Source organism: Vibrio sp. 10N.222.55.C6, assembly GCF_041473395.1.
Taxonomy (GTDB): domain Bacteria; phylum Pseudomonadota; class Gammaproteobacteria; order Enterobacterales; family Vibrionaceae; genus Vibrio; species Vibrio crassostreae_C.
This window is the reverse complement of record NZ_JBFRSD010000004.1, coordinates 220941-278611: the sequence shown is the minus strand read 5'-3', so window position 1 is coordinate 278611 and position 57671 is coordinate 220941. Positions and strand designations below refer to the sequence as shown.

Sequence of the window (57671 nt, the reverse complement as noted above, 5' to 3'; positions counted from 1 at the left end):
GGGTAATGGGCCACGGACGCAGTGAAAACCTAGGCCATGCATCAATGGTTGATAAAATTGTCGCACACAACCTCAGCAAGGTTCGTTAAGCTTCAGCTTAACCCTTCGTATTCCGCATTATTTGCAAAAGGCACTATTTTTGGGTGCCTTTTGTTTTTCATCGTCCTGTCTTCTATTCCACTTGCCGCCAGCCTTTATTGCTTAGCTTTAATGATCCGCTTGTTCAGAAACAATCATGTGATTCTAAATAGTGTCTATGGGCGTTTTGATTACAGAGAGGATGGTGATATTCGACTCAATGACCGAACTTACCGACTCAAGTCCGTTGATAAGATCTGGGCGCAGTTCTTCGTTAAATTGCAGTTTGAATGTGGGCACTCGGTACTGCTTTGGCGGGACAGCTGTTGCGAGCGAGAATATCGCCATTTTCTGGCGAACTTACAACGAGCGCGCTAGAGAAGCCAAACTATTCGATGAAAGAAAGTATTAGATAAAAGAAAGCGTTAGACAAAAGAAAAGGGAGCACTCGGCTCCCTTTCGTTTAATCATTTTCCGCTGACGGCTAATTCGCTAAGCACGTTTAACCAATTATTATGATTGGCGTTTCTCTGGCGTCAGAATCGTTGGGCCACTGTCTTCTGCAAGTTCAGGGTAATCCAACGTGTAGTGGAGGCCGCGGCTCTCTTTACGTTGCATTGCACAACGAACCATTAGCTCTGCCACTTGTAGCAAGTTACGCAGTTCTAATAGGTTATTCGAAACCTTGAAGTAGCTGTAGTACTCATGAGTTTCTTGTTGCAGCATCTGAATGCGACGCAATGCTCGCTCTAGTCGTTTATCCGTTCGAACAATGCCCATGTAATCCCACATGAATAGGCGCAGTTCGTGCCAGTTGTGTTGAATGATAACTTCTTCATCACTGTTGGTGACCTGGCTTTCATCCCATGCTGGCAGTTCAGCGCACAGTTGAGATTGGTCGATGTTCTCAACGATATCTTTTGCTGCTGCCCATGCGTAAACCACACACTCAAGCAGTGAGTTAGAAGCCATTCGGTTTGCACCGTGTAAGCCGGTGTAGCTCACTTCGCCAATCGCATACAAGTTCGTTAGGTCGGTTTGACCCTGCTTATTCACCATGACACCACCACACGTGTAGTGAGCGGCTGGTACGATAGGGATCGGCTCTTTGGTCATGTCGATGCCCAAGTCCATCAAGCGAGTATGGATCATCGGGAAGTGCGCTGTGATGAATTCTTCAGGCTTGTGGCTGATATCAACATACATACAGTCGGCACCTAAGCGCTTCATTTCGAAGTCAATTGCACGAGCAACCACATCACGTGGCGCCAGTTCACCGCGCTCATCGAAGTCCTTCATAAAGCGAGAACCATCTGGACGACGCAAGTAAGCACCTTCACCACGCAGTGCTTCCGTTAGTAGGAAGTTACGCGCTTCTGGGTGGAATAAACAAGTTGGGTGGAACTGGTTGAACTCAAGGTTTGCCACACGACAACCCGCACGCCAAGCGATAGCAATACCATCACCTGAAGAAACATCTGGGTTAGAGGTGTATTGGTAAACCTTTGAAGCGCCGCCTGTTGCTAATACAACAAACTTAGCGCGCACGGTTTCAACATGTTCTTGGTTACGGTTCCAAATGTAGGCACCGATCACCTTGTCTTTTGAACCACCAATCTTATCTTCCGTGATCAAATCCAGCGCATTGTGGCGCTCGAAGATCTCGATATTTGGGTGGTTGTTGACGTTATCTTGTAGTGAGGTTTGCATCGCCATGCCAGTTGCATCGGCAGCGTGCAGAATTCTGCGGTGACTGTGGCCACCCTCACGAGTGAGGTGATATTTTGGTTGGCCTTCTGTGCTGTTCTCATCTTTATCAAATGGAACACCACCATCAATCAGCCATTGCACACACTCTTTCGCATTTTCAGCAATGAATTGAACTGTATCTTCTTCGCATAACCCAGCCCCAGCGATTTGAGTATCCTCTACATGAGACTCAATACTGTCCGACTCATCGAACACCGCGGCGATACCACCTTGTGCGTAATACGTCGATCCTTCGCTGCGTGGTCCTTTGCTTAATACAATTACTTTTGCATGTTCTGCTACGCGTAAGGCTAATGACAAGCCTGCCGCACCACTTCCTACCACTAATACATCACACTGATGTTCACGGTTTGCGTTCATAAAACTTATTAAATCCCGGGCTATAGTCGAGTTGTCCACTCTCAATTGACTTTGTCTTGTTTTAGGAGTTTGGCTAAGACTGTTATAATCTCTCCAGAGTCATCCTTAAACGCTATGCAAAATCAATATATAGACAGCTATCTAGAAATATTTAATTGCTCAATACCATTGCTTTTGCTCAAGTTTCCCCAAATTGATAGGGATAGCTATTTTTATTACATCACATTGTGAAACAATAATGGCAAATAATTTTAAGAAAGTTGGAACTTTCGGTATTTGGCTTAGTCACAATAGTGCTCTTGTAGACGGTGGTGTCAATACTACATTTCGCATAATTAGTACCCATATCTGTGAAGGTGAGGGTTATAACAATAGGAGTACCCGCTCGAATGAACGAGCAGCTAACCGATCAAGTGTTGATTGAGCGAGTTCAGAGTGGAGATAAGCAGGCATTTAACTTACTAGTGGTTAAGTATCAAAACAAAGTTTGTAATCTTATCTCTCGATACGTGAATAATTCCGGTGATGTACCTGATGTAGCACAAGAAGCTTTTATTAAAGCTTACCGCGCGATACCTAACTTTCGTGGCGAGAGTGCCTTCTATACATGGTTATACCGAATTGCCGTGAACACCGCTAAAAATCATATCGTTGCCCAAAGCCGTAGGCCGCCAGCAACCGATGTAGATGCAGAAGATGCAGAATATTACGAAACAGGCAGCGCGTTAAAAGAAATATCGAACCCTGAGAACTTAACGCTGTCTAAAGAATTGAAACAAGTTGTTTTTGGAGCGATTGAAGCGCTACCAGAAGACTTAAAAACTGCAATGACGTTGCGAGAGCTCGAAGGTTTGAGCTACGAAGAGATTGCAGAAGTAATGGATTGCCCTGTAGGAACCGTACGTTCGCGTATTTTCCGAGCTCGTGAAGCGGTGGAAAAGAAAATCAAACCTCTTTTGCAACGCTAGAACTTGTAATAATTATGGTGAAAATAATGGCTGATAAAGAAAAGCTTTCGGCACTCATGGATGGTGAAACGATCGATAAAGCTCTCATTGTAGATCTAGAATCTGATCAAGAAAGCATGGATACTTGGCAGAGTTACCATTTAATTGGTGATGTTATGCGTGGGGATTCGCCAGAAACTCCAGAGTGGAACATTGCTAATAGTGTAGCGGCAGCGCTTGAGAACGAGCCTGCACATGGTTCAATGTCGAACCTGCACCAAGTGAATGTTGAACCTACTGTTGCTCCAATTGAAGAGCAACCTAAACCTCAGCAAGCGAAGCGTCAGCTTCCGGCGTGGTTACAACAGTTTGGACAAGTTGCCGTGGCAGCGTGTGTTTCATTAGCCGTTGTATTAGGTGTTCAACAATATGGTGGTAGCGACCCTGCAGCACCAGAGCAGTTGCCTGTACTCCAGACGATTCCATTTGCCGGTTCTGCGGAACCAGTAAGTTTAACGCGTGACTCTGTTGAGAAACCAGCATCTGAAGCTAACTTGCAAGAGCAGCGCAAACGCGTTCATGCATTGTTAGAAGATTATGAGCTGCAGCTAAGATTAAACAGTGATGCATCGCCAATGCAAGATGCACATCTAGAATCGGACATTGAATGAAGAAAATCCTGGTCGGTGCACTGACACTGTTCAGCTTGATGTCTCCAACAGCCTTTGCAGAGGAAACCACTGCAAAGGCCTTGTTGCATCAAATGAACGAGGCCAGTCAGCATCTAAATTACGAACTCTCCTACATTTTGATAAAGAAGAGCAGTATTGAGCCTCTTGTTTATCGCCATGCGGTTAACGACGACCAACAACTTGCACACCTTGTTTATCTAAGCGGCCCTGTTCGTGAAGTCATTCGACGTGGCAACGAAGTTAGCTACATCGAGCCGGGTACAGAGCCATTTACGATTCAGTCAGGCAGCATGGTTGCGCCTGTTATTCCGATGATTAATCGAGATATCGAATCTCTGAATCAGTACTACGACTTTGTGAAAGTTGGTCGCTCTCGTGAAGCAGGTAGCACCACTCAAGTGCTGCGTGTCGTGCCGAAAGATGGCCTTCGCTACTCTTACGTGGTTTGGGTAGACGAAAAAACGAATCTTCCTTTGCGTGCCGACCTTTTGGATCGTGATGGCGAAGTGCTTGAACAGTACCGCACTATCTCTTACGTGGTGAACGATAAGATTGCTGAGGCTATGGGTGGCTTGAGCCAAGCTCAATTGCCGAAAGTTTTATCATTACCGGAAGGCTTAGTGAGTGAAACTAACTGGCAAGCGTCGTGGATTCCTGAAGGGTTTAAATCAAAAGAGCTTAGCCGCTATCAAATGGCTGCGACCGATAAAATGGTTGAAAGTCAGCTTTTCAGTGATGGACTGTTTAACTTTTCGGTTTATATCGCGGAAAAAGATGAGCATTCATTGAAAGGGCAGCTGGTGCGTCAAGGGCGTAGAACCTTGCACAGCTTAGTGATTGGCGATAAAGAGATCTCTGTGGTTGGTGACATTCCGCCGGCAACTGCAAAACGTATTGCTCAGTCAGTTACATTTAATAAATCGGTACAAGCGCAATGATGACCGCGCTGGCGACCGTTAGCTCGGTTGAACAAAAAGGTAAGCAATACTTTGTTCAATTGAGCTGCGAACAACAAACCAGTTGTAGCAGCTGTTCTTCTCAAAAAAACTGCGGTACGGGTATTGTGACCAAGGCTGTTGGCAATAAATCTTTGTTTTGGCAGCTTAAAACCAAAAGCTTAGTCAAAGCTGGACAAATCGTAGAAATTGGCTTTCCAGAAAAAAGCCTACTTCAGTCGGCGGCGATTGTTTATCTCATCCCACTTTTCATGTTGATGATTGGTGCTGGTTTTGGGCAACTCTTGTTACAACCCTTACTCCAGGGCGGCGAGGGCATTGTTATCTTAAGTGCAGCACTGTTTACTGCTGGTGGGATTGCCTTAGCGAAGCGGTTAGCCAAACCCATGGAAGACAAATCCAAGCAAGAAGTCGTCTTGATTCGAATCCTAGGTGAGTCTCTCGTCTAATTTATGATGCTTCTTGCCCTTAAATTGGGTAGAATCTGCCAACTTGATTGAAATGCCGCCACCAATGCTGACTGTAGATTGGACGCGTCGCGGCTTTCTTATTATCCCTATTCAAAGAGTTTAGTCACACCAAGCCTATGAAGCACATTCGTAATTTTTCGATTATCGCCCACATCGACCACGGTAAGTCGACCCTTTCTGACCGCTTAATCCAAGTTTGTGGAGGATTAAGTGAACGTGAGATGGCAGCTCAAGTCCTCGATTCTATGGATATAGAACGCGAGCGTGGTATTACAATTAAAGCGCAGAGTGTGACTTTAGATTACAAAGCTAAAGATGGTGAAACTTACCAACTTAACTTTATCGACACTCCTGGACACGTAGACTTCTCTTACGAAGTATCTCGTTCTCTAGCGGCTTGTGAAGGCGCACTACTTGTAGTGGATGCTGGCCAAGGTGTTGAAGCACAAACTCTAGCAAACTGTTACACAGCAATCGAAATGGAACTGGAAGTAGTGCCAATCTTGAACAAGATTGACCTACCAGCTGCTGAACCAGAACGTGTTGCTGAAGAAATCGAAGAGATCGTTGGCATCGATGCGATGGAAGCGACTCGCTGTTCTGCGAAAACAGGTTTGGGTGTTGATGATGTTCTAGAAAACATCGTGACGGCAATCCCGCCACCGGAAGGTGATCCTGAAGCGCCTCTACAAGCGTTGATCATTGACTCTTGGTTCGATAACTACCTTGGCGTAGTTTCTTTGGTTCGTATCAAAAACGGTAAGCTGAAGAAGAACGATAAGATCAAAGTAATGTCGACAGACCAAGTATGGGGTGTTGACCGTCTAGGTATCTTCACGCCTAAGCAAATCGATACTACAGAGCTAAATACTGGCGAAGTAGGTTGGGTTGTTTGTGGTATTAAAGACATCCTAGGTGCACCAGTTGGTGATACGTTGACGCTTGCAAAAGGCGGCAGCACTGAACGTCTACCTGGTTTCCAAAAAGTGAAGCCTCAGGTATACGCTGGTCTATTCCCTGTATCATCTGATGACTACGAAAACTTCCGTGACGCGTTAGGCAAATTAAGCCTGAACGATGCATCACTGTTCTTTGAACCAGAAAGTTCAGCAGCACTTGGTTTTGGTTTCCGTTGTGGCTTCTTAGGAATGCTTCACATGGAGATCATCCAAGAGCGTCTAGAGCGTGAATACGACCTAGACCTAATCACAACTGCTCCAACAGTAGTGTATGAAGTTGTAAGAACAGATAAAACGGTTCTTTACGTTGATAGCCCGGCTAAACTGCCAGCGGTTAATGACCTAGAAGAAATTCGTGAGCCAATTGCACGCTGTAATATTCTGGTACCTTCGGATTACCTAGGTAACGTAATCACACTGTGTGTTGAGAAGCGTGGCGTACAAGTAGACATGGTCTACCACGGTAACCAAGTTGCTGTGACGTACGATCTTCCTATGGCAGAAGTAGTTCTAGACTTCTTCGACCGTCTGAAGTCAACGTCTCGCGGCTATGCATCATTGGATTACAACTTCCAACGTTACGAGCCATCAAACATGGTACGTGTAGACGTACTGCTGAATGGCGAAACAGTTGATGCACTAGCTATCATTACGCACAAAGATATTGCTCAGTCTCGTGGTCGTCTACTGGTAGAGAAGATGAAAGAATTCATCCCTCGTCAGATGTTCGATATCGCGATTCAAGCAGCGATTGGTAACCACATCATTGCTCGTTCTACAGTGAAACAACTGCGTAAGAACGTAATCGCAAAATGTTACGGTGGTGATATCAGTCGTAAGAAGAAACTTCTTAAGAAACAAAAAGAAGGTAAGAAGCGTATGAAGCAGATCGGTAACGTTGAACTGCCTCAAGAAGCTTTCCTTGCAATCCTTCACGTTGGAAAAGACTAGGTATCAATCGCACTAACTATCTGCTGAATATTACTGGTTAAAATCGTTTATTTCTTTGTTGCAAAGATTGCAATTAGGCCCACTAGTCACTGCACTTTGCGCCTCGAACTAAACGATTTTTCCTGCGTAATCTTCCCAGCATTTAGTCAGCATGATTGATACAAATTAGAAATATTAAGCAGAGTGAAAGAGTTATGCTCTTTCACTTTCGTTATTTTTAAAGAAATGAAATTTAAGGGATATCAATGGCTAATACATTTTCGCTTATCTTAGTGATCGTAACTCTAGTGACCGGCATTGTATGGGCGTTGGAAAAGTTTGTGTGGGCGAAGAAGCGCCAGCAAAAGCTTGCTGACGTTGAAGCACAATCGAATGGCCTAGACGCTGAAACTAGCGCAAAAGTTACGGCTCAACCTTGGTGGGTTGAGAACAGTGTGTCCATTTTCCCGGTAATTGCATTTGTTTTGATCTTGCGTTCATTCATCTATGAACCGTTTCAAATCCCTTCTGGCTCGATGATGCCAACCCTTTTGGTTGGTGATTTCATCTTGGTAGAGAAGTACGCGTACGGTCTAAAAGACCCAGTATGGCGCACTCAATTGGTAGAAACAGGCAAGCCAGAACGCGGTGACTCAATCGTATTTAAGTACCCACCTCAGCCAAACATCGACTACATTAAGCGTGTTGTTGGTATGCCAGGTGACACGATTCGCTACAGCAGTCGTAAAGAGATCTGCATTCAGGCGAAGGGTACAAGTAGCTGTGAACCAGTGAAACTAAGTAATGTTGAAGAGAGCCAATTTATTCAAGATGGTGTGCCTCTGATTCAGCTGAACGAACAGCTTGGAGACGTAGAACACCAGATTTTAGTTAACCCATTGCGCCGCGATCGTGTGCAAGCATATCAGCCTCGCAATGGTGTTAACGAATGGGTCGTTCCAGAAGGCCAGTACTTTGTGATGGGTGATAACCGTGACAACAGTGCCGATAGCCGTTACTGGGGCTTTGTCCCTGAAGCAAACCTTGTTGGTAAGGCCGTTGCTATTTGGATCAGCTTCGAATTCGAACGCGGTTCAGACAGTGTACTTCCAACATGGATTCCTACTGGTGTGCGTTTTAATCGCATCGGTGGGATTCATTAATCGATCACATAACACATCGAGAGAGCATGAATTCTCCAATTGATAAACTAGAGAGAAAGATTGGCTATCAGTTTAATGATGCCGATCTTATCCACTTGGCGCTGACTCACCGCAGCGCCGCAGGTAAACATAACGAACGTCTTGAGTTTCTGGGCGATTCAATTTTAAGTTTTGTTATCGCTGATGATCTTTACCACCGTTTTCCTAAGGTAAACGAAGGTGATATGAGCCGCATGCGCGCAACATTAGTACGTGGTCATACATTGGCAGAACTAGGTCGTGAATTCGAACTAGGAGATTACTTAAAATTAGGTCCAGGTGAGTTGAAGAGTGGCGGTTTCCGTCGTGATTCTATTCTAGCGGATGCGGTTGAAGCGGTCATCGGCGCTGTCTATTTAGATAGTGATACCGAGACGGTTCGCGGCATTATTTTAAGCTGGTACCAATCTCGCCTAGATGCTATTCAGCCTGGAGTATCTCAAAAAGATCCGAAAACTCGCCTACAAGAGTTTTTGCAAGGTCGAAGAAATCCTCTACCTGTCTACACAGTGACTAATATTAAAGGTGAAGCACACAACCAAGAGTTTACGGTTGAGTGTGAAGTGGCAGGTGTGGATAAACCTGTTATCGGTAAAGGCACTAGCCGCCGCAAGGCAGAACAAGCGGCTGCTGAAACAGCATTAGAGCAACTAAGCAATGTCTGATAACAACCAAGATTTCGATATCGATGCATTCTTTTCATCTGATAGCAAAAAAACAGGCCTACCGGAAAACCAACACTGTGGCTTCATCGCTATTGTCGGTCGCCCAAATGTAGGTAAGTCGACGCTTCTGAACCATATTCTGGGTCAGAAGATTTCTATTACATCACGTAAACCACAGACGACACGTCACCGTATTATGGGCGTTGAAACTGAGGGTGATTACCAAGCGATCTTTGTTGATACTCCTGGACTTCATATTGAAGAAAAGCGTGCCATCAACCGCTTGATGAACCGTGCGGCGAACAGCTCATTGAGTGATGTAAACCTAGTATTCTTCCTTGTCGATGGTACTCACTGGACTGACGACGATGAGATGGTTCTGAACAAACTGAAGAAGACTGACTTCCCAGTTGTACTTTGCATCAACAAAGTAGATAACGTTCAAGACCGTACTAACGTCATGCAGCACATGATGGAAGTCTCTAAGAAGATGGACTTCATTGATGTAGTGCCAATCTCAGCGAAGCAAGGTAAAAATATTGATGTACTGCGTAAGCACGTACGTGAACATTTACCTAAAGCGACACACCACTTCCCTGAAGAATACGTGACTGATCGCTCGCAACGTTTTATGGCCTCTGAAATTATCCGTGAAAAGCTGATGCGCTTTACGGGTGACGAGCTACCTTACTCGGTAACGGTTGAAATCGAACGTTTCGATTACAACCCAGATAACGATGGCTTCCACATCAATGCACTGATTCTTGTTGAGCGTACAGGCCAGAAGAAAATGGTGATTGGTAAAGCGGGCGAGAAGATCAAAACGATTGGTCGTGAAGCGCGTATCGATATGGAAGAGCTATTCGGCCGTAAGGTTTACCTAGAGACTTGGGTCAAGGTTAAATCTGGCTGGGCTGATGATGAGCGTGCACTTCGCTCGTTAGGCTACATCGACGATCTATAATATATTGAACGTCACTTTCTGAGATTAAGAAAGTTGAACTGAAGATAAATCCAAGAGAGAGTGCGAACTCTCTCTTTTTGTATCTGTAATAAGGGTAAGTGATTGAGCGAAGGGTTACAGCGATGCTTTGTGTTGCACCGTCGACCATACAGTGAGTCGAGCCTGATCTTGGACGTCTTCAGCGAAGAGTTCGGTCGGGTGACGTTGATGTCTAAAGGCGCTCGCAGCAAGCGTTCCAATTTGAAAGGTGCATTACAACCTTTTACGCCGCTATTGCTTAAGTGGTCTGGTAATGGTTCGATGAAAACCTTACGCCAAGCTGAACCCATCAGCTTGGGGCTCCCTCTCGCCGGTATTAATCTGTATTCAGGCATGTACGTGAACGAGCTTATCGGTCGGGTATTGATGGCGGAAGTACCGATGCCTGCACTTTTTCACGACTATCTTCATGCTTTAACAGAGCTGGCGCATAATGATAATCCTGAGCCAGCACTGCGTCGCTTTGAGCTGGCTCTATTATCTGCTATGGGTTACGGCGTCGACTTTTTACACTGCGCGGGCACTGGCGAAGCGATTGATCCGAGCATGACTTATCGCTATCGAGAGCAGAAAGGTTTCATCGCTTCAGTACGTCGAGATAACCTGACTTTTATGGGCGATGAACTTATTGCAATCAGCGAACGTAGGTTTATCACTAAAGAGCAGTTAAAAGCGGCAAAACGCTTTACACGCATAGCCTTAAAGCCGTATCTTGGCGGCAAACCATTAAAAAGTAGAGAGCTATTTATGCCAACAATAGCCCTCTCCAGAGCACGGAGTATTGGAAAATGAGCTCAATCCTTTTAGGCGTTAATATCGACCATATTGCAACACTACGTAATGCACGTGGTACTAAATACCCAGATCCAGTACACGCAGCTGAAATCGCTGAACGTGCTGGTGCAGATGGCATTACTATTCACCTGCGTGAAGACCGTCGTCACATCGTTGATCGCGATGTGCGTATTCTGGCTGAAACACTTCAAACTCGCATGAACTTGGAGATGGCCGTAACGGACGAGATGGTTCAAATTGCACTCGATACTAATCCTGAGTTTGTTTGTCTGGTTCCTGAAAAACGTGAAGAGCTAACCACTGAAGGTGGCTTGGACGTAGTTGGTCAACTAGAGAAGATCAAAGCGGCGACACAAAAACTGTCTGCAGCAGGTATCAAGGTATCTCTGTTTATCGATGCTGACCGTGAGCAAATCGATGCTGCAAAAGCGTGTGGCGCACCGTTCATTGAACTGCACACGGGTCACTATGCTGATGCTAAGACAGAAGAAGATCAACAAGACGAGCTTAAGAAGATCGCAGCAGGCGCAAGCTATGCAGATGACTTAGGTATCACAGTCAATGCGGGTCATGGTCTGACTTACCACAACGTAGCACCGATTGCGGCACTTCCAGAGATCTACGAGCTGAACATCGGTCACTCGATCATGGGACGTGCAGTGTTTGATGGCTTAAACAAAGCCGTTGCAGACATGAAAGCAATCATGGAAACAGCACGTAACAACGCTTAGTTCGGCAAGTCGTCGGCACTAAGCGATGTACAGTTAATCATTAGACAGAAGTTAAGTAGTAGAGGAAACATGGCAGTTGTTGGATTAGGTACAGATATCGCAGAAATCGAACGTGTCGAGAAGGCGCTGTCGCGAAGTGGCGACGCTTTTGCTCAGCGTATTTTGACGGATTCTGAGTTTGAAGTATTCCAACAGTTGAAGCAAAAAGGCCGTTACCTTGCAAAACGTTTTGCTGCTAAAGAAGCTGCATCTAAGGCGTTAGGTACGGGGATTGCGCTGGGTGTTACCTTCCACGACTTTGAGATTTCAAACGATGAGCATGGTAAGCCAGTATTGAGCTTACACAAGAAAGCGCGTGAAATCGCAGAGGCGAATGGCACAACATCGATTCATCTGACTATCTCGGATGAGCGTCACTACGCTGTGGCAACGGTGTTACTCGAATCGTAAACAGATTATCGCGACTTTATATCTAGTGCTCTTGGCTCTAGACAGAAAAAAGCAGAGCTCATGAGCTCTGCTTTTTTATTGGCGGGTAAACCCTCTAAAGAATACTAGTGAGTAACAAGTACCCGCTAGGCCTTCGCCTGTTTCAAGTAGTGAATCGCGGTTGCTTGAACCTTATCTAATTCATCCTGAAGCTCGAAAAGCTCAGGTTCAATGTCTTCAACAGAAGTACCTGAACGCAGCTCTTTCTCTATTGTCGCACATACCGATTTTAGCCTTGGTACGCCGCTGTACGAGCTGCTGCCATGCATCTTGTGAATGATGTGTATCAGCTCTTCAACTGGATAGTCACTGTCTTCTATCGCTTTGTCTGCTGCCTCATACACCTCTGGAATAAAGTCGACGAGCATTTGCAGCATATCGCGTGCGAGGTCTTCTTTATTGGCGGCTTGTTTCATCGCAGCTTGCCAATCAATGATGATGTTTGTGTGCACGCTGGCTTCAGTTTCTGACACCGGACCGTTGTCGACTTCAGCAGAGACCGCTGGGTGGTCTGGATCTATTTTTTCGATGTGCTCAACCTCAGAGGTCGAGCTCCAATGAATCAGAACCTGCTGTAAAACATGCTCTTCAATAGGTTTGGTTAGGTAGTCATCCATGCCCGCTTCAAGCAGTCGATCTCGTTCGCCAATCATTGCATGTGCGGTCACGGCAATTACAGGTGTATTCGCATTGTTCGCCAGTTTTTTGATGTTCTGACAAGCGGTTACACCGTCCATCTGTGGCATTTGAATATCCATGAAGATGATATCAAATGGCGTCTCTGTCGCTTTGTCTATCGCCTGCTGACCACTGGTACAACTGATGACGGTTTCTACACGCTCTTTAAGCAGCGCGGTAATCAACTTAAGGTTGGCTGGGTTGTCGTCTACTGCCATCACAGTAAGCGGTAACTTCTCTTCAGAATGCGTTTCAATCGCTGGTGCAATCAAGGTAGGTGCCTGATTCGATACCAGAGTTTGCAGCAACTTCTTACGAGAAAGAGGCTTGGTGATGCACTGAACATCGACCTCTTTCATTAGTTGCTCACCCAACGCTAGCTCGGTACTTGGTGTACCAATAATCACGTTTTGAGCAATCTTCTTCGCACCGATCGCCCAACCACTCACAGTATCAAATTGATACTCTTGGTTGGCGGCTAGGTTAAGCAGAACGTAGTCATACGAGGTCGTCTCATCTGGCATCACCGAACGATACGTTACCACTAAGCCTTCTTGGGTTAGGATTTGCTGAGTAATCGATGCCGCTTGCATGTTTGGCTCGATAAGCAGCAGTTGTTTGTCTTGCAGACACTGCGTCTCAATCAGCTCTGTCATCGGCATATCAGTCGTTGATAGTCTCAAGGTGAACCAGAAGGTAGAGCCTTGGTGAAGACGACTGGTTAGGCTGATCTCTCCGCCCATTTGGCTGACCAGTTTTTGGGTGATAACCAGACCTAAGCCTGTACCGCCGTAACGACGAGAGATACTTGCATCGGCTTGGCTGAAAGCTTGGAAAAGCTGAGCTTGTTGACGCTCAGAAATACCAATACCCGTATCGCGAACCATGAATTGCAGCTCGATGTTGTCTTCACTTTGTGAGCGAAGCTCAACGCTGATATCAATGTTGCCGCGTTCGGTAAACTTGATTGAGTTACCAACAAGGTTGGTTAGGATCTGCTGAATACGCAGTGGATCGCCCACCACACCTGGCGGTACTTTAGGGTCGATCTTCAGTGTCAGTTCTAGGCCTTTCTCATGAGCGTTGGTTGCTTGAAGGTTTACTACCTCTTCAAGGCTGGCTTGGAATTCAAATGGGATGTTCTCTAGGGCTAATTTACCGGCTTCAAGTTTCGAGAAGTCCAAGATATCGTTGATGATGCTAAGCAGGTTGTTTGCCGAGCGTTCAATGGTTTGTAGGTAATCGGTTTGACTGTTCGATAGGTGAGTCTTGAGCATTTGACGAGTAAAGCCAATCACACCGTTCAGCGGCGTTCTCAATTCGTGAGACATATTCGCTAAGAACTCAGACTTAACACGAGCCGCTTCTTGAGCGCGTTTCTTCGCGATGTCTAACTCAACGTTTTGAATCTCTAGCTGTTCAAGAGTTTCACGCAAATCTGATGTGGCCTGGTCGATACTGTGCTGCATCTCGACGTGATACTCTGATAGCGATACCGCCATCGCATTGATACCGTTTTTCAGCGAGTCTAGCTCACCATGCATCTTACCTTCGATACGCACATCTAGGTGACCTCGACGAATTCGGTCGACCATGTTTTTCATGTGTGTGATCGGTTGAGTGACATCGTGCATTAAGCGGAACGCAAACACACCCGATAAACCAAGCCCGAGAATCAACACTAAGAATGCAGAGAACACTTCTTGATATTGCTGCAATCGAAGTGATGAAAGATCTAATTCAATCGCAATGTAGCCGATCGCTTGATTAGCTTGAGACTGACCGTTGGTTGAATTGATGTACTGGCCTTCGGCGATGATAGGTGTCCGCAGGATCAGCGTATTATCGAGAAGGTTCGATGAGCTTAAATGCGGGATCGGTTTATCTTTGGGGTAGGTCAGGCTTTCAAAATCGGGGTGGAAGTTTGAGGTTACAAACAACTCATGACGCTCATCAAACACCGCGATACTGCGCACTAGCTTAGAATTCTTTCGATGCGCATAGCTAATAAGCTGACGAACAGACTCTCGACTTTCGAGCTTCATGCCTGATTCACTCGCAATCGCAAGTGGCTCAATGATGCTAGTACCAGTGTTAACCACTTGACCTTCAAGGTCTTGATAGCGGTTAAATGAGAAAAATGCACTCAATAGCAACCCAATAATCAGGGTTGGAGCTAGAGTTAAGGTAATTACACGGGCTCTTAAGCCATATCTGGTCATGTTCTTTAATTACATCGAGGTCTGGATATGGGAAAATAACGCACACAATGGCGGTTAAGTGAACGGTAAGCTTAATCAAAGCCGTGACGTTCGACAATGATTCCAAGACATAATAGTGAGTCCTGGATACCAATTACTTATTAAAAGATACATTAGGCACAAGCAATGGCACGTTTTTTCCAACCAAAAAAGAAAACTCAACTCGAGACCAAGCATCAATCGGTTTTGGTTGAACGAATGGATCACAATGGCGCTGGCATCGCTTATCAAAAGAATAAACCGGTTTTCATTGATGGCGCATTGCCCGGTGAGCAGGTGGTTATTCAACTTACTGAGAGCAAAAGTAAGTTTTCGCGAGCTAAACTCATCAAGTTATTGAAGCCGAGCGAGCAGCGTTTAAAGCCGTTTTGTAAGCACTTTAATCAGTGTGGTGGCTGTCACCTTCAACACCTAGGTTACTCTTCTCAGGTTGAGCATAAATCGCAATCTCTGACGCACCTTATGAGCCAATACCAAACAGCTAACACTGAAGTTGCACAACCTATTGTCGGTGATGAAACCGGTTATCGACGTCGTGCACGTATCAGCCTATTTGTTGATAAGAAGACACAGCAGCTTCAGTTTGGTTTCCGTAAGAAGCAGAGTAAGCAGATTGAAAACATCACCGACTGTGCCGTGCTTGATCCTCGCCTCAATGTATTGCTGCCAAAACTGAAAAATTTACTGAACACTTTCAACAGCCTTACGTCTTTAGGACACGTTGAATTGGTGTTGGGCGATACTGGCCCTGTTATGGTGCTACGTCACCTTAAGCCTCTGGTTGAAAAAGATGAGCAAGCGCTGATTGCGTTAGCAAAAGAAGAAGGCGCTACGCTGTATTCGATGCCTGAAACCGATAAGTTGGTTCGCTTAGTCGGCGATACACCTTCTTACAGCGAAACTGGCGTGACGTTACCGTTTGAGCCAAACCACTTTATCCAAGTAAACCAGAAAGTGAATCAGCAGATGGTGGCTCAAGCGATTGAGTGGCTAGAGCCTCAAGCGGATGAGCGAGTGCTAGACCTGTTTTGTGGTCTCGGTAACTTTAGTCTGCCTATCGCGCAACAATCGGCGTTTGTGGTTGGTGTAGAAGGCGTTGATGAAATGGTTCAGCAAGCCGCATCTAATGCAGCGTTAAACCAGTTAAGCAATACGGAATTTTACCAAGCTAACCTTGAAGAAGACTTATCTTCACAGCCTTGGGCAAAAGAGAAATTTGATAAAATCTTACTTGACCCAGCTCGTGCTGGAGCGAGTGGTGTTGTTGATCAAATTTCAGCGTTAGGAGCGAAGCGTGTGGTTTATGTTTCGTGTAATCCTGCTACTCTAGCTAGAGATTCAGAGAGCTTAGAAAAGCAAGGCTACCAATTAGCCAAACTTGGTATGTTGGATATGTTCCCACACACTAGCCATTTAGAATCGATGGCTCTCTTTATCAAGGCTTAAAGGCCCGTAAATAAGGCTTAAAAATGAATGACAAAGGCGCAGGGACACTTGCGCTGATATCAATATGGTCGAACTAACTTGGAACCAGTTAGTCATATTGAATTGGGTATAAAACAGAATAACTAGGAAGGCACGATGGTTGCGGTACGAAGCGCACATTTAAACCCAAGCGAACAGTTTGAGCTAGAAAGTTGGATTGCGTCATTAAAGCAAGACGCAAAAACCTCGAATAAACTGAACAAAGTTTATCGTCACTGTGAAGAGCTATTAAAAGATCACGAGCAAGCATCACTCTTGCTATGGCGTGGACGCGAGATGATTGAAATCTTGGTCACGCTGTCGATGGATCGTGCAACATTAGTCGCAGCACAACTCTTCCCAGTGGTATCAAGTGGCGTTTTTGAACGCGAAGCCTTCGAAGAAAGCTACGGCAAAGAAATCGTTAAGCTGATTGACGGCGTTGAAGAAATGGCGGCCTTGGGCCAGCTAAACGTGACCCTTGAAGGCAGTGCAGCCTCGGGTCAAGTCGATAACGTTCGTCGCATGCTATTAGCAATGGTCGATGATTTCCGCTGCGTAGTCATCAAACTCGCTGAACGAATCTGTAACCTTATTGAGGTGAAAAAGGCACCTGATGCTGTGCGTCGTGCGGCAGCAAAAGAGTGTTCTAACATCTATGCCCCACTGGCAAACCGTTTAGGTATCGGCCAACTTAAGTGGGAAATCGAAGATTACGCATTCCGCTACCAACAACCAGATACCTACAAGCAGATTGCAAAACAGCTGTCTGAGCGTCGTATCGTTCGTGAACAATACATCACAGATTTCGTTGATGATTTAACCGCAGAAATGCAGCGTTCAAACATCAATGCTGAAGTGAGTGGCCGACCAAAACACATCTACAGTATCTGGCGCAAAATGCAGAAGAAAGGCTTAGCCTTCGATGAGCTTTTTGACGTACGAGCAGTACGTATTATCGCTGACCAGCTGCAAGACTGTTACGCCGGCCTTGGGGTGGTACACACTAAATACAAGCACCTCCCGAGCGAATTTGATGATTATGTGGCGAACCCTAAGCCAAATGGTTACCAGTCGATTCATACCGTAGTACTTGGCCCTGAAGGCAAGACCATTGAGATTCAGATCCGTACTAAGCAAATGCACGAAGACTCTGAGCTTGGTGTGGCGGCGCACTGGAAGTACAAAGAAGGAGCTTCAAGCGGCCGTAGTGGCTACGATGAGAAAATCACTTGGTTGCGTAAACTTATCGACTGGCAAGAAGAGATGTCGGACTCTGGCGAGATGCTGGATGAGGTACGTAGCCAAGTCTTCGATGACCGTGTATACGCATTTACTCCACGTGGTGACGTGGTCGACTTACCAATGGGCGCAACCCCGTTGGATTTCGCCTACCACATCCACTCGATGGTCGGACACCGCTGTATCGGTGCCAAAGTAGCGGGGCGTATCGTACCGTTCACTCATAAACTATCGATGGGCGATCAAGTTGAGATCATCACGCAGAAAGAGCCGAACCCATCTCGTGACTGGTTAAATCCAACCACAGGTTTTGTTCATTCTGGTCGAGCTCGAGCGAAAATCAACGCTTGGTTCCGCGCACAAAGCCGTGAGAAAAACCTAGAAGCGGGTCGTGATATCCTGGAAGTTGAGCTAGCGAAAGTAGGCGCAACCCTAAAAGATGCTGATCAATACGCACTAAAACGCTTTAACGTGAATACGCCAGACGAACTCTATGCAGGTATTGGTAGTGGCGACTTGCGTATTAACCAAGTGGTTAATCACATCAATGCGCTAGTGAATAAGCCAACGGCGGAAGAAGAAGACAAGAAAGCGCTAGAGAAACTGCTTGAGTCGGAAAACAAGCCGGCACAACAGAGTCGTCCGAAGAAAGATGCGGTAGTGGTTGAGGGCGTTGATAACCTAATGACGCACCTAGCGCGTTGCTGTCAGCCAATCCCAGGTGATGTGATTAAAGGTTACATCACTCAAGGTCGTGGTATCTCAGTGCACCGCGCTGACTGTGAACAGCTAGGCGAGCTAAGCGTGCATGCGCCAGAACGTATCATTGATACCGTTTGGGGTAATGGCTTTGTCGGCTCATACATCCTAACGCTGCGTGTTGAAGCGCTAGAACGTAATGGCTTGTTGAAAGACATCACCTCACTGTTCTCGAACGAGAAGATCAGTGTGACCACGATGAAGAGCCGCATCGACTACAAGCGTCAGCTATCGGTAATGGATTTCGATTTGGAAGTGACCAATATTGAGATTCTGAGCCGAGTGACAAGTCGAGTAGAACAGATCAAAGATGTAATGAGCGTTAAGAGACTTGGATGATCCTTTTGTGTCATTTATGTCATTCCCTACAGTGAGGGACGAACGTGATAGGGAATCTCGCCAAGCGGTTTGAGATCCCCAACTCGCTCATACTTCACTCTTGGAGATGACGAAAAATAGAAAGGTGAGTGGTTTTGGCTGCTCACCTTTTTTAGTTTTAAGAAAAGAATTAGATTAAAACAATCAAACAGAATAATAGGAAAGCACCATGAGCCACCCGATTGAACAACTAGAACAAATTATGACTAAGCTGCGCGATCCAGAAGGTGGCTGTCCTTGGGATTTAAAACAAAATTTTGAAACAATTGTCCCGCATACTATCGAAGAGACGTACGAAGTGGTGGATGCGATTCACAACAAAGATTGGCCGAACCTACAAGAAGAGTTGGGTGACTTGTTGTTTCAGGTGATCTTCTATAGCCAGTTAGCGAAAGAACAGGGGTTGTTTGAGTTCTCTGATGTGGTTGATGGCATTAACGAAAAGCTAACACGCCGTCACCCGCATGTGTTCTCTGATACTGAGTTTGCCAGTGATGAAGAAATCAATGCCAATTGGGAAGCGGAAAAAGCCAAAGAAAAAGCACAAGCAGGCAAAACTCAAGAAAGTATTCTAGACTCAATACCAAACTCTCTACCTGCACTTTCGCGTGCTACAAAAATTCAAAAGCAGGTCGCGAAATATGGCTTTGATTGGGACTCAATTGGCCCAGTCGCCAATAAGGTATTAGAGGAAGTTGACGAGGTGCTAGAAGAAGCACTTCAAGTGACGCCAAACGAAGAATTGGTTGAAGAAGAGCTGGGGGATTTACTGTTCGCGACCGTTAACTTGGTACGACATTTAGGTAAAAACCCAGAATCGGCACTCAATAAAGCCAATCTCAAGTTTTCGCGTCGCTTTAAAGGGGTGGAACAAAAAGTTCGTCAGCAAGGTAAAAATTTGACCGATTTTTCACTACAACAGCTTGATTCCATGTGGGGTGAAGTCAAAGTGGCGGAGAAAAGATAACCAAAGCTTTTATCATGAATTGATTTGAAGCAAAAAATAAAAAATAGCAGTGTGATAGATTTCACGTTGTGGCGATAAGGGGCTTCTGGTATATTTTCATCCCGTCCAGAAGTAGTCCATTTCCCTCATTCAACCAATTTCAGGTTAAACATGACGACAAATTACATTTTTGTTACTGGCGGGGTTGTATCCTCTCTAGGTAAAGGTATTGCTGCAGCATCTCTTGCGGCTATTTTAGAAGCTCGTGGTCTTAAAGTGACTATGATGAAGCTTGACCCTTACATCAACGTTGATCCAGGCACTATGAGCCCGACTCAGCACGGTGAAGTGTTCGTTACGGAAGATGGCGCTGAAACAGACCTTGACCTTGGTCACTATGAGCGATTCATTCGCACCAAGATGACTAAGCGTAACAACTTCACTGCAGGTCGTGTTTACTCAGACGTACTAGCAAAAGAGCGTCGCGGTGATTACCTAGGTGCAACAATTCAGGTTATCCCACACATCACTAACTCTATCAAAGAGCGTGTTATTTCTGGCGCAGCTGGCCACGATATCGCGATCGTTGAAGTTGGTGGTACGGTTGGTGATATCGAATCTCTACCATTCATGGAAGCGATTCGTCAGCTAGCAGTAGAACTAGGCCGTGAACGCGCAATGTTCATGCACCTTACTCTAGTGCCATACCTAGCAGCTGCGGGCGAAGTGAAAACTAAGCCAACGCAACACTCTGTAAAAGAGCTACTGTCTATTGGTATTCAGCCAGACATCCTAGTTTGTCGTTCAGACCGCAACATTCCTTCGAACGAGCGTAAGAAAATTGCTCTGTTCTGTAATGTGCAAGAAAATGCAGTTATTTCTATGCGCGATGTTGACTCTATCTACAAGATCCCTCAGCTTATTAAAGCTCAAGGCACTGATGAACTTGTATGTAAGCGTTTCGGCATCACAGCTCCAGAAGCAGATCTGTCTGAATGGGAACAAGTAATTTACGAAGAAGCTAACCCAACGGGTGAAGTGACGATTGGTATGGTTGGTAAGTACATTGAACTGCCAGACGCATACAAATCAGTAAATGAAGCGCTAAAACACGCAGGCTTGAAAAACCGCCTAAGCGTTAATATTAAATACGTAGATTCACAAGATGTTGAGTCTCGTGGCGTAGAGGTTTTAGAAGGCCTAGATGCAATCCTAGTTCCTGGTGGTTTTGGTGATCGTGGTGTTGAAGGTAAGATTCTTGCTGCTCAATACGCTCGTGAAAACAAAGTACCGTACTTAGGTATCTGTCTAGGTATGCAAGTAGCGCTTATCGAGTACGCTCGTAACGTTGCGAAAATGGAAGGGGCACACTCTTCTGAATTCTGTACTGAAACTAAGTACCCAGTTGTTGGTCTTATCACTGAGTGGACTGATGGCGAAGGTAAAGTTGAAGAGCGTACAGAAACATCTGACCTTGGCGGCACAATGCGTCTTGGTTCACAGCTTTGTCACCTAGCGAAAGGGACGAAAGCTTACGAATTATACGGTAGCGCGACGATCCATGAACGTCACCGTCACCGTTACGAAGTGAACAACAATCTTCGTCCACAAATCGAAAAAGCGGGCCTAAAAGTATCGGGTCTATCTGCGGACAAGAAACTGGTTGAAGTTATTGAGAACCCGAACCACCCATGGTTCGTTGCTGCTCAATTCCACCCAGAGTTCACTTCAACACCTCGCGATGGTCACCCATTGTTTGCAGGTTTCGTTAAAGCGGCTGGTGAGTTCCAGCGCGGCGAGTTAGAGAAGTAAAAAGGAATACAGGTAGCTGCGTAAGTTGTGCTGCTACCTTTAAATTTGACATTTATATATTCAACGAGAAGGAAACATTCAATGTCTAAGATCGTTAAAGTTCTAGGTCGTGAAATCATCGATTCACGTGGTAACCCAACTGTAGAAGCTGAAGTACACCTAGAAGGCGGTTTCGTAGGTATGGCTGCTGCTCCATCTGGCGCATCTACTGGTTCTCGCGAAGCTCTTGAGCTACGTGACGGCGACAAATCACGTTTCCTAGGTAAAGGTGTTCTTAAAGCTATTGAAGCTGTAAACGGCCCAATCGCTGAAGCTCTAGTTGGTACTGACGCTAAAGCACAAGCTGACGTTGACCAAATCATGCTTGACCTAGACGGTACTGATAACAAGTCTAAGTTCGGCGCGAACGCTATCCTAGCTGTATCTCTAGCTAACGCAAAAGCTGCTGCTGCTGCGAAAGGCATGCCTCTATACGAGCACATCGCTGAGCTAAACGGTACTGCTGGTCAGTTCTCTATGCCTCTACCAATGATGAACATCATCAACGGTGGTGAGCACGCAGATAACAACGTTGACATCCAAGAGTTCATGATCCAACCAGTTGGCGCTAAAACTCTTAAAGAAGGTCTACGTATCGGCGCTGAAGTATTCCACAACCTAGCTAAAGTTCTTAAGTCTAAAGGCTACAGCACTGCAGTTGGTGATGAAGGTGGTTTCGCTCCTAACCTTAAGTCTAACGCTGAAGCTCTAGAAGTTATCGCAGAAGCTGTTGCAGCTGCTGGTTACGAACTAGGTAAAGACGTTACTCTTGCTATGGACTGTGCAGCATCTGAGTTCTTCGACAAAGAAGCTGGTATCTACAACATGAAGGGCGAAGGTAAAACTTTCACTTCTGAAGAGTTCAACCACTACCTAGCTGAGCTAGCGAACAACTTCCCAATCGTTTCTATCGAAGACGGTCTTGACGAGTCAGATTGGGATGGCTTCAAGCACCAAACTGAACTTCTAGGCGACAAGCTTCAAATCGTTGGTGACGATCTGTTCGTTACAAACACTAAGATTCTTGCTGAAGGTATCGAGAAAGGCGTAGCTAACTCTATCCTTATCAAGTTCAACCAAATCGGTTCTCTAACAGAGACTCTAGCTGCTATCAAGATGGCTAAAGACGCTGGCTACACTGCAGTAATCTCTCACCGTTCTGGCGAAACTGAAGATGCAACTATCGCTGATCTAGCGGTAGGTACAGCTGCAGGTCAAATCAAAACTGGTTCTATGAGCCGTTCTGACCGTGTTGCTAAGTACAACCAACTTATCCGTATCGAAGAAGCTCTAGGTTCTAAAGCTCCTTACAACGGTCTTAAAGAAGTTAAAGGTCAATAATTCGTCCTATTTGGCACTGTAGCTGCGTTAACTGCAGAAGATTCACTAAGTCACATAGGAAACTATGCTCCATAGCTGAATCTTCTTTGTTGCCTTGCTACAGCACCAACTAGTTAGAATTATGCACTAATACTTTTGAATGCCTCGCTTATGCGGGGCATTTTTTTGTCTGTAGAAAACTGAATGAAAGAAGCTCTAGGCTCTAAAGCTCCTCCTTGTCACATATAAAGTTCGTCATTCCCTAGACTGACGAAGGAAGGAGTAGGGAATCTCATTGTTTTCCTGACAATGACTCCCCGACTTATTGATTCCCTGACACCACATATCTCGCACCAATAAGCTCATTATGGTATATATGTGCCTTATTCTAGTTCCTTCTTTTTCAACCGGCGAAAGGTGTTATGCGAATTTTTGCTTTAGTACTGCTCATAGTGTTTGGCTGGCTACAACACACACTGTGGCTCGGTAAAAATGGTATCTCTGATTACTACGGTGTGAACAACGAAATCCAAGTTCAACAGCAAGTAAATGAAAAGCTGCATATTCGAAATGCAGAAATGTTTGCTGAAATTGACGATCTACGCCAAGGCTTAGACGCGATAGAAGAACGCGCACGTCATGAACTTGGAATGGTCAAAGAAGGTGAAACGTTTTATCGCATCATTGGTGAGGAATCCCATTAATGTCGACTCAACTTCAAAGCGTGATTGCCGTTGTACCTGCGGCGGGCGTCGGTAGCCGAATGAAGGCAGACCGCCCTAAGCAATATCTCAAGATTCACGACAAAACAATTTTAGAGCACACCATTGAGAAATTACTGTCTCACCCACAAGTCGCTCAAATTGTCGTTGCGATCAGCGATGATGACCCATACTACCCTGATCTAGCACTCAACCTGAACCCGCAAGTGATCAGAGTGTCAGGCGGAAGCGAGCGAGCGGACTCTGTACTCTCTGCGCTAAACTATATCGCTGAGCAGCAGCTTAGTGATTGGGTAATGGTTCACGATGCGGCAAGGCCGTGTGTTCAGCTAAGTGATATCGACAAGCTAATTTCCGGCGCGATGAGCCATGATGTGGGCGCTATTTTAGCGGCTCCAGTTCGTGACACGATGAAGCGCGGTGCCCAAGGGCAGATCGAGCATACCGTTGAGCGTGCCGATTTATGGCATGCACTTACGCCGCAAATGTTCAGAGCAAAGCCTCTGTGGAAGGCATTAAGTGAGGCGTTGCAACAAGGCGCTTCAATTACTGATGAAGCCTCAGCCTTTGAATGGAAAGGTTTATCGCCCGCTTTAGTGGCAGGGCGTTCAGATAATTTTAAGATTACTCAGCCTGAAGATTTAGCGCTTGCTGAGTTCTATTTAAGTCAGAATAAGGAATAATGATGATTCGTATTGGCCATGGCTTTGATGTACATAAGTTTGGTGGTGAAGGCCCGGTAATTATTGGTGGTGTAAGCATCCCTTACGAGCAAGGTCTTATTGCACACTCAGACGGTGATGTTGCCCTTCATGCGTTATGTGACGCTCTATTGGGTGCGATTGCTGCGGGTGATATTGGTCGTCATTTCCCTGATACCGATGACGAATGGAAAGGTGCGGATAGCCGTGAGCTACTGAAAGATGTTTATCGTCGAGTAAAAGAGCAAGGCTACGTGATTGGTAATGCCGATATTACTATCATGGCGCAAGCACCAAAAATGGCGCCTCATATAGACTCTATGTGCCAAGCTATTGCACAAGACTTAGAAACCAGCATCAGTAATGTGAATGTAAAAGCGACGACCACAGAGCGTTTAGGTTTTACAGGTCGCAAAGAGGGCATCGCATGTGAAGCGGTGGTCCTAATTACCAAAAGTGCGTAAGCACCAACACGAAAAGAACAGCATGTCAGATATTTTATCTTCATTGGCTTATCTAAACGGTAAACCAACTGCGAAAGCAAAACTAAAAGCAAAAGCCGAACACTTTGTCGTTAATGAAGACTTGGGTTTTGAGTTTGCTGGTGAAGGCGAGCACCTAATGGTTCGTATTCGTAAAACTGGTGAAAACACGAGCTTCGTAGCAAACGAGCTGGCTAAAGCTTGCGGTGTTAAGTCGAAAGACGTGAGCTGGGCGGGTTTGAAAGACCGCCACGCTGTGACAGAGCAGTGGTTGAGTGTACACCTACCAAAAGGTGAGCCTGACTTTTCAGGGTTCTTAGCACAGTACCCAAGCATTGAAATCTTAGCGACAGCGCGACACAACAAAAAGTTACGTCCAGGCGATTTAGTTGGCAACCAATTTGAGTTGACCTTGTCTGAAGTAACGGATTGCGATGATGTGGTCAAGCGTTTGGAAAAAGTCGCTCAAGTGGGCGTGCCAAACTACTTTGGTGCTCAGCGTTTTGGCAATGAAGGTAACAACCTATCTGAAGCTCGTCGTTGGGGCCGCGATAACGTTCGTACTCGTAACCAGAATAAGCGCAGCTTGTACCTTTCTGCTGCTCGTTCGTGGATTTACAACCTGATCCTTTCAGACCGTATTGAGCAAGATGCGTTTGCATCAGCATTGGTTGGCGATATCGTGGTGAAAGACGGTGCTCAACTGGCAGTAACAGCAGACAACATTGAAGCTGTAAACCAAGACATTGCGAACGGTTCTGCTTTGATAACTGTTGCTTTGGCTGGCGATAATGCCTTACCAACGATTGATGAGTCTCAAGCTCTAGAACAGAAACACCTTGATGCTGAACCGGATCTAATGGCTCTGATTCGTGGTAACCGTATGCGTCATGATCGCCGTGAAGCGTCACTGAAACCAACAGACTTAACTTGGGAAGTGAACGAAGATAATGTCACGCTTAAGTTCTCTCTTGATGCGGGTTGTTTCGCAACAGCGATCGTTCGCGAATTGGTTGAAGAAGTACACGTAGAGAGAACCTACGAGCAATAACGATTCTGCTTGGAGCTGAGTCACTTGATATTGGAATTTAAGTGACTTGGCTTAGCATGGGAACAAAAGAAAGGATACAAGATGAAGATTTTACTCAGCAATGATGATGGTGTGCACGCTCAAGGTATTCATGAGCTAGCAAATGAATTACGTGATCTTGCTGAAGTTATCATTGTGGCACCTGACCGAAATCGCTCAGGTGCTTCAAATTCATTAACTTTAGAACAACCTTTGCGCGTTCAAGAAATTGCAGAAAATACCTACTCGGTACAAGGCACGCCGACCGACTGTGTGCATTTTGCGTTAAATGAACTGCTCAAGAACGATATGCCCGATCTGGTTTTAACGGGTATTAATCACGGTGCTAACCTTGGTGACGATGTGCTTTATTCAGGCACAGTCGCAGCCGCAATGGAAGGGCATTTCTTAGGCGTTCAATCGGTGGCATTTTCATTGGTGGGTAAAAAACATTTTAAGACAGCGGCAGCGATTGCTCGTCGTATCGTCGAACAACATTTAGTCAACCCAATCCCAACTAATCGCCTGTTAAACGTCAATGTGCCTGATTTGGCTTTAGAACAACTCTCTGGTACTCAAGTTACGCGCCTCGGTGCTCGTCACCACGCTGAAGATATGATCAAGCAAAAAGACCCGCGTGGTCACGATATCTATTGGCTTGGCCCTCCGGGTAAAGAGCAAGATGCCGGTGAAGGTACCGATTTTTACGCGATTGAGCATGGCTTTGTGTCGGTAACACCGTTGCAGGTTGATCTGACGGCGCATGAGTCGTTGGGTGCGATGGCAACATGGTTAGGGGAGAAGTAAGTGAGTAATCCGCAAGCTGAGCGTTTAATTACTTTCCTGATTGAAAATGGTATTCAGGATCAAAAGGTTCTTGATGCGATTTACCAACTGCCGAGAGAGAGCTTTTTATCACAGGCGATGTACCATCAAGCTTATGATAATAATGCGCTGCCGATCGGACAGGGGCAAACCATCTCGCAACCATATATTGTTGCTAAAATGACAGAGTTACTTGAGTTACAACAAGATAGCCGCGTTTTGGAGATTGGAACGGGTTCTGGTTACCAAACCGCAGTATTGGCTCAGCTTGTTGATCATGTCTATTCGGTTGAAAGAATAAAGTCGCTACAATGGGATGCTAAGCGTAGGTTGAAGCAACTCGATTTCTACAATATTTCAACTAAGCATGGTGATGGTTGGCAAGGGTGGTCTTCAAAGGCGCCTTTTGATGCGATTATTGTTACCGCTGCTGCAGAGTCGATTCCTCAAGCGCTTCTGCAACAGCTGAAAGATGGTGGTCGTTTACTGATTCCTGTTGGGGATGATGAACAACAACTGTTGAAGATCGTTCGTCACGGCGATGAATTTTTGTCGAGTGTTATCGAAATGGTGAGATTTGTACCTCTTGTTCCTGGTGAACTAGCTTAATAACAAGATTAATGGTGTAGGTGGATAGAGAGTCGATGCGTTCGAAGTTGTTTAAAGGAAGTACTTTACTGCTTAGCTGTGCCCTTGTTGGGTGTGCAGCGAATTCGCCTGCGCCGGTTTCAAGCCTTAACAAGAAATACTCATCGATTGATCGTGGTAGTTATCGCGGCAGTTACTATGAAGTGAAAAAAGGCGATACGCTTTATTTCATCGCTTATGTGACCAATAAAGACGTCAATGACCTCGTCAGCTACAACAAATTGTCTGCGCCTTATACTATCCACCCCGGGCAGAAGCTTAAGTTGTGGCGTCCTAGCTACAATGCGCCAGCGTATGGTAAATCAACGGTAGCGGCAGCAGCAGCGCCTGTCGCGGCATCGACAACGTCATCTGCGGCAAGTAAACCTAAAACCACATCGCAACCGAGCAAAAACTCTAAACCGGCTCCAGCTCAAACTACCACCAAAGTGGTGAAAAAAGATCCACCAAAGAAGGTTGAACAATCCAAATCAAAGGAGTATGTTGGTTCTAAAGGTAAACAGAATGTTACACCGCCCACCAAACCAACAAGTGATAAAGTATCCAAATGGTTATGGCCAACTAAAGGGAGAGTAATCAAGAGTTTCTCTGTAGGCGAACAAGGAAATAAAGGCATAGACATAGCAGGACAGCGAGGTCAGCCAATAGTATCTACTGCAGGGGGAACGGTTGTTTATTCGGGTAATGCACTACGAGGCTACGGCAATCTAGTGATTGTGAAGCACAATGATAATTACTTAAGTGCATACGCGCACAACGACCGACTATTAGTATCTGAAGGGCAAAGTGTGAAACCAGGGCAGAAGATTGCAACAATGGGAAGCTCTGGAGCCAGCAGTGTTAGGCTGCACTTTGAGATTCGTTACCAAGGTAAGTCCGTTAATCCAAAACGATATTTACCTTAAATACAATATGCAAAAATTACGTATTGTATGGAGTGACATAGTCATTTAGCGACATATGAAGTTGTAATGTCATGCTAATTTCGCCAGGGGGAGGCGTTATGAGTATAAGCAATGCAGTAACCAAAGAAGAGTTCGATCTTGACCAAGCAACCACGGAACCGGAAGCTCTTGGAAAAGCAAAACGAACAGTCACTAAGAAAACCGAAGCGAAAGAAGAAGTTGAAGTTACGTCTAAAAGTTTAGATGCCACTCAACTCTACTTAGGCGAAATTGGTTTCTCACCACTACTAACCGCTGAAGAAGAAGTGCTATATGCACGTCGAGCTCTACGCGGTGATGAAGCAGCACGTAAACGCATGATCGAAAGTAACCTGCGTTTAGTGGTAAAAATTTCACGTCGTTATAGCAACCGCGGCCTTGCACTTCTCGATCTAATCGAAGAAGGCAACCTAGGTTTGATTCGCGCCGTAGAGAAGTTTGATCCAGAGCGTGGCTTCCGCTTCTCAACTTACGCGACATGGTGGATTCGTCAAACCATTGAACGTGCGTTAATGAATCAGACTCGCACTATCCGTTTGCCAATCCATGTTGTGAAAGAGCTGAACATCTACCTACGTACTGCAAGAGAGCTATCACAAAAGCTTGACCATGAACCAACGGCAGAAGAAATTGCTTCTAAGTTAGATAAGCCGGTTGGTGATGTGAGCAAGATGCTTCGTCTAAACGAAAGAGTGAGCTCTGTTGATACGCCAATTGGTGGTGACGGTGAGAAAGCGCTGTTGGATATTATTCCAGACATCAATAATTCAGATCCTGAGGTTTCAACTCAAGATAGCGATATCAAGAACTCGTTGATTTTCTGGCTTGATGAGCTGAATCCTAAGCAGAAAGAGGTGCTTGCGCGTCGCTTTGGACTACTGGGTTATGAACCGTCAACATTAGAAGAAGTGGGCCGCGAAATCAGCCTGACTCGTGAACGTGTTCGTCAAATCCAAGTTGAAGGTCTTCGCCGTCTACGTGAGATTCTTATCAAGCAAGGTCTGAATATGGAAAACCTGTTCAACGTAGAAAACGACTAATTGAACGGATGATGCTTCTCTAAATAGAAGACAAATAAAAACGCTGACTTTAAGTCAGCGTTTTTTTGTTTGTGGCTTTGGTATTTCATGCCGTCTAATCAAAATAGCAGTACGGCCATAACAAGCTACTTGGTAAGAAACTAAAGCAGCTTCTTCAAGCGGTAAAGTTCTTCTAATGCTTGGCGAGGAGTTAGATCATCAGGATCAACATTCGCTAGCGCTTGCTCTACTTCACTCGGTTCTGGGATCAGGCTCAGTTGGTTTGCGATATCGACACCGCTTGGCTTCGATGTTGGCGACTCCATACTTAACGCTTCTAACTGAGTCAGCTTCGCACGAGCATTCTTGATCACTGCTTTCGGTACGCCAGCTAAACCTGCAACCGCTAGACCATAAGATTTACTTGCAGCACCTTCTTGAACTGCGTGCATAAAGGCAATGCTATCACCATGCTCAACCGCATCTAAGTGTACGTTTGCTAAAGTTGGAAGTTGGTTAGGTAGTTCAGTTAGCTCAAAGTAGTGCGTTGCAAACAGTGTCATCGCATTGATTTGATTGGCTAGCCACTCTGCACTTGCCCAAGCCAGAGACAGGCCATCGTAAGTACTGGTACCACGACCGATTTCATCCATTAGCACAAGGCTGTTTGGTGTTGCATTGTGCAGGATATTTGCGGTTTCTGTCATCTCAACCATGAAGGTTGAACGGCCAGAAGCCAAATCATCGGATGCGCCAATACGCGTAAAGATACGGTCGATAGAGCCGATGGTTGCGCTTTCTGCAGGAACATAACAACCGATATGAGCCATCAATGCGATGAGTGCCGTTTGGCGCATGTAGGTCGATTTACCACCCATGTTGGGACCCGTGATGATCAGCATCTTACGTTGATCATTCAGGTCGATAGGGTTAGCAATGAAAGGTTCGTCCATCACTTGTTCAACAACAGGGTGACGACCGGCCTGAATTTGTACGCCAGCAGACTCTGTCATGGTTGGACGACAGTAATCAAGGGTATCTGCACGCTCAGCCAAGTTCTGTAGAACATCAAGCTGAGATACTGAAGAGGCGATATTTTGTAGGCGCTCTAGATACGGCAGTAGTAAGTCAAACAACTCTTCCCACAGCTGTTTCTCGATAGCGAGTGCTTTCGACTTAGAGTTAAGTACTTTGTCTTCGTGCTCTTTTAGCTCAGGAATGATGTAACGCTCAGCATTTTTCAGCGTTTGACGACGAACATAGTGTGGCGGCACAAGATGGCTTTGCCCACGGCTTACTTGAATGAAGAAACCATGTACGTTGTTGTAGCCAACTTTTAGCGTGTCGATGCCATGACGTTCACGCTCTTCTTGCTCAAGCTTATCAAGAAATTCAGTTGCGCCTGCTGCAAGGTCGCGCCATTCGTCTAACTCGGCATTGTAGCCTTCTGCAATCACACCACCGTCACGGATAACCACCGGTGGGTTCTCTTTGATTGCACGTTCAAGCAGCTCAGAAACCTCATCCACAGGAGAAGCATATTGAGCAAGTTGAGTTAGGTATGGGTGCTTCAGTTGCGTCAGTGTTTCAGCAAGCTCTGGCAAATATTCCATTGCTTGGCGAAGACGCGCCATATCGCGAGGGCGAGCAGAGCGAAGTGCTAATCGAGCGAGAATACGTTCGATATCACCAATCTGTTTTAAGGTTGGCTGTAGTTCTGTGAATAGAGCCAAATCTTTCATTTCACCAATTGCATCTAAGCGCTGATCGAGTGCAGATATATTGCGCATTGGTTGATGTAACCAACGCTTAAGCATACGGCTACCCATTGCTGTCGCAGTGTGATCAAGTACTTCGGCAAGGGTGTTATCAGTACCACCCCCAAGATTTTGCGTGATCTCCAAATTACGACGAGTTGCAGCATCAAGGATCACCGAGTGATCTTGTTTATCCATCGTGAGTGAACGGATATGAGGGAGGGCAGTACGTTGGGTATCTTTCACGTATTGGATCAAACAACCAGCCGCACATAGACCCAGTTTCGCGCTTTCTACGCCAAAGCCAACCAGATCGCGAGTACCAAACTGCTTATTCAATTGCTGCTTAGCGGTGTCTAATTCAAATTCCCATACAGGGCGGCGGCGGTTGCCATTACGGCTTGCCATTAAATCGACGGGTTCGAAATCTTCAGGGAACAGCAGCTCACGCGGAGAGGTTCTTTGTAGCTCAGCGGCCATCGCTTCTTCTGTTTCTGGCTCGCAAAGTTGGAATCGGCCAGAGGTAATATCAAGTGTCGCATAACCGAATTTACCGTTGTGGTGATAAATGGCTGCAATTAGGTTATCAACGCGTTCAGAAAGCAAGGCTTCGTCGGTTACGGTACCCGGTGTCACGATACGCACTACTGCGCGCTCAACAGGGCCTTTTGAAAGTGCTGGATTACCAATCTGTTCACAAATTGCTACGGACTCACCAAGTTGCACTAACTTTGCAAGGTATCCTTCAACCGCATGGTATGGAACACCTGCCATCGGAATCGGTTCACCATTTGATGAGCCACGCTTAGTCAGTGAAATATCGAGGAGTTGAGAGGCTTTTTTAGCGTCATCGTAGAAAAGCTCGTAGAAATCGCCCATGCGGTAGAACAGCAGAATTTCTGGGTTTTCTGCTTTCAGTTTTAGATACTGCTGCATCATGGGAGTATGTTTTTGATCGGCTTTCACAGTTAACTTCTTTCGTTTATTTCTATTGCGGCTTAGGATACGTGAAAGCGTTTCGTGCGAAAAGCGGCTGATGCGAAAAGATGCGAATCCAAATGATATGACAGTAAATAAAGGGAAGCAGATGATGCAGATGACTCAAGACCTTAGTGAGCAGCTTGGACATTTACTCGCTAAACACAAACACGTGTTAGTGACGGCTGAATCTTGCACTGGCGGAGGTGTCGCGAGTGCAGTCACCGATATTGCGGGCAGCTCTGGATGGTTTGATCGCGCTTTTGTTACGTACAGCAATGAAGCCAAACAAGAGATGATCGGTGTACAGCTTAAAACCTTAATGGAGTTCGGCGCCGTGAGTGAGCCTGTCGTAATAGAAATGGCGAGCGGGGCATTGCAACATTCAAACGGGACGATCTCTGTATCAATCAGTGGCATCGCTGGCCCAGGTGGCGCGACCGAAGATAAGCCTGTTGGTACAGTATGCTTCGCGTGGAAAGCGCTAAATGGCTGGGATAAAGTAGAAACGCATGTATTTACAGGCGACAGATCACAAGTACGCCAACGAGCCACGCACCATGCCCTGCAAGTTATTTATGATTACCTATCAATGGAAGGTAAGTAACATTTGTACAAATTATTTTCATACAGGTATAGACACTGTATGAATCAACAGTATAATGAAAGCCAATTAGTCACCCCTATGTGGGTTAGAAATAGATTCTAGATCGCTTGTTGAGACAACCGATTATGTGGAGATAGAAATGGACGAGAATAAACAAAAAGCGTTAGCCGCAGCCCTTGGTCAGATTGAAAAGCAATTTGGTAAAGGTTCTATCATGCGTCTTGGTGATAACCGCACAATGGACGTAGAAACTATTTCTACAGGTTCTCTATCTCTAGATATCGCACTAGGTGCTGGTGGCCTACCGATGGGACGTATCGTAGAAGTTTACGGTCCAGAATCATCAGGTAAAACAACGCTAACGCTTGAGCTTATTGCTGCAGCACAGAAAGTGGGAAAGACGTGTGCATTCGTTGATGCGGAGCACGCACTAGACCCTATCTACGCTCAAAAGCTTGGTGTTGATATCGATGCACTTCTTGTTTCTCAACCAGATACTGGTGAGCAAGCGCTGGAAATCTGTGACGCACTGGCTCGTTCAGGTGCAATCGACGTTCTTGTTATTGACTCAGTAGCAGCCCTAACACCAAAAGCAGAAATCGAAGGCGAAATGGGCGACAGCCACATGGGTCTTCAGGCTCGTATGCTTTCTCAAGCAATGCGTAAGCTGACGGGTAACCTTAAGCAGTCTAACTGTATGGCTATCTTCATTAACCAAATTCGTATGAAAATTGGTGTGATGTTCGGTAACCCAGAAACAACAACAGGTGGTAACGCACTTAAGTTCTACGCATCTGTTCGTCTTGATATTCGCCGTACTGGTGCGATTAAAGATGGTGATGAAGTTGTTGGTAACGAAACTCGTATCAAGGTCGTTAAGAACAAGATTGCTGCACCATTCAAACAAGCTGAGACTCAAATCCTTTACGGTAAAGGCTTCAACCGCGAAGGTGAGCTTATCGACTTAGGTGTTAAGAATAAGCTAGTAGAAAAAGCAGGCGCTTGGTACAGCTACAAAGGCGATAAGATCGGCCAAGGTAAAGCTAACGCTGGTAAATACCTACGTGAAAACCCAGAAGTTGCTCTAGAGATCGATACTAAACTTCGTGAGTTACTACTGACTCCTGCTGTTCTTGAAGAGAAAGACGTAGAGAAAGAAGAAGAAAACGAAGAGCTATAAGCTCACGTTTTATAGAGTGGATGTTTGAAAGAAGCATCCGCTTTGAAAGAATTTAAAGCCTCGCATATTTTATGCGGGGCTTTTTTATTGGATCTGCTCCGTCGAGCATGTCTTTGGTCAAATCTCTCTCGTTGACTGAGTTTCTTCGGTACTAGGTCGTCAATTTAGTTCTGCTTTTCCACGGCAAGATATAGTGGAATATTCTTCATTTTATCGAATTCCCACTAAAATCCTGCCCAAGGGTGTCTTTTCTACAAGAAAACTAGTCGAAGCCTTAACCATGATCTACAATACGGCAAAATTCTAACTCGACTATTTTCAGGAAGAGCTGCATGTACATGAGCACTGATGAGGTTCGCAACGCGTTCCTTAAGTTCTTTGAGAGCAAAGAACACCAAATCGTAGACAGTTCATCGTTAGTTCCACATAACGATCCAACCCTGCTATTCACTAACGCAGGTATGAACCAATTCAAAGATTGCTTCTTAGGCGCCGAAAAGCGTGCCTACACTCGAGCAACTACGGCTCAGCGTTGTGTACGTGCGGGTGGTAAACACAATGACCTTGAAAACGTAGGTTTCACGGCTCGTCACCACACGTTCTTCGAAATGCTAGGCAACTTCAGCTTTGGCGACTACTTCAAAGAAGAAGCGATTGGATTTGCTTGGGAATTCCTGACTGAAACTCTTCAACTGCCAAAAGATCGTCTACTGGTAACGGTATACGAGACAGATGATGAAGCATTCGATATCTGGAACAAGAAAGTAGGTGTTCCTGCTGACCGTATCGTTCGCATTGGCGACAAAGAAGGCGGTAAACAGTTCGAGTCTGATAACTTCTGGACGATGGGTGACACAGGTCCTTGTGGTCCATGTACTGAAATCTTCTACGATCACGGTGAGCACATCTGGGGCGGCCGTCCTGGTACACCTGAAGAAGATGGTGACCGTTTCATCGAGATCTGGAACAACGTATTCATGCAGTTCAACCGTCACGCTGACGGCACAATGGAACCGCTACCTAAGCCTGCTGTAGATACAGGTATGGGTATTGAGCGTATTTCTGCAATCATGCAGGGCGTTCACTCTAACTACGAAATTGATGTATTCCAAAAGCTAATCAAAGCGACTGCGGAAGTTGTTGGTCATGACGATCTATCTAACCAATCGCTACGCGTTATTGCTGACCACATCCGTTCTTGTTCATTCCTAATTGCTGACGGTGTTATGCCTTCAAACGAAGGTCGTGGCTACGTTCTACGTCGTATCATCCGTCGTGCAGTTCGTCACGGTAACAAGCTTGGCGCACAAGGCGTGTTCTTCCACAAACTTGTGGGCGTACTGGCTGAAGTGATGGGCTCTGCGGCAGATGAACTTAAGAAACAGCAAGAGCTGGTTGAAAAAGTACTTCGCATTGAGGAAGAGAACTTTGGTCGTACGCTAGAGCGCGGCATGGTTATTCTTAATGACGCACTAGATGCACTTGAAGGCAAAGAGCTTGACGGCGAAACAGTTTTCAAACTTTACGATACATACGGCTTCCCAGCTGACCTTACTAACGATGTAGCTCGCGAACGCGATTTTACTATCGATGAAGAAGGCTTTGAGAAGGCGATGGAAGCACAGCGTAAGCGTGCACGTGAAGCTGGCCAATTCGGCACGGATTACAACGCGACAATCAAAGTAGACACCAATACTGAGTTCTGTGGTTACACAGCAACTGAAGGTGCTGGTGAAATCTCTGCGCTATTCGTTGACGGCGAAGAAGTATCTTCACTATCGGCTGGCGACAAAGCAATCATCATCCTTGAAGAGACACCATTCTACGCTGAGTCAGGCGGTCAATGTGGTGATGCTGGTACACTAAAAACAGCGTCGGGTCTTTTCAAAGTACAAGACACTCAGAAGCTAGGTAACGCATTTGCGCACCACGGTGAGCTAGTTGAAGGTGTATTTGCTAAGGGCGATAAAGTAGAAGCAACGGTTGACGCTGAGCGTCGAGCTGCTATCTCACTAAACCACTCTGCCACTCACTTACTTCACTCTGCATTGCGCGAAGTGCTAGGTGAGCACGTTGCTCAGAAAGGTTCTTTAGTTAAGCCAGATAACCTACGTTTTGACTTCTCTAACCTTGAAGCGGTAACACCAGCACAGATTAAAGAAGTAGAGCGTCTAGTTAACGCACAAGTTCGTAAGAACCATGTGATTGAAACGAACATCATGGACATCGAGTCAGCGAAAGAAAAAGGTGCAATGGCACTGTTTGGCGAGAAGTACGATGATGAAGTTCGCGTTCTATCTATGGGCGATTTCTCGACTGAACTTTGTGGTGGTATCCACGCAAGCAACACGGGTGATATCGGCCTATTCAAGATCACTTCTGAAGGTGGTATTGCTGCGGGTATTCGTCGTATTGAAGCGGTAACGGGTGAAGCTGCTCTAGATGCAGTAGAAGCTCAGGCTAACGCTTACGAAGAGAAATTGGCTGAATCAGCTAAGAAAGCGAAATCGCTAGAGAAAGAAATCCAACTGCTTAAAGAAAAGATGGCTGCTGCAGAAAGCGCAAATATCATGGGCAAAGTAGAAGACATCTCTGGTACTAAAGTTTTGGTTGCTGCAATTGAAGGCGCAGACAACAAGAACCTACGTACTATGGTTGATAACGCTAAAAACCAAGTAGGTAGCGGCATCATCCTGATTGCGAATATCGCAGACGGTAAAGTTGGCTTGATTGCTGGCGTAACCAAAGACCTTATCGGCAAAGTAAAAGCGGGTGACCTCGTTAAGATGGTTGCTGAGCAAGTTGGAGGTAAAGGCGGCGGTCGTCCAGATATGGCTCAAGCGGGCGGTACCGACGTTGAAGCACTGCCAGAAGCACTTAAATCTGTGCGTACTTGGCTAGAAGAGCGTCTTTAAGCTTAAGTAATTGATACAAAGATGCCCAATCAGTTGATTGGGCATCTTTTATTTTGCCTATTGGAAGTGTGTTTAAACAAGGTTTGATTGAGATTAACCAAGAAGTCTAATGGTGGCGTTAGACTCCTTGGTTAATTTTTTATTGCTTCGCCCTGACGCGGAGTATGTGTTTTTTTGTCATATATAGACATTGGTCTTGGGAAGGTGAGGACGGGTGAAAATGCCTCTTATCGTGCAGAAATTTGGTGGAACGTCGGTGGGTTCAATAGAGCGGATCCATCATGTAGCAGAAAAAATCATTGAAGCGAAAAATGAAGGGAACCAGATTGTGGTTGTCGTTTCTGCTATGTCTGGTGAAACAAATCGGTTAGTTAATTTAGCCACGCAAGTTGATAGCGTACCAAACGCTAGAGAACTGGATGTGTTGTTAACGGCTGGCGAGCAAGTTTCCATGGCCTTGTTAGCAATGACGTTACACAAGTTAGGTTATGAAGCGACATCGATGACTGGCTACCAAGCCAAGATACACACGGATTCTAATCATAATAATGCAGCGATTGAGCGTATTGATACTGCCCCGATTCAAGCTTTGCTAGATGACAATCAGATTGTTATTGTTGCAGGCTTTCAAGGATTCAATGCGAAAGGCGATATCACAACATTAGGCCGCGGTGGTTCAGATACTACAGCGGTCGCGCTTGCAGGTGCCTTGCAGGCGAAAGAATGCCAGATCTATACTGATGTAGATGGTGTTTACTCTTGTGACCCTAGAGTCGTAAAACAATCTCAGAAATTAGATACTTTAGACTTTCCTTCTATGGAAGAGATGGCTCGCCGAGGCGCTAAGGTATTGCACCTTCCTTGTGTTCAGTATGCATGGCAGCACAACGTGCCATTGCGAGTGCTTTCAAGCTTTGAACAAGGCGAGGGCACATTGATCGCGGGTAATCAGTGTTTGAATGATATTGCTGGCATCGCCATCCAAAGAGATATGGTGCGTATCGAGTGTTTGAATGAAGATTTACCGTCTTTCATTTCACATTGCCAACTGTTGGGGATCGAAGTCTGTAGTGTGATCGAGGAAACAGAACGGGCAGCACTCATTATTAAACAAGACATAAGTGCCAAATTAAAACTAGTTTTTGCTGAGAAAATCCGTAATAGTGAACAGGTTAGTTTGTTAACTGTGGTAGGAAGCCGAACACAAGAAATTGTGGTCAGTTCACATGGATTGTTGTCTGAAGGCGAAATTGATGTACAGCATCACTTATTGCAGCAGCAGTCTTTAACTTTGGTGATATCACCAACGCAAGTCGATATGGCTGCTAACATATTACACAATGCATACATCGTAGCGCGTGAAACACATGGTTATCCTAAAAAAGAAGTGCATTTTGGTTAAATAAACTCAATCGATAGTTTACGAAAATATAACTTTTGTTGGATAATACTCTCGTAGCTAGATAAATTTAGAGATTACTCAAGGAGCAAAGAATGCTAATTTTGACTCGCCGCGTTGGCGAAACACTGATGATTGGTGATGAAGTAACAGTTACTGTACTAGGCGTTAAAGGTAACCAAGTACGTATCGGTGTTAACGCACCTAAAGAAGTATCTGTTCACCGTGAAGAGATCTACATGCGCATTCAAGCTGAAAAAGGTAATGGTAACGTTGCAGCTGGCAACTACTAATACTTTTGCGTAGAGAAGAGGCTAGCATTGTTGCTAGCCTTTTTTGATCTTGGGGAACCGAAACACTGATTGGGACATAGATGGGTTGGATAACGGATCGGTCTCAAAGTGGTGAAGTGAATGCTTTGTGATGCTGCGAGATACAGACAAGGTTGAACAGAACTGTTGCTCTGTATTTTGTTTGGCAAAACTCAAGATTTATTCGCTTCCCCTATGGCGAAAATACGCATCCCGTAGTATTGTGCCATCAGCGGTAGCACTTGCTTCTGGAGAAATTAGATAATTGTTTTCGGCTGTTTATTATTGCCAATCTTTCACCTTAATTTTTAAGGGAAAAAGCGCGATTTGAATCTTATAAGTTCAATTTGCAAGCGCTTTGATTAAATAGCAAACGGTTGAGTGTTTTTGTCCAATTTTTTTCAATAAAGTGTTTGACATATTTTCGGTAAAACGTAATATGTGCCTCCGCAAGACGGTGAGGTGGCCGAGAGGCCGAAGGCGCTCCCCTGCTAAGGGAGTATGTGGTTTGTAGCTGCATCGAGGGTTCGAATCCCTCCCTCACCGCCATTTCTTGCGAGTCTAAAATTAGCAATTTAGACAATGTAAATGTGCGTCCTTAGCTCAGCTGGATAGAGTACCTGGCTACGAACCAGGCGGTCGGAGGTTCGAATCCTCCAGGACGCGCCATTCTCTCTTCTCTTACTTGTAAGTGATTTGAGAATAATGAATTAGGTGAGGTGGCCGAGTGGCCGAAGGCGCTCCCCTGCTAAGGGAGTATGTGGTTTGTAGCTGCATCGAGGGTTCGAATCCCTCCCTCACCGCCATTCATTACAGGCCGATGGCCTTTTTTTTTCTTCGTAGCAAGAAGAATGTGATATATTTCACAACTTCATTCTTAATGAATGAACACCGTGCGTCCTTAGCTCAGCTGGATAGAGTACCTGGCTACGAACCAGGCGGTCGGAGGTTCGAATCCTCCAGGACGCGCCACTATTTAAGGGTTTATTTCTTTTAAGAATGAAAGTCCTTGTATTGACTAAGTTGATACTAAAACCGTGCGCTCTTAGCTCAGCTGGATAGAGTACCTGGCTACGAACCAGGCGGTCGGAGGTTCGAATCCTCCAGAGCGCGCCACTATTTAGGGTTTAGTTCTTATAAGAATGTGAATCCTGATATTGATAAATCGTTCGTCGAGAATTAATATCAAAAACCGTGCGTCCTTAGCTCAGCTGGATAGAGTACCTGGCTACGAACCAGGCGGTCGGAGGTTCGAATCCTCCAGGACGCGCCACTATTTAGGGCTTCTTTCTTATAAGAACAGAAATCCTTGTATTGAGTTGTTGTTGTTTACAACGAATTGATACTAAAACCGTGCGCTCTTAGCTCAGCTGGATAGAGTACCTGGCTACGAACCAGGCGGTCGGAGGTTCGAATCCTCCAGAGCGCGCCACTATTTAGGGTTTCTTTTATGAACCCCTGATATTGGGAATACCGATATCGAAAACTGCGCGTCCTTAGCTCAGCTGGATAGAGTACCTGGCTACGAACCAGGCGGTCGGAGGTTCGAATCCTCCAGGACGCGCCACTCTTTAGGGTTTCCTTGTGAACTCCTGATATTGGAAATACTGATATCGAAAACCGTGCGTCCTTAGCTCAGCTGGATAGAGTACCTGGCTACGAACCAGGCGGTCGGAGGTTCGAATCCTCCAGGACGCGCCACTATTTAGGGCTTTTTTCTTATAAGAATGAAATCCTTATATTGATCTCTTGTTAGTAACAATGAATTGATATTAAAACCGTGCGCTCTTAGCTCAGCTGGATAGAGTACCTGGCTACGAACCAGGCGGTCGGAGGTTCGAATCCTCCAGAGCGCGCCACATTATTAGAAAAAGCCTCGTTTATACGAGGCTTTTTTTATGTCTGCTGCAAATTTGTTGCGGCAATGTTAAATTTGTTAGTTGTTTAACTTGTTGTATTTAAAGTAGTTCTTGATTGCTTCTTTGTTATTCCACCTTTCTCATATCAATTCCCAGAAAAGCCCCGTTTAAGTCACAGTTTAAATATCTAAAAATGACGTATTTGACAGATTTATGTGATCTGATAGGCGAATAATTAACCTTATGTGTGCGTTATCCGTAACAGAACCTTAAACAAAATTGACAAACTTTTACCAATCGAGATAATCCATGGGTCGGGATCACTATTCGCTGAAATCCTGTACGTATGTCAGGATGACGAAGAAAGGAAGCAACATGACTAATATTGGAAGCCTGCTAGGAGATGCGGCGACTCTAATGATAACGGGGATGTCCGTTGTCTTTATTTTCCTAACTATTCTAGTTTACCTCGTTCGGTTGATGTCAAAACTGGTACCAGAAGAAGTACCAGAGCCGATCGCAGCACCTAAAAAAATTCAAAAATCACAATCAAACCCTTCAGCTGTTAGTCCACAGGTAGTGGCAGCAATTTCGGCCGCGGTTCATCAATACCGTGCGTCTACTGCTAAGTAGCATTTAAAGGATTAAAAAGGAGTTTATGAGCATGTCTAAACCACTAGCTATCACAGATGTGGTACTTCGTGACGCGCACCAGTCACTATTTGCTACTCGTATGCGTATCGAAGATATGCTGCCAATTGCGGCAGAACTGGATAAAGTCGGTTACTGGTCTCTAGAGACTTGGGGCGGCGCGACATTTGATTCGTGTATCCGTTTTCTTGGAGAAGATCCATGGGAGCGTTTACGTGAACTTAAAAAAGCGATGCCAAACACACCAATGCAGATGCTACTGCGTGGTCAAAACCTGTTGGGTTACCGTCACTACGCGGATGATGTAGTAGAAAAATTTGTTGAACGTGCCCATAAAAACGGCATGGACGTATTCCGTATCTTTGATGCGATGAATGACGTACGTAACTTTGAAAAAGCAGTGAAAGCAACGATCGACGTTGGTGGCCACGCTCAAGGTACGTTGTCTTACACAACCAGTCCGGTTCACAACTCAGATACTTGGGTTGATTTGGCCAAACGCCTAGAGGACCTAGGTTGTCACTCACTATGTATCAAAGATATGTCAGGTTTATTAAAGCCGTATGAAGCAGAAGAGCTGATTACACGTATCAAAGCATCGTGTGACGTTCCTCTAGCACTGCATAGCCACGCGACAACTGGTCTATCGACTGCAACAGCGGTTAAAGCCGTTGAAGCGGGTATCGACATTCTAGATACCGCTATTTCTTCAATGAGCTGTACTTACGGTCATACGCCAACCGAAACGGTTGTTGCGATGTTAGAAGGTACAGAGCGCGACACGAATCTTAAACTAGACCAAATCGAACCCATCGCGGCTTACTTCCGTGATGTACGTAAAAAGTACGCGAAATGGGAAGGTCAGCTAAAAGGTGTCGATTCTCGCATCTTAATCGCTCAAGTTCCTGGCGGAATGTTAACTAACATGGAAGGCCAGCTTAAAGAGCAAGGCGCCGCCGATCGCATGGATGAAGTTCTAGAAGAGATCCCACGCGTACGTAAAGAGCTTGGTTACATTCCTTTAGTAACACCAACTTCTCAGATTGTCGGTACTCAAGCGGTTATTAACGTCTTAACGGGCGAACGCTATAAGAGCATCACGAAAGAGACTGCTGGTCTACTGAAAGGTGAATACGGTCAAGCTCCTGCTGAAGTGGATGCTGAACTGCAAGCGAAAGTTCTAGACGGTGCAGAGCCGATTACTTGTCGTCCTGCTGATTTACTTAAGTCTGAAATGGATACGTTAACGACGGATCTGTTAGAGAAAGCGAAATCAGAGGGTATCTCTCTAGCTGAAGATACGGTTGATGATGTACTGACTTACGCGCTCTTCCCACAAGTGGGTCTTAAGTTCCTTAAGAACCGTCGTAATCCTGAAGCATTTGAACCTGCACCAACGCTAGAAGTTGCGGCTCCAGTTGCTGCAGCTCCTGTACAAGCTTCTGGTGGTATTGAAAGCTACAGCGTGAAGGTTGATGGTCAAGTTTACGATGTTGAAGTTGGCCCACAAGGTGAACTGACATCGGTGGCGCCATCTGCAAAACCTGCTCAGGCTGCACCAGTAGCAGCGTCTGACGCTGAAGCGGTTCCAGCTCCATTGGCGGGTAACATCTTTAAAGTAAACGTTCAGGCGGGTACTGAGGTTTCTGAAGGCGACGTTCTACTAATCCTAGAAGCGATGAAGATGGAAACGGAAGTTCGTGCTGCTCGTGGTGGTATCGTTCAAGAATTGAATGTTAAAGAAGGCGATGCAGTTACTGTAGGCGCTCCACTACTAAGCTTAGCGTAAGGGAGTACCATGGAAGGATTGATGACCTTATGGTCTGAAACAGGGATTGCGAACTTTGAGTTCGGCCAGATCTGTATGATGCTGGTTGGTTGCTTACTGTTGTTTTTGGCAATTCGTAAAGGATTTGAACCGTTACTTCTACTGCCTATTGGTTTTGGTGCTGTATTAGCAAACATTCCAAATGCTGGGTTTACTGATCCAGGTGGTTTGCTCTACTACGTCTACTACATTGGTATTGAGACAGGTATTTTCCCACTGCTGATCTTTATGGGTGTTGGTGCGATGACGGACTTCGGTGCGTTGATTGCGAACCCTAAAACGTTGTGGCTAGGGGCTGCGGCTCAGTTTGGTATCTTCGCGACGCTATTTGGCGCGATCTTGCTGAACTACGTTCCAGGAATGGAGTTCTCGATGGCCGATGCTTCGTCAATTGCGATCATTGGTGGTGCCGATGGCCCAACTGCGATCTTCTTGGCAAGCAAGTTATCTCCGGATCTTTTAGGTGCCATTGCAGTAGCGGCTTATAGCTACATGGCTTTGGTTCCTATCATTCAGCCACCAATCATGAAAGCGTTAACGTCTCCTGAAGAGCGCAAAATTAAGATGGCTCAACTTCGTCACGTTAGCAAAGCCGAGAAGATTCTTTTCCCGCTTGCTGTACTACTGATGACGATTTTGTTCCTACCTTCAGCAACACCTCTAGTTGGTATGTTCTGTTTGGGTAACTTAATGCGTGAAGCGGGTGTGGTTGATCGCCTTTCAAAAACAGCTCAAAACGAACTGATTAACGTTGTAACTATTTTCCTAGGTCTAGGGGTTGGTTCTAAGCTTCAAGCGGATACGTTCTTGAACTTAGAAACACTGGGTATTCTAGGTTTAGGTGCGGTCGCGTTCAGTATCGGTACGGCGGGTGGTGTATTGATGGCTAAGGTGTTGAACCGATTCTCGAAAGAGGACATCAACCCACTGATTGGCGCAGCTGGCGTATCGGCGGTTCCAATGGCGGCACGTGTTGTGAACAAGGTTGGTCTTGAGGCAAACCCTCAGAACTTCTTATTGATGCATGCAATGGGTCCGAACGTAGCCGGTGTACTTGGTAGTGCGGTTGCGGCGGGCATTCTATTAGCTCTCGTGGGCTAGTGGATTTGCTGGGTCATGTATCGTTACGTTAATTGGTCGTCAATTTACGAATGAGCGGTTAACTTAGCCTTATTAAATGGTTTATAGTCAAAGGGATGCTTTCGCATCCCTTTCTTTTTATTAATTAGGGTGCTTGCTCACTAGGGCTTTTATCAATCAAGGAAATGTGGAAATGGAAAATAAACAGATTGCGATTACTCAATTCGGCGGCGTCGAAAACCTAAGTATTCAAACCAGTGCGATCCCTGAGCCTAAGGCTGGAGAAGTGGTGGTTAAAGTTTCCTTTTCAGGCATTAATCCGATTGATGTCAAAACCCGAGCGGGCCTTGGTTGGGCGGCAGCACAAAACAAAGATAACCTACCTTGGGTACCTGGCTACGATATTTCAGGGCAAATTGTCTCGCTAGGCGAACAGGCTGAACGCTTTACTGTTGGTGATAACGTAGCTGGCTTTATTGGTTTTCCACTGCAAGGTGGCGGTTACAGCCAATATGTGTGTGTTCCAGAAGCTGCATTAAGTATGGTTCCTGATTCTGTCACTCTAGAAGCGGCAGCTGCATTACCACTCGCGAGTCAAACAGCGGCACAAGCGCTCAACAAAGCCGAAGTGAAAGAAGGCGACCGCGTGCTTATCTTGGCGGGCGCGGGCGGCGTTGGTCACCTTGCGGTTCAAATTGCAGTGGCAGCAAAAGCAGAGGTTTACACAACCTGCAGCGAAGCCAACCTTGATTACCTTGCGACGCTAGGTGCTCACGCGATTAACTATAAGTTTGCACCAGCATCAGAAAGAGTATCTGATGTCGATGTGTTGATTGACTTGGTCGGCGGCGATACCGCGCTTGATGCATTGAAGTGCCTAAAAGATGACGCGCGAGTCGTGACTGTGCCGACTCTATCTGCAGAACTTATCTGCGAAAAAGCCACACTATTAGGTTTTACTGCATCAGGCATGCTGGTTGAACCAAGCCCTGAGCAAATGGACACTATGCTTTACATGGTCAGTGTCGGATTACTCAAAACAGAAATTCAAGGTATCTACCAATTAGACGAGGCGCAGTCGGCGCACCTGCAGGTTGAAACCGGACACACCAGAGGCAAGGTGCTACTTAAAATGCAAGAAAGTTGATAGGCAGTGTTAGAATTTTTTAACTCCCTTTTTGAAAATATCGCGCTGTGGTTCTCGGACTCGGCGCTGTGGGTACTCTTCATTAGTGGCTTCTTGAGTGCCACGTTACTCCCCGGTGGTTCAGAAGCTAGCCTTGTGGCTGCATTGAGCTTAGATCAGTTTTCAACCTCATCGATCATTCTAGTGGCGACATTAGGCAATACCTTAGGCGGCCTGACTAACTATTGGATTGGTTTGTGGTTGCCTAATCGAACTCAATCTGAAAAGCATGGTCATAAGGCTATGGCTTGGCTGAGTCGCTATGGCTACTGGACACTGTTATTTAGTTGGTTACCGATCATTGGTGACCCTTTGTGTCTCGCTGCGGGTTGGCTAAGAATGAAATTCATCCCTAGCGTTATTTTGATAGCGATTGGCAAAGCCGCTCGCTATAGCTTACTTGCTGCTATCTACTTCGGTTTTTTCTAAGGAGAACCTATGAAAAAGGTTTTACTTGGTACATTTTCTCTTATCGCCATTGCTGGCTGTTCTTACAATGTACCTAGCTCAACGCCCTTCTTTTCCTCGTTACCTGAAGGTGTCACTCTGTTAGAAGAGGTTAAGCCCTCTAAAGATAAAGTAGTGATTCCTTACACCAAGTATCAGCTTGAAAACGGTCTGACAGTTATTCTTTCCCCTGATGATTCCGATCCGTTGGTGCATGTTGATGTAACTTATCACGTCGGTTCAGCACGTGAAGAGATAGGCAAGTCGGGATTTGCTCACTTCTTTGAGCACATGATGTTCCAGGGTTCAGAGAACGTTGGTGACCAACAGCACTTTAAGATCATTACCGAAGCGGGTGGCTCGTTAAACGGCACGACCAACCGTGACCGCACCAACTATTTTGAAACTGTTCCTTCTAACCAACTTGAGAAAATGTTGTGGTTAGAATCAGACCGAATGGGCTTCTTGTTGGATGCTGTTTCTCAGAAGAAATTTGAGGTTCAAAGAGGCACGGTCAAGAACGAGCGAGCGCAGAGCTACGAAAATCGTCCTTACGGCTTGATGTGGGAACGCATGGGCGAAGCGCTTTACCCTGAAGGTCACCCTTACTCTTGGCAACCAATCGGCTATGTTGAAGATCTTGACCGTGTTGACGTGAATGATCTTAAAGCGTTCTTCCTGCGTTGGTACGGCCCAAACAATGCCGTGTTAACGATTGGTGGTGATATCGACGTTGATGACACGCTAGAATGGGTTAACAAGTACTTTGGTTCAATTCCTCAAGGCCCTGAAGTGAAGGCGGCAGAGAAGCAACCTGCTGTTCTAACAGAAGATAAATACATCACCTTAGAAGACAATATTCGTCAGCCGATGGTGCTGGTGGGGTGGCCAACAACGTATCGCGGTGAAGAGACGCAAGCTTCACTGAATGCATTGTCTAACGTGTTAGGTTCAGGTACCAACAGTTACCTATATCAAAACCTCGTAAAAACGCAGAAGGCCGTCAGCGCTGGCTCTTTCCATGATTGTGCTGAGTTGGCGTGTACCATGTACGTGTATGCAATGGGCAACTCAGGTGAAAAAGGCGATTTGACGGTTCTCAATAAAGAGCTGATGGATACCCTGGAGCAATTCTCGAAAGAGGGCGTTGAGCAAGAGCGTTTAGACCAGATCACTGGCATGGCCGAAGCGAATGCTGTTTTTGCATTGCAAAGCGTTAAAGGTAAGGTGTCGCAACTCGCGTCGAACCAAACCTTCTATGGTCAGCCTGATCGCATTGAATCACAACTCGATCAAATCCGAGCGGTGACGCCTGAGAGCGTGAGCAAGGCATACCAAGATTTCATCGAAGGTAAGCACAAGGTTACCTTGAGTGTGGTTCCTAAGAAAAAGCTCGATTTGGCGGTTCGTGAAGCGACCTTTACCACGCCACCACGTACGTTGCCGGAATACAGCAAGGTGACGGAAGATCAACTGGATTTCAGAAAGGCACCGGATACCTTTGATCGCAGTGTGATGCCAGAAGTGAACTTTGGTGTTGAGGCGACCATGCCTGAGTTGTACCGCATGCACTTTGCAAATGGCACTGACTTAATTGGTACCGTGACCAGTGAAACGCCGACAGTACAGCTGCAAATTCAATTGCCTGCAGGCGAACGTTATGTTCGCAAAGGACAAGAAGGCCTAGCGAACCTAACGGCTTCGATGATGGAAGAAGGTTCAACCAAACGGACCGTTGAAGAGTTACAAGCGACCTTAGATAAACTTGGTAGCAGTGTGAGCATTAGTGCGGGCAGCTACACCACAGATATTTCAGTCTCGGCGCTAGAGAAAAACTTGCCTCAAACCTTAGCGATTGTGCAAGAGGTTCTATTCGAGCCTAAGTTCGATGAGCAAGATTTTGAGCGCGTTAAGAAACAGATGCTAGAAGGCGTTGTGTATCAGCATCAGCAGCCAAGTTGGATGGCTTCTCAAGCAACCCGTGAAGTGCTGTTTGGTGACACTGTTTTTGCTCGTGCAAGTGATGGTACTAAGGAATCTCTATCGAAATTGACCTTAGACGATGTGAAAAAATTCTATGCGCAACATTACACACCAGAAGGTGCCAATATTGTTGTTGTGGGAGACATCTCGAAGAAAGAGGTAGGGAAACAGCTACAATTCTTTGAAGAGTGGCAAGGCGATGCGGCACCATTAACGCGTCCACAGATCGTCAAAGAGCTTTCTGGTCAGCACCTGTACTTAGTCGATAAACCGGGTGCGCCGCAAAGCATTGTTCGCTTGGTTCGTAAAGGCCTGCCGTTTGATGCAACGGGTGAATTGTATTTGAGCCAGTTAGCTAACTTTAACTTAGCGGGCAACTTCAATAGCCGTATCAACCAGAACCTACGTGAAGACAAAGCCTACACTTACGGTGCAAGCGGTTACTTCGCAAGTACTCGTGAAACTGGCGCAGTGGTATTTAGCGCGCAGGTAAGGGCGAATGCGACGGTTCCATCGATTCAAGAGTTTATTAATGAGCTGAATGAGTTTAGCCAAAGTGGATTAACTGACGAAGAGGTGAAATTTATGCGCCTTGCCGTCGGTCAACAAGATGCACTTAAATACGAAACGCCAAGTCAAAAGGCGGGGTTGTTGAGTAATATTGTTGCATTGAGCCTTGATGAAGATTACCTACAACAGCGTAATCAGATAGTTGAAACGGTTTCAAAAGAGAGCTTAAACGAGCTATCTAAGAAATGGTTTGACCCGAATGATTATCAAATAATCGTTGTTGGTGACGCGACTTCGCTTCGCCCGCAATTAGAAAAGTTAGATATTCCAATAGAAGAGCTTGAAATCATTCGTTAGAGTACACATTAAAGGGGGAGGGAAGAGACTCTACTTTTCTCCTCCAACCTAATTTATGATAGTTCTAATCAGAACAATATAAGATAAGTGAACTGAATTTTGACTGATTTTGCTGCGCGACTAAAGCAAGTTGCAACCAACCCTAAGACCTTCTCTCAATTTGGTCGTGGTGTTGAAAGGGAAACATTACGCTACACGGAAGATGGGCACCTTGCTACTGGGCCGCACCCTGAGGCTTTGGGATCTGCGTTGATGAACGAATGGGTAACGACCGATTTCTCTGAGTCGCTACTGGAATTTATCACGCCTGTTTCTAACGACGTTCCGACGCTTTTGAATCAGTTGTCTGATATCCACCACTTCACGCAAACCAAGTTAGACGGCGAAAAACTATGGCCGCTTTCTATGCCTTGTTACGTTGGCAGTGAAGATTACATTCAGCTAGCGCAATACGGCACCTCGAATAACGGTAAGATGAAGACCCTATATCGTGAAGGCCTAAAACGTCGTTACGGTAGCCTGATGCAGATTATCTCTGGTGTTCACTTCAACTTCTCTTTCCCAGAAAGCTTTTGGGATAGCCTGTTTGGAGAGCAAACTGAAGAAGCGCGTTGTGAATCTAAGTCAGATGCTTACTTTGGTTTGATTCGTAACTACTACCGCTTTGGTTGGTTAATCCCATACTTCTTCGGTGCTTCACCTGCGCTATGTTCTTCTTTCATCAAAGGAAGAGAGACAAACCTGCCTTTTGAAAAGATTGGCGAGACACTGTATCTGCCAAAAGCAACGGCACTGCGCCTGAGCGACCTTGGCTACACGAACAGTGCGCAAAGTGTGTTGAAGATTGGTTTCAACAGCCTAGACCAATACCTTGAAGGTTTGAATCAAGCGATTCGCACACCATCAGAAGAATTTGCCGAGATTGGCACTAAGGTTGATGGTGAATACCGTCAGTTGAATAGCAACGTACTGCAAATTGAAAATGAGCTTTACGCTCCAATCCGCCCTAAGCGTGTGGCGAAGAGTGGTGAGAAACCATCTGAAGCATTGGCACGCGGTGGTGTTGAGTACATTGAGGTTCGTTCTTTAGATGTAAACCCATTCAGCTCAATTGGTATCAATGAGCAGCAGGTTCGCTTCCTAGACTTATTCCTAACGTGGAGTGTGCTAACGGACTCTGCTGAGATGGATAACTGCGAGCTTGAATGCTGGCGCGATAACTGGAACAAGGTGATCCTACAAGGTCGTCAGGTTGGTCTAGAGCTGCAAATCGGTTGTCATGGTGAGCGATTGTCTCTGCAAGATTGGGCGAAGCGTGTCTTCAAAGATCTACGCTCTATTGCCGAAATGATGGACGCAGAACAAGGCGGTCGTGCATACCAAGAAACATGCGATACGCTTGAGGCTTGGATTGATAACCCTGAGCTAACTATTTCTGGCCAGTTGCTAGAAGAGACCAAAAAATTGGGCGGCTTAGGTAAAGTGGGTTGCGCGTTAGGTAAAACGTACGCTCAGCAACACAAAGCTCATCAATACAAAGTATATTCAGCTGAGTTGATGGAAGCAGAAGTTCAACGTTCTGTGATTGCTCAGCAACAAAGTGAAGAAGCAAGCACTCAAGATTTTGATAGCTTCTTAGCGGATTATTTTTCGTATTTAAAAGCATAGCGAGACTTTGGTGGAAAGGAAGCAAGCCTTATTAGGTCAGCCTACTCGAGTGAGTAGTAAATGGTTACCTGTAGTGACTGTTGGTGTTGTCTCTAGCCTGTTGGTTGGATGTGCAACGCCACCGCCAAAGCAGCAAGATAATTTGTGTAGCATCTTTCGAGAGCACCCTTCATGGTATGAAGATGCCTTGGATATGCAAGAAGAATGGGGAACGCCGATTAACGTTGCGATGGCTTTTGTGAAACAAGAGAGTAGCTATCGTCATGATGCGCGCCCACCTAAAGATTACATTCTTGGCTTTATACCGTGGGGGCGTGTAAGCAGTGCCTACGGTTATGCACAAGCTCAAGATCCTGCTTGGGAAGACTTCCAAAAGGCGACCAATAACGGTGGTTCAAGAACCAACTTTGATGATGCATTGATGTTCATCGGTTGGTATACCAGCGAGACGCGTCGTCAATTGGGCATCTCACTATGGGACCCATATAACCAATACCTGGCTTATCATGAAGGCCGTGGTGGTTATAAGCGTAAGTCATACAACAGCAAGCCATCGCTAATTAAGGTGGCGCGCAAAGTCGAACAGCAAGCAAAAGATTATGGATGGCAGCTGAAACAGTGCCGCAAAGAACTAGAAGACAATCGAAGCTGGTTTTTCTAAAGCCAGCCGTCATGGAGAAGAGCAATGCCTTTATTAGATAGTTTCACTGTTGATCACACACGCATGAACGCACCTGCCGTTCGTGTTGCTAAAACAATGCAAACCCCAAAAGGGGATACCATCACTGTGTTTGACCTGCGTTTTACTGCGCCAAACAAAGACATCCTATCTGAGAAAGGTATCCATACTCTAGAGCACCTATATGCTGGTTTCATGCGTAATCAATTGAACGGTTCAGATGTAGAGATCATCGATATCTCACCGATGGGCTGTCGCACTGGTTTCTACATGAGCCTGATTGGTACGCCTACAGAACAACAAGTGGCTGACGGTTGGTTGGCAGCGATGCAAGACGTACTGAAAGTTGAGAACCAGAATAAGATCCCTGAGCTGAACGAATACCAATGTGGTACCGCGGCAATGCACTCTTTGGATGAAGCGAAAGAGATCGCGAATGCGATCATCGCTGCAGGCATCTCTGTAAACAAGAATGATGAACTGGCACTGCCAGAGTCTATGCTGCAAGAGCTTAAGATCGACTAGTCATTGATAGCTACCCTAGATAGGGCGAGTTAGATACTAAAAGGCCCGGTTCAATGAACCGGGCCTTTTTCGTCAACGTATTTTAGGGCGAGACAGAGATTCAGTGATAACTCAGTTAGCCGTTCACGATCTGTGGGAACACGCGAACCAGTTTGATGCGGTTCTCTTCAAGCTCAACAATTTCCATTGGGTGGCTGGCAACCTGAACACTCAGGTGACTCTCAGGAATATCTTCAAGATGTTCCAGTATCAAACCATTCAGCGTTCTTGGGCCATCGGTAGGCAGTGCCCACTGTAAGCCTTTGTTGATATCTCGGATATTGGCACTGCCTTCAATCAAGAAGCTGCCATCGCTTTGCGGAGTAATCTCTTCAGATAAGCTTGGGGTGATTGAGGTGGTAAACTCACCTACGATCTCTTCTAGAATATCTTCTAATGTAACCAAACCATTGATGTCGCCATACTCATCAACAATCAAACCGATGCGCTGCTTATTGCGTTGAAACTTAAGCAGTTGAATATTGAGTGGTGTCGCTTCAGGAATAAAGTAGATCTCATCCGCGGCACGCAACAGGGTTTCTTTATTGAATTCGTTCTTTTCAAGCATCAGACGGTAAGCTTCACGCAGCCTAAGCATGCCGACCACTTCATCTATTTGGTCACGGTACAGCACTACGCGACCATGAGGCGAGTGGGTAAGTTGACGAACGATCGATTTCCAGTCGTCATTGATGTCGATACCAGTAATCTCATTACGCGGCACCATGATGTCGTTCACGGTGACGTGCTCTAAATCCAGAATAGACACCAACATATCTTGGTGACGTTGAGGGATTAAGCTACCGGCTTCATTTACCACGGTTCTAAGCTCTTCGGAGCTCAAGTGGTCGGTTGCATCATGGCTGGCTTTAACGCCTAAGATACGAATGAAGCCGTTGGTAATGAAGTTCACTAAGATCACCAATGGTGATAGCACCTTCATCAGTATCATCAAAAGGATACTACTCGCGTAAGAGACACGTTCAGGAAATAGAGAAGCGATGGTCTTTGGGGTTACCTCGGCGAATACTAGGATCACGAGAGTCAGGGTACCAGTAGCGATAGCCACACCGATATCCCCGTAGATGCGCATACCAAGAATAGTAGCGATCGCAGATGCAAGAATGTTGACGAGATTGTTGCCGATGAGGATGAGGCCAATCAATCTGTCTGGGCGGTTCAGAAGTTTTTCTACACGTTTGGCACCTTTATGACCCGTATTGGCCAAGTGCTTTAAACGGTAGCGGTTCAGGGACATCATGCCCGTTTCGGAACCAGAGAAATAACCAGAAATTACAATGAGACACGCGAGTAGCGCAAATAAGATACCCGTTGATATGTCGTCCAAAACTATTCTTTTCCTATTTGTGTATCTTGATTAATTTATGACCGAACATGGTCGAGATGTCAATTGAATGTATTGCACTCAATATTTTAAAGGCAAGGTATGTGAGACCTTGCCTTTATTTTACAGACTAGTTCAGGATGATTTCCTGGACGAAGCGGCTACCGAAGTAGGCTAATGTGAGCATGCTGGCGCCGGCCAGTGCGAACCAAGTGACTTTCTGTCCACGCCAACCTTTCTGATAGTGACCCCACAGAAGGATGGAGTAGATAACCCAAGCGATAAAAGACAACACAGCCTTGTGTGCCTTTCCTTGAGCAAACATATCTTGCACGAAGATGAGACCCGTTAACAAGGTACCTGTTAATAAGCCATTACCAATCAAAATGATCTTGAAAAGCTGTCTTTCCACCATCATTAAAGGAGGTAGGTTAGGGTTTATCACTAAGGCTTTTTTCTTTTTAAGTTTGTGATCTAGCCACGCAAGTTGCAGGGCGTATAGCGCACCGATAGTTAACGTTGCGTATGAGAATAGAGCCAAAGAGATGTGCACGAGCAGTTTTGGGTCATTCTCTAGATGTTTGATGAAGGTGCTTGGAAGAAAAGTGGCAGCCATCAAGTTCAGCGCAGCGAAGCTATAGACGACGGGTAAGATAAACCACAGACGGGTTTTGAGCATTGCACCGCTCATTACCACAGATATGATTAAACTGATTAATGAAGCAACGTTCAAGATACTGAGGTTTTGGCCACTGGCATTAAAAATCAAATCGTCAAGCAACCAAGCATGGAAAGCTAGAGCAAGTAATGCGCTGATAAACACCGTTTTTACACGGATTCCTGTTTGGTGCACGAGACCTGGAATGATCGTGGAAATCGCCATTGTATAAAGAAAGGCTGCTGCGATCGCAATAAGACTGTCCATGGTATCCATTTTAATGATTACTAATTGGCGAATTATACCTCGCATCGCTCTTTGGGGCTATGGCGAACCTCATTCAATTCCAAGTGAATAATGTCTCACATCACAAGCACGGATGATTAACGCTCTACAACGGGTATGACTCTAATCCGCGCTAATGTATACTCACAGTAATAGTCGCAGTTTTGAGCGAAGAGAAAACTATGTTTGATAATTTAACGGATCGTCTATCCAAAACGCTGAAGAACATCAGCGGTAAAGGTCGTCTGACCGAAGACAATATTAAAGAGACGCTGCGTGAAGTACGTATGGCGCTACTTGAAGCCGACGTTGCACTGCCCGTTGTCCGCGATTTTGTTAAGCGCGTAAAAGAAGGCGCTGTGGGTGTTGAGGTTTCTAAATCTCTAACGCCTGGTCAAGAATTCATTAAGATCGTTCAAGCTGAACTTGAAGCGGTGATGGGTGAGTCTAACGAGGCTCTTAACCTAGCAGCGCAGCCGCCAGCCGTTATCTTAATGGCGGGTCTACAAGGTGCGGGTAAAACCACATCGGTAGGTAAGCTATCTAAGCTTCTAACTGAGCGTGACAAGAAGAAAGTCTTGGTTGTGTCTGCCGACGTTTACCGTCCAGCGGCAATCAAACAGCTTGAAACGTTAGCAAGCGATGTTGGCGTAGACTTCTTCCCATCTTCAGCTGATCAAAAACCTCTTGATATTGCAAACGCTGCAATCGACTACGCGAAGAAGAAATTCTACGACGTGCTACTTGTCGATACTGCGGGTCGTTTGGCTATCGATGAAGAGATGATGGGCGAGATCAAAGAGCTTCATACTGCAATTAAACCAGTAGAGACACTGTTCGTTGTTGATGCAATGACAGGTCAAGATGCTGCGAACACTGCAAAAGCCTTTGGTGATGCGCTACCACTAACCGGTGTTATCTTGACGAAAGTTGATGGTGATGCGCGTGGTGGTGCTGCTCTGTCTGTTCGTCATATCACAGGCAAGCCGATTAAATTCTTGGGTGTTGGTGAAAAGACTGACGCACTAGAACCGTTCCACCCAGATCGTGTTGCTTCTCGTATCTTAGGTATGGGCGACGTACTGTCTCTTATTGAAGACCTACAGAAAAACGTTGATACCGAGAAAGCAGAGAAACTGGCTAAGAAGTTCAAAGAGAAGAAAGGCTTTGACCTTGAAGACTTCCGTGAACAACTAGGTCAGATGCAAAACATGGGCGGCATGATGGGCATGATGGATAAGCTTCCAGGCATGTCTCAGCTACCAGATAACGTTAAAGATAAAGTTGATGACAAGATGTTCAAGCAAATGGAAGCGATCATCAACTCTATGACCATGAAAGAGCGTCAACGCCCTGACCTAATCAAAGGCTCTCGCAAAAAGCGTATTGCCGCTGGTTCTGGTACACAGGTACAAGATGTAAACCGTATGCTTAAGCAGTTCACCCAAATGCAGAAGATGATGAAGAAGATGCAGAAAGGTGGCATGAAAGGCATGATGCGCAACATGCAAGGCATGATGGGCGGCGGTGGAGGTATGGGCGGAATGGGTGGTGGCTTTAACCCGTTTGGTCGATAATCTACAAATGTAAGCTTTAGCTACGTTACTTTTCATAGTGTTAGCCGTGTCACAGAAAGTGTACGGCAGCTATGTTGGTGAAAAAATAGCTAAAGCCCTTGCATTGCACCGGAATAAGAGTAAAATTCCGGGGCTTTAATTTGGCACGAGACCCCAAGCTATTTACTTATACTTGGGGTTAATTATTTTATTAAGAAAGCAAAGAGGACGACATGGTAACCATTCGTTTGGCACGTCACGGTGCAAAGAAGCGCCCATTTTATCAAATCGTAGTTGCGGATAGCCGTAACGCTGCAACTGGCCGTTTCATCGAGAAAGTAGGTTTCTTTAACCCTACTGCTCAAGGTCAAGAAGAAGGTCTACGTCTAGACCTAGATCGTGTTAACCACTGGGTTGGTCAAGGCGCATCTCTATCTGATCGTGTAGCTAAGCTAGTTAAAGACGCTCAAAAAGCGGCTTAATTCTTTTTTAAAGAGAAATAGCTTATGTCGATGAAGGGTAAAGAAACTATGAGCGAGCAAAATAATAGAATTGTCATGGGTAAACTTGGGTCTACCTATGGTATTCGTGGCTGGCTCAAAGTGTTCTCCTACACAGACAATGCTGAAAGCATATTTGATTACAGCCCTTGGTATTTAAACCTAAAGGGTAAGTGGGTTGAGTACAAAGTTGAGAGCTGGAAACGTCATGGCCAAGGTTATGTATGTAAGCTAGCGGGATTAGATGTTCGTGAAGACGCGCAACTGATGACTAACTTTGAAATTGCTATTGACCCTGCTTCGTTACCTGAATTGTCAGAAGATGAATTCTACTGGCGCGAATTGTTCGGTATGCAAGTTTTTACCACTAAAGGTTACGACCTTGGTGAGGTCACTGACCTATTAGAAACTGGCTCGAACGATGTTCTAGTAATCAAAGCAAATCTTAAAGATGCTTTTGGCCAAAAGGAACGGTTAGTACCGTACCTTGAAGAGCAAGTGATCAAGAAAGTTGATCGCGAAGCTCGCCGGATCGAAGTTGACTGGGATCCTGGATTCTAACTCCAAATTACAGAGCGAGAGAACACATGTGGGTTGGCATTATTAGCCTTTTTCCTGAAATGTTCCGTTCTGTTACTGATTTTGGAGTAACAGGTCAAGCGGTTAAAAAAGGTCTTTTATCTATTGAGACATGGAATCCTCGTGATTTCACTCATGATAAACATCGCACTGTTGATGACAGACCTTACGGTGGTGGTCCTGGCATGTTAATGATGGTTCAGCCTTTGCGCGACGCTATCAAAACTGCCAAGCAAGCAGCACCGGGAAAGACGAAAGTCATCTATCTTTCACCTCAAGGTCGTAAACTCGACCAGAAAGGTGTTGAAGAGCTGGCAACAAACGAGAATTTACTTCTTATTTGTGGTCGCTATGAAGGGGTAGATGAGCGCATCATTGAATCTGAAGTTGACGAAGAATGGTCGATTGGAGATTTTGTGATGACGGGTGGCGAACTGCCAGCCATGACGCTGATTGATTCAGTATCTCGGTTTGTTCCGGGTGTACTTGGAGATTTCGCTTCAGCAGAAGAAGATTCTTTTGCAAATGGTTTGCTAGATTGTCCCCATTATACGCGCCCTGAGGTGCTAGACGATAAAGATGTGCCATCGGTACTCAAGTCTGGAAACCATAAGGACATTCGTCGCTGGCGGTTGAAACAATCGCTGGGCCGAACTTGGCTAAGAAGACCAGAACTCCTGGAAAACCTAGCTCTGACTGACGAACAGGAACAATTACTGGCTGAATTCATTAAAGAGCATCGCTCTTAACGAAAAGCAAGCAGTAACCTATTAAATTTAGTATCAGTTTATTCTAGGAATTTATACAAATGAGCAACATCATCAAGGCTCTTGAAGAAGAGCAACTAAAATCAGACCTTCCTAAATTCGCACCAGGTGACACTGTTGTAGTTCAGGTTAAGGTAAAAGAAGGTGACCGTGAGCGTCTACAGGCTTTCGAAGGCGTTGTAATCGCTATTCGTAACCGTGGTCTACACTCTGCATTTACAGTTCGTAAGATCTCGAACGGTGAAGGCGTAGAGCGTGCGTTCCAAACTCACTCTCCAATGGTTGATAGCATCGAAGTTAAACGCCGTGGTGCAGTACGTCGTGCCAAGTTGTACTACCTACGTGAGCGTTCTGGTAAGTCAGCTCGTATTAAAGAGAAGCTTACTAAGAAGTAATTCTTTTTGCATTCTATCGATAAAAGCGGAGCCATTTGGCTCCGCTTTTTTGTGCCTGCTACTTAGCGTATCGTAGGTAGGAGATCCCCAGCTCGCTCATCTCTTGCTCTTGAGGATTACGGACAAAACCTAAACTCATATTTAACCGTCATTCCCTAGACTGACGAAGGAAGGAGTAGGGAATCTCTACTAGCGCCGTGTTATAGGCAATAAAAAAGGATTGACGTTAAACGCCAACCCTTCAAAATTTACTCGCTACTCGCTACTCGCT

50 protein-coding genes and 10 tRNA genes (1 of these 60 only partly in view) are annotated in these 57671 nt (G+C 45.6%); 55 read left to right on the top strand and 5 right to left on the bottom strand.

Annotation, left to right across the window (positions count from 1 at the left end):
- Window positions 1–89: the 3' end of a succinate dehydrogenase assembly factor 2 gene (locus AB4486_RS05445; RefSeq protein ID WP_004735374.1), read on the top strand. Its footprint begins 172 nt before the window's first position; 89 of the gene's 261 nt are visible here — the last part of the coding sequence; its start codon lies beyond the left edge, outside the window; the stop codon is at window positions 87–89.
- Window positions 37–456 (top strand): protein YgfX, encoded by a 420-nt coding sequence (locus AB4486_RS05440; RefSeq protein ID WP_324295273.1) that lies wholly within the window; start codon window positions 37–39, stop codon window positions 454–456. The genes AB4486_RS05445 and AB4486_RS05440 overlap by 53 nt, the downstream gene beginning before the upstream one ends.
- A gap of 135 nt (window positions 457–591) precedes the next feature.
- Here the strand turns inward: AB4486_RS05440 and nadB are convergent, their stop codons facing one another.
- Window positions 592–2208 (bottom strand): L-aspartate oxidase, encoded by a 1617-nt coding sequence (gene nadB / locus AB4486_RS05435; protein ID WP_017059049.1) that lies wholly within the window; start codon window positions 2206–2208, stop codon window positions 592–594.
- A 389-nt stretch (window positions 2209–2597) separates the two neighbouring features.
- Between nadB and rpoE the strand changes: the two genes are divergently transcribed.
- The 11 genes from rpoE to acpS all read left to right on the top strand — a co-directional run bounded on the left by rpoE (window position 2598) and on the right by acpS (window position 12008).
- Window positions 2598–3176: an RNA polymerase sigma factor RpoE gene (rpoE, locus tag AB4486_RS05430; RefSeq protein ID WP_008223963.1), complete on the top strand. Its 579-nt coding sequence runs from the start codon at window positions 2598–2600 to the stop codon at window positions 3174–3176.
- Window positions 3177–3202: 26 nt separating this feature from the next.
- Window positions 3203–3826: a sigma-E factor negative regulatory protein gene (locus tag AB4486_RS05425; RefSeq protein WP_017063205.1), complete on the top strand. Its 624-nt coding sequence runs from the start codon at window positions 3203–3205 to the stop codon at window positions 3824–3826.
- The gene (rseB, locus tag AB4486_RS05420; RefSeq protein WP_372116638.1) at window positions 3823–4785 is read left to right on the top strand and encodes a sigma-E factor regulatory protein RseB; all 963 of its coding nucleotides are present in this window, start codon (window positions 3823–3825) and stop codon (window positions 4783–4785) included. Before AB4486_RS05425 ends, rseB begins: the two co-directional genes overlap by 4 nt.
- Window positions 4782–5252, top strand: a complete 471-nt coding sequence (locus tag AB4486_RS05415; protein WP_017059046.1) for a SoxR reducing system RseC family protein — start codon at window positions 4782–4784, stop codon at window positions 5250–5252. Before rseB ends, AB4486_RS05415 begins: the two co-directional genes overlap by 4 nt.
- Window positions 5253–5389: 137 nt before the next feature.
- Complete coding sequence (gene lepA / locus AB4486_RS05410) at window positions 5390–7183, top strand: translation elongation factor 4 (protein WP_372116637.1); 1794 nt, start codon at window positions 5390–5392, stop codon at window positions 7181–7183.
- Window positions 7184–7428: 245 nt separating this feature from the next.
- Window positions 7429–8325, top strand: a complete 897-nt coding sequence (gene lepB, locus AB4486_RS05405; protein WP_017066013.1) for a signal peptidase I — start codon at window positions 7429–7431, stop codon at window positions 8323–8325.
- Between the two features lie 26 nt (window positions 8326–8351).
- Window positions 8352–9029: a ribonuclease III gene (gene rnc / locus AB4486_RS05400; protein WP_017066012.1), complete on the top strand. Its 678-nt coding sequence runs from the start codon at window positions 8352–8354 to the stop codon at window positions 9027–9029.
- A complete protein-coding gene (era, locus tag AB4486_RS05395) occupies window positions 9022–9993 on the top strand; it encodes a GTPase Era (RefSeq protein WP_017059042.1) in 972 nt (323 codons plus the stop codon). Before rnc ends, era begins: the two co-directional genes overlap by 8 nt.
- Window positions 9994–10095: 102 nt before the next feature.
- Window positions 10096–10824: a DNA repair protein RecO gene (recO, locus tag AB4486_RS05390; protein WP_019826299.1), complete on the top strand. Its 729-nt coding sequence runs from the start codon at window positions 10096–10098 to the stop codon at window positions 10822–10824.
- Window positions 10821–11558, top strand: a complete 738-nt coding sequence (pdxJ, locus tag AB4486_RS05385; protein ID WP_017059040.1) for a pyridoxine 5'-phosphate synthase — start codon at window positions 10821–10823, stop codon at window positions 11556–11558. The genes recO and pdxJ overlap by 4 nt, the downstream gene beginning before the upstream one ends.
- Window positions 11559–11627: 69 nt before the next feature.
- Entirely contained in the window at window positions 11628–12008 is a 381-nt protein-coding gene (gene acpS, locus AB4486_RS05380) for a holo-ACP synthase (RefSeq protein ID WP_017059039.1), read from the top strand.
- 125 nt (window positions 12009–12133) lie between these two features.
- Here the strand turns inward: acpS and barA are convergent, their stop codons facing one another.
- Window positions 12134–14947, bottom strand: a complete 2814-nt coding sequence (gene barA, locus AB4486_RS05375) for a two-component sensor histidine kinase BarA (protein ID WP_372116635.1) — start codon at window positions 14945–14947, stop codon at window positions 12134–12136.
- A gap of 165 nt (window positions 14948–15112) precedes the next feature.
- Here barA and rlmD point away from each other — a divergent pair, with 165 nt between their 5' ends.
- The 13 genes from rlmD (at window position 15113) to rpoS (ending at window position 29377) form a co-directional block, all read left to right on the top strand.
- Entirely contained in the window at window positions 15113–16432 is a 1320-nt protein-coding gene (gene rlmD, locus AB4486_RS05370) for a 23S rRNA (uracil(1939)-C(5))-methyltransferase RlmD (RefSeq protein ID WP_372116633.1), read from the top strand.
- Window positions 16433–16567: 135 nt separating this feature from the next.
- Complete coding sequence (relA, locus tag AB4486_RS05365; RefSeq protein ID WP_017063212.1) at window positions 16568–18790, top strand: GTP diphosphokinase; 2223 nt, start codon at window positions 16568–16570, stop codon at window positions 18788–18790.
- 208 nt (window positions 18791–18998) lie between these two features.
- Window positions 18999–19796 (top strand): nucleoside triphosphate pyrophosphohydrolase, encoded by a 798-nt coding sequence (mazG, locus tag AB4486_RS05360; protein WP_017063213.1) that lies wholly within the window; start codon window positions 18999–19001, stop codon window positions 19794–19796.
- Window positions 19797–19946: 150 nt separating this feature from the next.
- Complete coding sequence (locus AB4486_RS05355) at window positions 19947–21587, top strand: CTP synthase (protein ID WP_017063214.1); 1641 nt, start codon at window positions 19947–19949, stop codon at window positions 21585–21587.
- An 81-nt stretch (window positions 21588–21668) separates the two neighbouring features.
- Entirely contained in the window at window positions 21669–22967 is a 1299-nt protein-coding gene (gene eno, locus AB4486_RS05350; RefSeq protein WP_017059033.1) for a phosphopyruvate hydratase, read from the top strand.
- Between the two features lie 401 nt (window positions 22968–23368).
- Window positions 23369–23650 carry a cell division protein FtsB gene (gene ftsB / locus AB4486_RS05345; protein ID WP_010435786.1) on the top strand — a complete coding sequence of 94 codons (282 nt, stop codon included), beginning with the start codon at window positions 23369–23371 and terminating at the stop codon, window positions 23648–23650.
- Window positions 23650–24351 carry a 2-C-methyl-D-erythritol 4-phosphate cytidylyltransferase gene (ispD, locus tag AB4486_RS05340; protein ID WP_017059032.1) on the top strand — a complete coding sequence of 234 codons (702 nt, stop codon included), beginning with the start codon at window positions 23650–23652 and terminating at the stop codon, window positions 24349–24351. Before ftsB ends, ispD begins: the two co-directional genes overlap by 1 nt.
- Before the next feature lie 2 nt (window positions 24352–24353).
- Window positions 24354–24833, top strand: coding sequence for a 2-C-methyl-D-erythritol 2,4-cyclodiphosphate synthase (gene ispF / locus AB4486_RS05335; RefSeq protein WP_004739053.1), 480 nt, complete (start codon window positions 24354–24356; stop codon window positions 24831–24833).
- A gap of 22 nt (window positions 24834–24855) precedes the next feature.
- The gene (gene truD / locus AB4486_RS05330) at window positions 24856–25902 is read left to right on the top strand and encodes a tRNA pseudouridine(13) synthase TruD (RefSeq protein ID WP_017059031.1); all 1047 of its coding nucleotides are present in this window, start codon (window positions 24856–24858) and stop codon (window positions 25900–25902) included.
- 81 nt (window positions 25903–25983) lie between these two features.
- Entirely contained in the window at window positions 25984–26727 is a 744-nt protein-coding gene (gene surE / locus AB4486_RS05325) for a 5'/3'-nucleotidase SurE (RefSeq protein ID WP_017067358.1), read from the top strand.
- Entirely contained in the window at window positions 26728–27354 is a 627-nt protein-coding gene (locus AB4486_RS05320) for a protein-L-isoaspartate(D-aspartate) O-methyltransferase (RefSeq protein WP_017059029.1), read from the top strand.
- Between the two features lie 35 nt (window positions 27355–27389).
- Window positions 27390–28298: a murein hydrolase activator NlpD gene (gene nlpD, locus AB4486_RS05315; RefSeq protein WP_372116631.1), complete on the top strand. Its 909-nt coding sequence runs from the start codon at window positions 27390–27392 to the stop codon at window positions 28296–28298.
- Window positions 28299–28396: 98 nt separating this feature from the next.
- Window positions 28397–29377, top strand: coding sequence for an RNA polymerase sigma factor RpoS (rpoS, locus tag AB4486_RS05310; RefSeq protein WP_017059027.1), 981 nt, complete (start codon window positions 28397–28399; stop codon window positions 29375–29377).
- 140 nt (window positions 29378–29517) lie between these two features.
- Here rpoS and mutS read toward each other — a convergent pair whose 3' ends face one another.
- Window positions 29518–32079 (bottom strand): DNA mismatch repair protein MutS, encoded by a 2562-nt coding sequence (mutS, locus tag AB4486_RS05305; RefSeq protein WP_017059026.1) that lies wholly within the window; start codon window positions 32077–32079, stop codon window positions 29518–29520.
- A gap of 124 nt (window positions 32080–32203) precedes the next feature.
- Here mutS and AB4486_RS05300 point away from each other — a divergent pair, with 124 nt between their 5' ends.
- The 24 genes from AB4486_RS05300 to luxS all read left to right on the top strand — a co-directional run bounded on the left by AB4486_RS05300 (window position 32204) and on the right by luxS (window position 51276).
- The gene (locus AB4486_RS05300; protein ID WP_372116650.1) at window positions 32204–32698 is read left to right on the top strand and encodes a CinA family protein; all 495 of its coding nucleotides are present in this window, start codon (window positions 32204–32206) and stop codon (window positions 32696–32698) included.
- A gap of 139 nt (window positions 32699–32837) precedes the next feature.
- Window positions 32838–33878, top strand: a complete 1041-nt coding sequence (recA, locus tag AB4486_RS05295) for a recombinase RecA (protein WP_017056586.1) — start codon at window positions 32838–32840, stop codon at window positions 33876–33878.
- 332 nt (window positions 33879–34210) lie between these two features.
- Window positions 34211–36793, top strand: coding sequence for an alanine--tRNA ligase (gene alaS, locus AB4486_RS05290; protein WP_102428517.1), 2583 nt, complete (start codon window positions 34211–34213; stop codon window positions 36791–36793).
- Between the two features lie 220 nt (window positions 36794–37013).
- Window positions 37014–38195, top strand: coding sequence for an aspartate kinase (locus tag AB4486_RS05285; protein ID WP_372116649.1), 1182 nt, complete (start codon window positions 37014–37016; stop codon window positions 38193–38195).
- Between the two features lie 92 nt (window positions 38196–38287).
- Window positions 38288–38485 carry a carbon storage regulator CsrA gene (gene csrA / locus AB4486_RS05280; protein WP_102451467.1) on the top strand — a complete coding sequence of 66 codons (198 nt, stop codon included), beginning with the start codon at window positions 38288–38290 and terminating at the stop codon, window positions 38483–38485.
- 474 nt (window positions 38486–38959) lie between these two features.
- Window positions 38960–39052 (top strand) — tRNA-Ser (locus tag AB4486_RS05275).
- A 43-nt stretch (window positions 39053–39095) separates the two neighbouring features.
- Window positions 39096–39172: transfer RNA gene (locus AB4486_RS05270), tRNA-Arg, on the top strand.
- Window positions 39173–39216: 44 nt separating this feature from the next.
- A tRNA-Ser gene (locus tag AB4486_RS05265) sits at window positions 39217–39309 on the top strand.
- An 89-nt stretch (window positions 39310–39398) separates the two neighbouring features.
- Window positions 39399–39475 (top strand) — tRNA-Arg (locus tag AB4486_RS05260).
- Window positions 39476–39542: 67 nt separating this feature from the next.
- Window positions 39543–39619, top strand: a tRNA-Arg gene (locus tag AB4486_RS05255).
- An 80-nt stretch (window positions 39620–39699) separates the two neighbouring features.
- Window positions 39700–39776: transfer RNA gene (locus AB4486_RS05250), tRNA-Arg, on the top strand.
- 82 nt (window positions 39777–39858) lie between these two features.
- Window positions 39859–39935, top strand: a tRNA-Arg gene (locus AB4486_RS05245).
- 58 nt (window positions 39936–39993) lie between these two features.
- A tRNA-Arg gene (locus AB4486_RS05240) sits at window positions 39994–40070 on the top strand.
- A 57-nt stretch (window positions 40071–40127) separates the two neighbouring features.
- Window positions 40128–40204: transfer RNA gene (locus AB4486_RS05235), tRNA-Arg, on the top strand.
- A gap of 81 nt (window positions 40205–40285) precedes the next feature.
- Window positions 40286–40362 (top strand) — tRNA-Arg (locus AB4486_RS05230).
- 375 nt (window positions 40363–40737) lie between these two features.
- The gene (locus AB4486_RS05225; RefSeq protein ID WP_004741884.1) at window positions 40738–40995 is read left to right on the top strand and encodes an oxaloacetate decarboxylase subunit gamma; all 258 of its coding nucleotides are present in this window, start codon (window positions 40738–40740) and stop codon (window positions 40993–40995) included.
- Between the two features lie 31 nt (window positions 40996–41026).
- Entirely contained in the window at window positions 41027–42802 is a 1776-nt protein-coding gene (gene oadA, locus AB4486_RS05220) for a sodium-extruding oxaloacetate decarboxylase subunit alpha (protein WP_017059560.1), read from the top strand.
- Window positions 42803–42811: 9 nt separating this feature from the next.
- On the top strand, window positions 42812–43942 hold the full coding sequence (locus AB4486_RS05215) for a sodium ion-translocating decarboxylase subunit beta (RefSeq protein ID WP_019825842.1): 1131 nt from the start codon (window positions 42812–42814) through the stop codon (window positions 43940–43942).
- Window positions 43943–44114: 172 nt separating this feature from the next.
- Window positions 44115–45068 carry an NADP-dependent oxidoreductase gene (locus AB4486_RS05210; RefSeq protein ID WP_102319878.1) on the top strand — a complete coding sequence of 318 codons (954 nt, stop codon included), beginning with the start codon at window positions 44115–44117 and terminating at the stop codon, window positions 45066–45068.
- 6 nt (window positions 45069–45074) lie between these two features.
- On the top strand, window positions 45075–45536 hold the full coding sequence (locus AB4486_RS05205) for a YqaA family protein (RefSeq protein WP_017059555.1): 462 nt from the start codon (window positions 45075–45077) through the stop codon (window positions 45534–45536).
- Window positions 45537–45545: 9 nt separating this feature from the next.
- A complete protein-coding gene (locus AB4486_RS05200; RefSeq protein ID WP_372116629.1) occupies window positions 45546–48404 on the top strand; it encodes a M16 family metallopeptidase in 2859 nt (952 codons plus the stop codon).
- Between the two features lie 99 nt (window positions 48405–48503).
- Window positions 48504–50072, top strand: a complete 1569-nt coding sequence (gene gshA, locus AB4486_RS05195) for a glutamate--cysteine ligase (protein WP_017063229.1) — start codon at window positions 48504–48506, stop codon at window positions 50070–50072.
- 10 nt (window positions 50073–50082) lie between these two features.
- Window positions 50083–50733, top strand: a complete 651-nt coding sequence (locus AB4486_RS05190) for a hypothetical protein (RefSeq protein ID WP_017629422.1) — start codon at window positions 50083–50085, stop codon at window positions 50731–50733.
- A gap of 24 nt (window positions 50734–50757) precedes the next feature.
- A complete protein-coding gene (gene luxS, locus AB4486_RS05185) occupies window positions 50758–51276 on the top strand; it encodes an S-ribosylhomocysteine lyase (RefSeq protein ID WP_017056597.1) in 519 nt (172 codons plus the stop codon).
- Window positions 51277–51391: 115 nt separating this feature from the next.
- Here luxS and AB4486_RS05180 read toward each other — a convergent pair whose 3' ends face one another.
- Window positions 51392–52663 carry an HlyC/CorC family transporter gene (locus AB4486_RS05180; protein ID WP_017063233.1) on the bottom strand — a complete coding sequence of 424 codons (1272 nt, stop codon included), beginning with the start codon at window positions 52661–52663 and terminating at the stop codon, window positions 51392–51394.
- A gap of 127 nt (window positions 52664–52790) precedes the next feature.
- Window positions 52791–53585, bottom strand: coding sequence for an inner membrane protein YpjD (locus AB4486_RS05175; RefSeq protein ID WP_102331964.1), 795 nt, complete (start codon window positions 53583–53585; stop codon window positions 52791–52793).
- A gap of 200 nt (window positions 53586–53785) precedes the next feature.
- Between AB4486_RS05175 and ffh the strand changes: the two genes are divergently transcribed.
- The 5 genes from ffh (at window position 53786) to rplS (ending at window position 57400) form a co-directional block, all read left to right on the top strand.
- Window positions 53786–55180 carry a signal recognition particle protein gene (ffh, locus tag AB4486_RS05170; protein ID WP_102428512.1) on the top strand — a complete coding sequence of 465 codons (1395 nt, stop codon included), beginning with the start codon at window positions 53786–53788 and terminating at the stop codon, window positions 55178–55180.
- 212 nt (window positions 55181–55392) lie between these two features.
- Window positions 55393–55641: a 30S ribosomal protein S16 gene (gene rpsP, locus AB4486_RS05165; protein WP_004410028.1), complete on the top strand. Its 249-nt coding sequence runs from the start codon at window positions 55393–55395 to the stop codon at window positions 55639–55641.
- Between the two features lie 24 nt (window positions 55642–55665).
- Window positions 55666–56220, top strand: a complete 555-nt coding sequence (gene rimM / locus AB4486_RS05160; protein ID WP_017063236.1) for a ribosome maturation factor RimM — start codon at window positions 55666–55668, stop codon at window positions 56218–56220.
- Window positions 56221–56246: 26 nt separating this feature from the next.
- Window positions 56247–56987: a tRNA (guanosine(37)-N1)-methyltransferase TrmD gene (gene trmD / locus AB4486_RS05155; protein WP_372116627.1), complete on the top strand. Its 741-nt coding sequence runs from the start codon at window positions 56247–56249 to the stop codon at window positions 56985–56987.
- Window positions 56988–57046: 59 nt separating this feature from the next.
- The gene (gene rplS, locus AB4486_RS05150) at window positions 57047–57400 is read left to right on the top strand and encodes a 50S ribosomal protein L19 (RefSeq protein WP_004735514.1); all 354 of its coding nucleotides are present in this window, start codon (window positions 57047–57049) and stop codon (window positions 57398–57400) included.
- Window positions 57401–57671 lie beyond the last annotated feature (271 nt).

Coding starts and splice junctions, on each gene's coding strand:
- AB4486_RS05440 (WP_324295273.1), top strand. CDS start 37: ATGCATCAATGGTTGATAAAATTGTCGCACACAACCTCAGCAAGGTTC.
- nadB (WP_017059049.1), bottom strand. CDS start 2,208: ATGAACGCAAACCGTGAACATCAGTGTGATGTATTAGTGGTAGGAAGT.
- rpoE (WP_008223963.1), top strand. CDS start 2,598: ATGAACGAGCAGCTAACCGATCAAGTGTTGATTGAGCGAGTTCAGAGT.
- AB4486_RS05425 (WP_017063205.1), top strand. CDS start 3,203: ATGGCTGATAAAGAAAAGCTTTCGGCACTCATGGATGGTGAAACGATC.
- rseB (WP_372116638.1), top strand. CDS start 3,823: ATGAAGAAAATCCTGGTCGGTGCACTGACACTGTTCAGCTTGATGTCT.
- AB4486_RS05415 (WP_017059046.1), top strand. CDS start 4,782: ATGATGACCGCGCTGGCGACCGTTAGCTCGGTTGAACAAAAAGGTAAG.
- lepA (WP_372116637.1), top strand. CDS start 5,390: ATGAAGCACATTCGTAATTTTTCGATTATCGCCCACATCGACCACGGT.
- lepB (WP_017066013.1), top strand. CDS start 7,429: ATGGCTAATACATTTTCGCTTATCTTAGTGATCGTAACTCTAGTGACC.
- rnc (WP_017066012.1), top strand. CDS start 8,352: ATGAATTCTCCAATTGATAAACTAGAGAGAAAGATTGGCTATCAGTTT.
- era (WP_017059042.1), top strand. CDS start 9,022: ATGTCTGATAACAACCAAGATTTCGATATCGATGCATTCTTTTCATCT.
- pdxJ (WP_017059040.1), top strand. CDS start 10,821: ATGAGCTCAATCCTTTTAGGCGTTAATATCGACCATATTGCAACACTA.
- acpS (WP_017059039.1), top strand. CDS start 11,628: ATGGCAGTTGTTGGATTAGGTACAGATATCGCAGAAATCGAACGTGTC.
- barA (WP_372116635.1), bottom strand. CDS start 14,947: ATGACCAGATATGGCTTAAGAGCCCGTGTAATTACCTTAACTCTAGCT.
- rlmD (WP_372116633.1), top strand. CDS start 15,113: ATGGCACGTTTTTTCCAACCAAAAAAGAAAACTCAACTCGAGACCAAG.
- relA (WP_017063212.1), top strand. CDS start 16,568: ATGGTTGCGGTACGAAGCGCACATTTAAACCCAAGCGAACAGTTTGAG.
- mazG (WP_017063213.1), top strand. CDS start 18,999: ATGAGCCACCCGATTGAACAACTAGAACAAATTATGACTAAGCTGCGC.
- AB4486_RS05355 (WP_017063214.1), top strand. CDS start 19,947: ATGACGACAAATTACATTTTTGTTACTGGCGGGGTTGTATCCTCTCTA.
- eno (WP_017059033.1), top strand. CDS start 21,669: ATGTCTAAGATCGTTAAAGTTCTAGGTCGTGAAATCATCGATTCACGT.
- ftsB (WP_010435786.1), top strand. CDS start 23,369: ATGCGAATTTTTGCTTTAGTACTGCTCATAGTGTTTGGCTGGCTACAA.
- ispD (WP_017059032.1), top strand. CDS start 23,650: ATGTCGACTCAACTTCAAAGCGTGATTGCCGTTGTACCTGCGGCGGGC.
- ispF (WP_004739053.1), top strand. CDS start 24,354: ATGATTCGTATTGGCCATGGCTTTGATGTACATAAGTTTGGTGGTGAA.
- truD (WP_017059031.1), top strand. CDS start 24,856: ATGTCAGATATTTTATCTTCATTGGCTTATCTAAACGGTAAACCAACT.
- surE (WP_017067358.1), top strand. CDS start 25,984: ATGAAGATTTTACTCAGCAATGATGATGGTGTGCACGCTCAAGGTATT.
- nlpD (WP_372116631.1), top strand. CDS start 27,390: ATGCGTTCGAAGTTGTTTAAAGGAAGTACTTTACTGCTTAGCTGTGCC.
- rpoS (WP_017059027.1), top strand. CDS start 28,397: ATGAGTATAAGCAATGCAGTAACCAAAGAAGAGTTCGATCTTGACCAA.
- AB4486_RS05300 (WP_372116650.1), top strand. CDS start 32,204: ATGCAGATGACTCAAGACCTTAGTGAGCAGCTTGGACATTTACTCGCT.
- recA (WP_017056586.1), top strand. CDS start 32,838: ATGGACGAGAATAAACAAAAAGCGTTAGCCGCAGCCCTTGGTCAGATT.
- alaS (WP_102428517.1), top strand. CDS start 34,211: ATGTACATGAGCACTGATGAGGTTCGCAACGCGTTCCTTAAGTTCTTT.
- AB4486_RS05285 (WP_372116649.1), top strand. CDS start 37,014: ATGCCTCTTATCGTGCAGAAATTTGGTGGAACGTCGGTGGGTTCAATA.
- csrA (WP_102451467.1), top strand. CDS start 38,288: ATGCTAATTTTGACTCGCCGCGTTGGCGAAACACTGATGATTGGTGAT.
- AB4486_RS05225 (WP_004741884.1), top strand. CDS start 40,738: ATGACTAATATTGGAAGCCTGCTAGGAGATGCGGCGACTCTAATGATA.
- oadA (WP_017059560.1), top strand. CDS start 41,027: ATGTCTAAACCACTAGCTATCACAGATGTGGTACTTCGTGACGCGCAC.
- AB4486_RS05215 (WP_019825842.1), top strand. CDS start 42,812: ATGGAAGGATTGATGACCTTATGGTCTGAAACAGGGATTGCGAACTTT.
- AB4486_RS05210 (WP_102319878.1), top strand. CDS start 44,115: ATGGAAAATAAACAGATTGCGATTACTCAATTCGGCGGCGTCGAAAAC.
- AB4486_RS05200 (WP_372116629.1), top strand. CDS start 45,546: ATGAAAAAGGTTTTACTTGGTACATTTTCTCTTATCGCCATTGCTGGC.
- luxS (WP_017056597.1), top strand. CDS start 50,758: ATGCCTTTATTAGATAGTTTCACTGTTGATCACACACGCATGAACGCA.
- AB4486_RS05175 (WP_102331964.1), bottom strand. CDS start 53,585: ATGGACAGTCTTATTGCGATCGCAGCAGCCTTTCTTTATACAATGGCG.
- ffh (WP_102428512.1), top strand. CDS start 53,786: ATGTTTGATAATTTAACGGATCGTCTATCCAAAACGCTGAAGAACATC.
- rpsP (WP_004410028.1), top strand. CDS start 55,393: ATGGTAACCATTCGTTTGGCACGTCACGGTGCAAAGAAGCGCCCATTT.
- rimM (WP_017063236.1), top strand. CDS start 55,666: ATGTCGATGAAGGGTAAAGAAACTATGAGCGAGCAAAATAATAGAATT.
- trmD (WP_372116627.1), top strand. CDS start 56,247: ATGTGGGTTGGCATTATTAGCCTTTTTCCTGAAATGTTCCGTTCTGTT.
- rplS (WP_004735514.1), top strand. CDS start 57,047: ATGAGCAACATCATCAAGGCTCTTGAAGAAGAGCAACTAAAATCAGAC.